This window comes from Leisingera daeponensis, from assembly GCF_019801465.1.
In the GTDB taxonomy this organism is placed as follows: Bacteria; Pseudomonadota; Alphaproteobacteria; order Rhodobacterales; family Rhodobacteraceae; genus Leisingera; species Leisingera daeponensis_A.
In genome coordinates this window covers 616,765-673,760 of sequence record NZ_JAHVJA010000001.1, presented here as the reverse complement: position 1 = coordinate 673,760, position 56,996 = coordinate 616,765, and the positions used below count along the sequence as shown (strand labels likewise).

The 56,996-nt window shown below is 64.0% G+C and carries 48 protein-coding genes and 2 pseudogenes (1 of these 50 running past the window's edge); 25 read left to right on the top strand and 25 right to left on the bottom strand.

All coding sequences use genetic code 11. The annotated features are described in order from the left end of the window. The first annotated feature begins 26 nt into the window (after window positions 1-26). Complete coding sequence (locus KUV26_RS03235) at window positions 27-482, top strand: GFA family protein (protein WP_222507282.1); 456 nt, start codon at window positions 27-29, stop codon at window positions 480-482. A 7-nt stretch (window positions 483-489) separates the two neighbouring features. Here KUV26_RS03235 and KUV26_RS03230 read toward each other — a convergent pair whose 3' ends face one another. Further along, window positions 490-909 (bottom strand): hypothetical protein, encoded by a 420-nt coding sequence (locus KUV26_RS03230; protein WP_222507281.1) that lies wholly within the window; start codon window positions 907-909, stop codon window positions 490-492. Between the two features lie 194 nt (window positions 910-1,103). Between KUV26_RS03230 and lpdA the strand changes: the two genes are divergently transcribed. From lpdA to KUV26_RS03210, 4 genes are all read left to right on the top strand, one after another. Further along, a complete protein-coding gene (gene lpdA / locus KUV26_RS03225) occupies window positions 1,104-2,498 on the top strand; it encodes a dihydrolipoyl dehydrogenase (RefSeq protein WP_222503135.1) in 1,395 nt (464 codons plus the stop codon). Between the two features lie 172 nt (window positions 2,499-2,670). Beyond that, complete coding sequence (locus KUV26_RS03220) at window positions 2,671-3,843, top strand: MFS transporter (protein WP_222503136.1); 1,173 nt, start codon at window positions 2,671-2,673, stop codon at window positions 3,841-3,843. Window positions 3,844-4,060: 217 nt separating this feature from the next. Then, window positions 4,061-6,919, top strand: coding sequence for an excinuclease ABC subunit UvrA (uvrA, locus tag KUV26_RS03215; protein ID WP_222503137.1), 2,859 nt, complete (start codon window positions 4,061-4,063; stop codon window positions 6,917-6,919). Between the two features lie 236 nt (window positions 6,920-7,155). Continuing rightward, complete coding sequence (locus KUV26_RS03210; protein WP_222507280.1) at window positions 7,156-8,058, top strand: GGDEF domain-containing protein; 903 nt, start codon at window positions 7,156-7,158, stop codon at window positions 8,056-8,058. 34 nt (window positions 8,059-8,092) lie between these two features. Here KUV26_RS03210 and KUV26_RS03205 read toward each other — a convergent pair whose 3' ends face one another. The 5 genes from KUV26_RS03205 to KUV26_RS03185 all read right to left on the bottom strand — a co-directional run bounded on the left by KUV26_RS03205 (window position 8,093) and on the right by KUV26_RS03185 (window position 13,428). Then, a complete protein-coding gene (locus tag KUV26_RS03205; RefSeq protein ID WP_261399712.1) occupies window positions 8,093-8,434 on the bottom strand; it encodes a hypothetical protein in 342 nt (113 codons plus the stop codon). A 97-nt stretch (window positions 8,435-8,531) separates the two neighbouring features. After that, on the bottom strand, window positions 8,532-10,103 hold the full coding sequence (locus KUV26_RS03200; RefSeq protein WP_222507279.1) for a Hint domain-containing protein: 1,572 nt from the start codon (window positions 10,101-10,103) through the stop codon (window positions 8,532-8,534). A 216-nt stretch (window positions 10,104-10,319) separates the two neighbouring features. Next, window positions 10,320-11,195, bottom strand: coding sequence for a 3-hydroxyisobutyrate dehydrogenase (mmsB, locus tag KUV26_RS03195; protein WP_222507278.1), 876 nt, complete (start codon window positions 11,193-11,195; stop codon window positions 10,320-10,322). After that, complete coding sequence (locus KUV26_RS03190) at window positions 11,192-12,238, bottom strand: enoyl-CoA hydratase/isomerase family protein (protein ID WP_222507277.1); 1,047 nt, start codon at window positions 12,236-12,238, stop codon at window positions 11,192-11,194. Before KUV26_RS03190 ends, mmsB begins: the two co-directional genes overlap by 4 nt. 50 nt (window positions 12,239-12,288) lie before the next feature. Continuing rightward, the gene (locus KUV26_RS03185; protein WP_222503142.1) at window positions 12,289-13,428 is read right to left on the bottom strand and encodes an acyl-CoA dehydrogenase family protein; all 1,140 of its coding nucleotides are present in this window, start codon (window positions 13,426-13,428) and stop codon (window positions 12,289-12,291) included. Window positions 13,429-13,650: 222 nt separating this feature from the next. Here KUV26_RS03185 and KUV26_RS03180 point away from each other — a divergent pair, with 222 nt between their 5' ends. Continuing rightward, a complete protein-coding gene (locus tag KUV26_RS03180; protein ID WP_222507276.1) occupies window positions 13,651-15,489 on the top strand; it encodes a hypothetical protein in 1,839 nt (612 codons plus the stop codon). A gap of 79 nt (window positions 15,490-15,568) precedes the next feature. On the opposite strand, the gene KUV26_RS03175 is transcribed toward KUV26_RS03180, so the two are convergent. The 3 genes from KUV26_RS03175 to KUV26_RS03165 form a co-directional block, all read right to left on the bottom strand. Beyond that, complete coding sequence (locus tag KUV26_RS03175) at window positions 15,569-16,171, bottom strand: L,D-transpeptidase (protein ID WP_222507275.1); 603 nt, start codon at window positions 16,169-16,171, stop codon at window positions 15,569-15,571. 147 nt (window positions 16,172-16,318) lie between these two features. Further along, window positions 16,319-17,353 (bottom strand): fatty acid desaturase, encoded by a 1,035-nt coding sequence (locus tag KUV26_RS03170; RefSeq protein WP_222507274.1) that lies wholly within the window; start codon window positions 17,351-17,353, stop codon window positions 16,319-16,321. 205 nt (window positions 17,354-17,558) lie between these two features. Then, complete coding sequence (locus KUV26_RS03165) at window positions 17,559-19,058, bottom strand: CoA-acylating methylmalonate-semialdehyde dehydrogenase (protein WP_039146091.1); 1,500 nt, start codon at window positions 19,056-19,058, stop codon at window positions 17,559-17,561. Between the two features lie 137 nt (window positions 19,059-19,195). Between KUV26_RS03165 and KUV26_RS03160 the strand changes: the two genes are divergently transcribed. The 3 genes from KUV26_RS03160 (at window position 19,196) to coaD (ending at window position 21,179) form a co-directional block, all read left to right on the top strand. After that, complete coding sequence (locus tag KUV26_RS03160; protein WP_222507273.1) at window positions 19,196-20,092, top strand: LysR family transcriptional regulator; 897 nt, start codon at window positions 19,196-19,198, stop codon at window positions 20,090-20,092. A gap of 56 nt (window positions 20,093-20,148) precedes the next feature. Further along, the gene (locus KUV26_RS03155; RefSeq protein ID WP_222507272.1) at window positions 20,149-20,583 is read left to right on the top strand and encodes a CBS domain-containing protein; all 435 of its coding nucleotides are present in this window, start codon (window positions 20,149-20,151) and stop codon (window positions 20,581-20,583) included. A gap of 95 nt (window positions 20,584-20,678) precedes the next feature. Next, window positions 20,679-21,179, top strand: a complete 501-nt coding sequence (gene coaD, locus KUV26_RS03150; protein ID WP_222503148.1) for a pantetheine-phosphate adenylyltransferase — start codon at window positions 20,679-20,681, stop codon at window positions 21,177-21,179. 71 nt (window positions 21,180-21,250) lie between these two features. Here the strand turns inward: coaD and KUV26_RS03145 are convergent, their stop codons facing one another. Next, window positions 21,251-21,394 carry a hypothetical protein gene (locus tag KUV26_RS03145; protein ID WP_222503149.1) on the bottom strand — a complete coding sequence of 48 codons (144 nt, stop codon included), beginning with the start codon at window positions 21,392-21,394 and terminating at the stop codon, window positions 21,251-21,253. A gap of 77 nt (window positions 21,395-21,471) precedes the next feature. Continuing rightward, window positions 21,472-22,473 (bottom strand): type I glyceraldehyde-3-phosphate dehydrogenase, encoded by a 1,002-nt coding sequence (gene gap / locus KUV26_RS03140; RefSeq protein WP_222503150.1) that lies wholly within the window; start codon window positions 22,471-22,473, stop codon window positions 21,472-21,474. A gap of 245 nt (window positions 22,474-22,718) precedes the next feature. Between gap and KUV26_RS03135 the strand changes: the two genes are divergently transcribed. Beyond that, window positions 22,719-23,690: a DUF808 domain-containing protein gene (locus KUV26_RS03135; RefSeq protein ID WP_222507271.1), complete on the top strand. Its 972-nt coding sequence runs from the start codon at window positions 22,719-22,721 to the stop codon at window positions 23,688-23,690. A 147-nt stretch (window positions 23,691-23,837) separates the two neighbouring features. On the opposite strand, the gene tkt is transcribed toward KUV26_RS03135, so the two are convergent. Continuing rightward, window positions 23,838-25,859, bottom strand: a complete 2,022-nt coding sequence (gene tkt / locus KUV26_RS03130) for a transketolase (protein WP_222507270.1) — start codon at window positions 25,857-25,859, stop codon at window positions 23,838-23,840. 243 nt (window positions 25,860-26,102) lie between these two features. Here tkt and KUV26_RS03125 point away from each other — a divergent pair, with 243 nt between their 5' ends. Then, the gene (locus KUV26_RS03125) at window positions 26,103-26,948 is read left to right on the top strand and encodes a colicin transporter (RefSeq protein ID WP_222507269.1); all 846 of its coding nucleotides are present in this window, start codon (window positions 26,103-26,105) and stop codon (window positions 26,946-26,948) included. Continuing rightward, window positions 26,948-27,343, top strand: a complete 396-nt coding sequence (locus KUV26_RS03120) for a cell division protein ZapA (RefSeq protein WP_222503154.1) — start codon at window positions 26,948-26,950, stop codon at window positions 27,341-27,343. The genes KUV26_RS03125 and KUV26_RS03120 overlap by 1 nt, the downstream gene beginning before the upstream one ends. An 82-nt stretch (window positions 27,344-27,425) precedes the next feature. Here the strand turns inward: KUV26_RS03120 and grxD are convergent, their stop codons facing one another. The 6 genes from grxD to KUV26_RS03090 all read right to left on the bottom strand — a co-directional run bounded on the left by grxD (window position 27,426) and on the right by KUV26_RS03090 (window position 34,724). Then, entirely contained in the window at window positions 27,426-27,788 is a 363-nt protein-coding gene (grxD, locus tag KUV26_RS03115; RefSeq protein WP_222503155.1) for a Grx4 family monothiol glutaredoxin, read from the bottom strand. A gap of 101 nt (window positions 27,789-27,889) precedes the next feature. Next, window positions 27,890-28,126: a BolA/IbaG family iron-sulfur metabolism protein gene (locus KUV26_RS03110; protein WP_222503156.1), complete on the bottom strand. Its 237-nt coding sequence runs from the start codon at window positions 28,124-28,126 to the stop codon at window positions 27,890-27,892. A gap of 66 nt (window positions 28,127-28,192) precedes the next feature. Beyond that, the gene (locus KUV26_RS03105) at window positions 28,193-28,711 is read right to left on the bottom strand and encodes a hypothetical protein (protein ID WP_222503157.1); all 519 of its coding nucleotides are present in this window, start codon (window positions 28,709-28,711) and stop codon (window positions 28,193-28,195) included. A 99-nt stretch (window positions 28,712-28,810) separates the two neighbouring features. Further along, the gene (purL, locus tag KUV26_RS03100) at window positions 28,811-30,976 is read right to left on the bottom strand and encodes a phosphoribosylformylglycinamidine synthase subunit PurL (RefSeq protein ID WP_222507268.1); all 2,166 of its coding nucleotides are present in this window, start codon (window positions 30,974-30,976) and stop codon (window positions 28,811-28,813) included. A gap of 169 nt (window positions 30,977-31,145) precedes the next feature. Next, window positions 31,146-33,272 (bottom strand): mechanosensitive ion channel family protein, encoded by a 2,127-nt coding sequence (locus tag KUV26_RS03095; protein ID WP_261399711.1) that lies wholly within the window; start codon window positions 33,270-33,272, stop codon window positions 31,146-31,148. Between the two features lie 546 nt (window positions 33,273-33,818). Then, a complete protein-coding gene (locus KUV26_RS03090) occupies window positions 33,819-34,724 on the bottom strand; it encodes a LysR family transcriptional regulator (RefSeq protein WP_222503160.1) in 906 nt (301 codons plus the stop codon). A 169-nt stretch (window positions 34,725-34,893) separates the two neighbouring features. Between KUV26_RS03090 and KUV26_RS03085 the strand changes: the two genes are divergently transcribed. From KUV26_RS03085 to KUV26_RS03035, 11 genes are all read left to right on the top strand, one after another. Further along, a complete protein-coding gene (locus KUV26_RS03085; protein ID WP_222507266.1) occupies window positions 34,894-38,313 on the top strand; it encodes an indolepyruvate ferredoxin oxidoreductase family protein in 3,420 nt (1,139 codons plus the stop codon). Window positions 38,314-38,635: 322 nt separating this feature from the next. After that, on the top strand, window positions 38,636-39,175 hold the full coding sequence (locus KUV26_RS03080) for a PRC-barrel domain-containing protein (protein ID WP_222507265.1): 540 nt from the start codon (window positions 38,636-38,638) through the stop codon (window positions 39,173-39,175). Between the two features lie 213 nt (window positions 39,176-39,388). Continuing rightward, on the top strand, window positions 39,389-40,267 hold the full coding sequence (locus tag KUV26_RS03075) for a lysophospholipid acyltransferase family protein (RefSeq protein ID WP_222507264.1): 879 nt from the start codon (window positions 39,389-39,391) through the stop codon (window positions 40,265-40,267). Window positions 40,268-40,276: 9 nt separating this feature from the next. Then, window positions 40,277-41,086 (top strand): glutamate racemase, encoded by an 810-nt coding sequence (gene murI, locus KUV26_RS03070; protein WP_222507263.1) that lies wholly within the window; start codon window positions 40,277-40,279, stop codon window positions 41,084-41,086. 114 nt (window positions 41,087-41,200) lie between these two features. Further along, complete coding sequence (gene argC / locus KUV26_RS03065; RefSeq protein ID WP_222507262.1) at window positions 41,201-42,229, top strand: N-acetyl-gamma-glutamyl-phosphate reductase; 1,029 nt, start codon at window positions 41,201-41,203, stop codon at window positions 42,227-42,229. 38 nt (window positions 42,230-42,267) lie between these two features. Next, on the top strand, window positions 42,268-42,711 hold the full coding sequence (gene ccmE, locus KUV26_RS03060) for a cytochrome c maturation protein CcmE (protein WP_222503166.1): 444 nt from the start codon (window positions 42,268-42,270) through the stop codon (window positions 42,709-42,711). A gap of 197 nt (window positions 42,712-42,908) precedes the next feature. Further along, entirely contained in the window at window positions 42,909-43,520 is a 612-nt protein-coding gene (locus KUV26_RS03055; protein ID WP_222507261.1) for a holin-associated N-acetylmuramidase, read from the top strand. Further along, window positions 43,511-44,086, top strand: a complete 576-nt coding sequence (locus KUV26_RS03050) for a holin family protein (protein WP_222507260.1) — start codon at window positions 43,511-43,513, stop codon at window positions 44,084-44,086. Before KUV26_RS03055 ends, KUV26_RS03050 begins: the two co-directional genes overlap by 10 nt. A 107-nt stretch (window positions 44,087-44,193) precedes the next feature. Continuing rightward, window positions 44,194-46,158 carry a heme lyase CcmF/NrfE family subunit gene (locus tag KUV26_RS03045; protein ID WP_222507259.1) on the top strand — a complete coding sequence of 655 codons (1,965 nt, stop codon included), beginning with the start codon at window positions 44,194-44,196 and terminating at the stop codon, window positions 46,156-46,158. Window positions 46,159-46,163: 5 nt separating this feature from the next. After that, window positions 46,164-46,637 carry a cytochrome c-type biogenesis protein CcmH gene (locus tag KUV26_RS03040; protein WP_222507515.1) on the top strand — a complete coding sequence of 158 codons (474 nt, stop codon included), beginning with the start codon at window positions 46,164-46,166 and terminating at the stop codon, window positions 46,635-46,637. A 111-nt stretch (window positions 46,638-46,748) separates the two neighbouring features. Continuing rightward, window positions 46,749-47,528, top strand: a complete 780-nt coding sequence (locus KUV26_RS03035) for an enoyl-CoA hydratase-related protein (protein WP_222507258.1) — start codon at window positions 46,749-46,751, stop codon at window positions 47,526-47,528. 50 nt (window positions 47,529-47,578) lie between these two features. On the opposite strand, the gene KUV26_RS03030 is transcribed toward KUV26_RS03035, so the two are convergent. Together KUV26_RS03030 and KUV26_RS03025 are read right to left on the bottom strand one after the other, a co-directional pair. Continuing rightward, window positions 47,579-48,559 (bottom strand): calcium-binding protein, encoded by a 981-nt coding sequence (locus KUV26_RS03030; RefSeq protein WP_222503171.1) that lies wholly within the window; start codon window positions 48,557-48,559, stop codon window positions 47,579-47,581. Between the two features lie 175 nt (window positions 48,560-48,734). After that, a pseudogene (locus tag KUV26_RS03025) lies at window positions 48,735-49,079 on the bottom strand (citrate/2-methylcitrate synthase); the annotation flags it as partial. Between the two features lie 36 nt (window positions 49,080-49,115). Between KUV26_RS03025 and KUV26_RS23535 the strand changes: the two are divergent. Then, window positions 49,116-49,223: pseudogene (locus tag KUV26_RS23535) on the top strand (2-(1,2-epoxy-1,2-dihydrophenyl)acetyl-CoA isomerase); the annotation flags it as partial. 57 nt (window positions 49,224-49,280) lie between these two features. On the opposite strand, the gene KUV26_RS03020 reads toward KUV26_RS23535, so the two are convergent. The 3 genes from KUV26_RS03020 to gltX form a co-directional block, all read right to left on the bottom strand. Next, complete coding sequence (locus tag KUV26_RS03020) at window positions 49,281-50,183, bottom strand: calcium-binding protein (protein ID WP_315900064.1); 903 nt, start codon at window positions 50,181-50,183, stop codon at window positions 49,281-49,283. A gap of 311 nt (window positions 50,184-50,494) precedes the next feature. Next, a complete protein-coding gene (locus KUV26_RS03015) occupies window positions 50,495-51,790 on the bottom strand; it encodes a citrate synthase (RefSeq protein ID WP_222503173.1) in 1,296 nt (431 codons plus the stop codon). A 127-nt stretch (window positions 51,791-51,917) separates the two neighbouring features. Beyond that, window positions 51,918-53,318, bottom strand: a complete 1,401-nt coding sequence (gene gltX, locus KUV26_RS03010; protein ID WP_222507256.1) for a glutamate--tRNA ligase — start codon at window positions 53,316-53,318, stop codon at window positions 51,918-51,920. A 79-nt stretch (window positions 53,319-53,397) separates the two neighbouring features. Between gltX and KUV26_RS03005 the strand changes: the two genes are divergently transcribed. After that, window positions 53,398-55,461 (top strand): ComEC/Rec2 family competence protein, encoded by a 2,064-nt coding sequence (locus tag KUV26_RS03005; RefSeq protein ID WP_222507255.1) that lies wholly within the window; start codon window positions 53,398-53,400, stop codon window positions 55,459-55,461. Here the strand turns inward: KUV26_RS03005 and lexA are convergent. Both lexA and glp read right to left on the bottom strand, forming a co-directional pair. Then, the gene (gene lexA / locus KUV26_RS03000; RefSeq protein WP_222507254.1) at window positions 55,455-56,162 is read right to left on the bottom strand and encodes a transcriptional repressor LexA; all 708 of its coding nucleotides are present in this window, start codon (window positions 56,160-56,162) and stop codon (window positions 55,455-55,457) included. The genes KUV26_RS03005 and lexA overlap by 7 nt on opposite strands. A gap of 144 nt (window positions 56,163-56,306) precedes the next feature. Beyond that, on the bottom strand, window positions 56,307-56,996 hold the 3' portion of the coding sequence (glp, locus tag KUV26_RS02995; protein ID WP_222507253.1) for a gephyrin-like molybdotransferase Glp. The gene runs 483 nt beyond the window's last position; only the last 690 of its 1,173 coding nucleotides appear in the window; the start codon falls outside the window, past its right edge; the stop codon is at window positions 56,307-56,309.

Genomic DNA, 56,996 nt, shown 5'->3' with positions numbered 1-56,996 from the left:
ATCCAGATACGCATTTGAGGCCCCCAATGACTGTTTCAGCTTTTCCGTTAACCGGCAGCTGCCGCTGCGGCGCAACCCGGATCGAGGCTGCCCGGCCACCGGTGCTGACCGCCGCATGCCACTGCCGCGGCTGCCAGAAAATGAGCGCCAGCGCCTTCTCGCTGACCGCGATGTTCCCCGCCGAGGCGTTCCGCGTCACCGAGGGCAGCCCGGTGCCGGGCGGCGCCAAAGGGGAGGAGCTGACCCATTATTTCTGTCCCGGATGCCTGACCTGGATGTTCACCCGGATCACCGGAGTGGAGGCATTTGTGAACGTGCGGCCGACGATGTTTGCGGACACCGGCTGGTTCAGCCCGTTCATCGAGACGTGGACCGAGGCCAGGCACCCTTATGCCGCGGTGGCTGCCGAGCACAGCTTTGAGCAGTTTCCGGCAATGGAGGAATTCGGCGCCCTGCTGGAGGCCTATGCCGCAAAGGGCTGAGACCTGATCAGCCGCCGGTCGGGGCGCAGCTGCCGTCCGGCTTCACCCCGGGCGTCGCGCTGATCAGCCGGGCCGCCAGTTCGGCGGCCCCCGCGCGGGCGGCTTCAGCCGCGGCCTGCTGCGGCAGGCGGCGTATTTCCGAAAGACCGGTTTGCAGCCGGGCCAGGCGGTCCTCCAGCGCTGCCAGGCGGGCAGGGGGCGCAGTTTCTGCGCCGTCCTCTATCGTCCGGCGCAAGCTGGCAACCTCCTCCTGCAGCGAAGCGACGGCGCTGTGCAGCGGCGTCACACGGTCCGCGATGGCCGCGGCATTGGCAGTGACGCCCTCTGTTGCGGCCATCAGCTTCCATCCCAGGAACAGGCAGAGCGCCAGCAGGATCAGGGTTGCGTTCAGGAGTGCCTTGGCGAGATCAATCAGGGGGCGTGTCATGCGCGGTCCGTCCGGGGCTGTGGATTGCGGCTGGCTTCCGGCCTATGCTGGCCCGGAACCCGTTGCGCTGCCAAGCGGAAACCTGCCGGATTGCGCATGGCCGCTATGCCGCAGCAGAGGGTGATTGCAGCGCGGGGATATTTAGTTTAACGGTAAACTAGTTTTTGAAACCTGTTCGAGGGCGAGGGAGCACCATGGCCGCACAATCTTATGACGTGATCGTAATCGGCGCAGGGCCGGGGGGCTATGTTGCCGCCATCCGTGCCGCGCAGCTGGGCCTGAAGACCTGCGTGGTCGAGCGCGAGCATCTGGGCGGCATCTGCCTGAACTGGGGCTGCATCCCGACCAAGGCGCTGCTGCGCTCCTCGGAGGTGTTCCACCTGATGGAACGGGCCAAGGATTTCGGCCTGAAGGCTGAGAATGTCGGCTATGACCTGAATGCGGTGGTCAAACGCTCGCGCGGGGTGGCGAAACAGCTGTCCTCCGGCATCGGCCACCTGATGAAGAAGAACAAGATCGACGTCGTCATGGGCGAGGCCGCGATCCCCGCCAAGGGCAAGGTCAGCGTCAAGACCGACAAGGGCAGCCAGGAGCTGACCGCCAAGAACATCGTGCTGGCCACCGGCGCGCGGGCGCGGGAACTGCCGGGGCTGGAGGCTGACGGCGATCTGGTCTGGACCTACAAGCACGCGCTGGACCCGGTACGGATGCCGAAGAAGCTGCTGGTCATCGGCTCCGGCGCCATCGGCATCGAATTTGCCAGCTTCTACAACACCCTGGGCGCCGACACCACGGTGGTCGAGGTGATGGACCGGGTGCTGCCGGTGGAAGACGCGGAAATTTCCGCCTTTGCCAAGAAGGCTTTTGTCAAACAGGGCATGAAGATCATGGAGAAAGCCATGGTCAAGCAGCTGGACCGCGGCAAGGGCAAGGTGACCGCCCATATCGAGACCGGCGGCAAGGTGGAAAAGCAGGAATTCGACACCGTGATCTCCGCCGTGGGCATCGTCGGCAATGTCGAGGGGCTGGGGCTGGAAGAACTGGGCGTCAAGATCGACCGCACCCATGTGGTGACCGATGCATACTGCCGCACCGGTGTGGATGGCCTTTATGCCATCGGCGACATCGCCGGCGCGCCATGGCTGGCCCATAAGGCAAGCCACGAGGGCGTGATGGTGGCTGAGCTGATCGCGGGCAAGCATGCGCATCCGGTGAAGCCCGAAAGCATCGCAGGCTGCACCTACTGCCAGCCGCAGGTGGCCTCCGTCGGCTATACCGAGGCGAAGGCGAAAGAGCTGGGCTATGACATCAAGGTCGGCCGCTTCCCCTTCATCGGCAACGGCAAGGCGATCGCGCTGGGAGAGGCCGAGGGCATGGTGAAAACAATCTTTGACGCCAAGACCGGCGAACTGCTGGGCGCGCATATGGTCGGCGCGGAGGTGACCGAGATGATCCAGGGCTATGTGGTGGGCCGCCAGCTGGAGACCACCGAGGAAGACCTGATGAACACCGTCTTCCCGCATCCGACCCTGTCCGAGATGATGCATGAAAGCGTGCTGGACGCGTACGGGCGTGTGATCCACATGTAAGCTGCCCGCGGCAGAGAAAATCCGAAAGGCGGCCTGAGAGGGCCGCCTTTTTTGCGCAACAGCGCCGGGGATTGCCAGCGGCCCGATGGCTTGCCGCCTTCCGCACCGCTCTGGCCTCCGGACCCGGTCCGGGGTAACCAGTGGCGGAGCAAGAGCAAAAAGGGCAGCGGCCATGACGGCATCCGGAAAATCCCGCTGGGGCGTGATCCTGGCTGTCTGGGCCGCCGGGCTGGGGGCTGCGGCGCAATACGGCAAGGTTTCGGTTGTGTTCGGCCAGCTTGGCGGGCTGTATCCGGATGCGGGCGGGGCCTTGAGCCTGAGCGTCTCCATGACCGGCGTGATGGGAATCCTGCTGGGGGTGGCGGCCGGGCTGTTCGTGGCTGCCTTCGGATACCGCCGCACGCTGGTCTGGGCCTTGTGGAGCGGGGCGGCAATGTCTGCGGTGCAGGCGCTGCATCTGCCCTACGGCTTGTTTCTGGCTTCCCGCGTGGTCGAGGGGCTGTCGCACCTGGGCATCGTTGTGGCGGGTCCGACGCTGATGGCCTTGCTGGCCAGCAGCCGGCAGCGGGGCACGGCGCTGACGCTGTGGAGCACGTTCTTCGGTGTTGCTTTTGCGCTGCTGAACTGGCTGGGGCTGCCGCTGGTGGCGGCGCACGGGCTGCTGGCGCTGTTTGCCGCCCATGCGCTACTGATGGCGGCGCTGGCGCTGCTGCTGCAGCGGGCGATGCAGGGCCTGCCGGTGCCGCCGCGCCAGCCGCTGCCTAGGCTGTCCATGCTGCCGGCGCTGCACCGGACCATCTACCGCTCGCCCTTCAAGCTGGCGCCGGCCGCCGGCTGGCTGTTTTACACCACATGCTTCGTGGCGCTGCTGACGGTGCTGCCGCCGCATCTGCCCGAGGGGCAGCGGGCCTTTGTGATGGGGGCGTTCCCGCTGATTTCCATCGCGTCCTCCATGATCCTCGGGGTGGCGCTGCTGCGGCTCCTGCCCGCGGTGCAGCTGACCCAGCTGGGTTATGCCCTTTGTGCCGCGGCGGGCCTGTGGCTGTGGGCCGTGCCGGGGGACTGGCTGGCCTGTTTTGCGCTGGCCGCATCTTTTGGGCTGGTACAGAGCGGCAGCTTCGCCTCGGTTCCGCAGCTCAACAGCACCGCAGCGGATCAGGCCGAGGCCAACGGCGCCATGTCGCAGGCCGGCAACGCCGGCAATGTGATCGGCACGCCGCTGCTGCTGGCGGTGCTGGGGCTTGGCGGCTACGGCGGCATGCTGCTGCTGGTCTGCGCGCTGTTTCTGGCGGGCATCCTGGTGCATCAGCTGCTGGCGGCGCGGCGCCGGCTGGCCCTGGGGTAGGCCGGGGTCGGACGGCGCAATCAGTGCGGCTGGCGGGCCGGAGGCCCGGGGGGTACCGCCCGCGCTTGCCGGATCTCCCGCCTGCTGCCAGCTGCTTTCAGCAAGTTTCTTCCCGTTCGCGCAATGTTCTTTTTTGGGGCTTGGCGTTTTCCACAGCATTCCCTATCTGTAGGGCGGGCGTCCGCCAAGGGTTCGGCGGCGCGGGTACGGGGGCGTTATGGCTGAGCTGAAATCCATCGAAGTGCGCGGCGCGCGCGAGCACAATCTGAAGAGCATCGACGTGGATATTCCGCGCGATGAGCTGGTGGTGATCACCGGCCTCTCGGGCTCGGGCAAATCCTCCCTGGCGTTCGACACCATCTACGCCGAGGGCCAGCGCCGCTATGTGGAATCACTCAGCGCCTATGCCCGCCAGTTCCTCGACATGATGGAAAAGCCGGATGTGGACCACATCAGCGGCCTTAGCCCGGCGATTTCGATCGAGCAGAAGACCACGTCGAAGAACCCGCGCTCGACCGTGGGCACGGTGACAGAAATCTATGATTATCTGCGCCTTCTGTTTGCCCGCGCGGGCACGCCCTACAGCCCTGCCACCGGGCTGCCGATCGAGGCGCAGCAGGTGCAGGACATGGTCGACCGGATCATGGAGATGGAGGAAGGCACCCGCGGCTATCTGCTGGCGCCGATCGTCCGCGACCGCAAGGGCGAGTACAAGAAGGAATTCCTGGAGCTGCGCAAGCAGGGCTTTCAGCGGGTGAAGGTGGACGGGGAGTTCTATGAACTGGATGAACCTCCAGTGCTGGACAAGAAGTTCCGCCATGACATCGACGTGGTGGTCGACCGTCTGGTGGTGCGCGAAGGCATGGAGACGCGGCTGGCGGACTCGCTTCGCACCGCGCTGGACCTGGCCGACGGCATCGCAATTCTGGAGACCGCCCCGCGCGAGGGCGATCCGGAACGGATTACCTTCAGCGAAAATTTTGCCTGCCCGGTCAGCGGCTTCACCATCCCGGAGATCGAGCCGCGGCTGTTTTCCTTCAACGCGCCATTCGGGGCGTGCCCGGAATGCGACGGGCTGGGCGTCGAGCTGTTCTTTGACGAACGCCTGGTGGTGCCGGACCAGAGCCTGAAGGTCTATGACGGGGCGCTGGCGCCCTGGCGCAAGGGCAAGTCGCCCTATTTCCTGCAGACGATCGAGGCCATCGCGCGGCACTACGAGTTCGACAAGAACACAGTCTGGAAAGACCTGCCCGCGCATGTGCAGCAGGTGTTCCTCTATGGCTCCGGCGAGGAGGAGATACTGTTCCGCTATGACGAGGGCGGGCGGGTCTATCAGGTGGAACGCACATTCGAGGGCGTCATTCCGAACATGGAGCGGCGCTACCGCGAGACCGATTCCAACTGGATCCGCGAGGAGTTCGAGCGCTACCAGAACAACCGCCCGTGCCACCATTGCGAGGGCTACCGGCTGCGCGATGAGGCGCTGGCGGTGAAGATCGCCGGCGTGCATGTCGGCCAGGTGGTGCAGTTGTCGATCCGCGAGGCGCTGGCCTGGATCGAGGATGTGCCGAACCACTTGAGCCAGCAGAAGCAGGAGATTGCCCGCGCCATCGTGAAGGAGATCCGCGAGCGGCTGGGTTTCCTGAATAATGTGGGTCTCGAGTACCTTACGCTGTCCCGTTCAAGCGGCACCCTGTCCGGCGGCGAAAGCCAGCGGATCCGTCTGGCGAGCCAGATCGGCTCCGGCCTGACGGGCGTTCTGTATGTGCTGGACGAACCCTCCATCGGGTTGCACCAGCGCGACAATGACCGGCTGATCGGAACGCTGAAGAACCTGCGCGACCAGGGCAACACGGTGATCGTGGTGGAGCATGACGAGGACATGATCCGCCAGGCGGATTATGTCTTCGACATCGGTCCCGGTGCCGGTGTGCATGGCGGTGAAGTGGTGAGTCACGGCACGCCGCAGGCTATTGCCTCCGACACCAACTCGATCACCGGCCAGTATCTGGCGGGCACGCGCGAGATCGCGGTGCCGGGCAAGCGGCGCAAGGGCAACAAGAAGAAGATCAAGGTGGTGAAGGCCACCGGCAACAACCTGAAAGAGGTGACGGCGGAATTCCCGCTGGGCAAGTTCGTCTGCGTCACCGGCGTATCGGGGGGCGGCAAGTCGACGCTGACCATCGAGACGCTGTTCAAGACCGCCTCGATGCGGCTCAATGGCGCGCGCCAGACGCCGGCGCCCTGCGAGAGCATCAAGGGGCTGGAGCATCTGGACAAGGTGATCGACATCGACCAGCGCCCGATCGGCCGCACGCCGCGGTCGAACCCGGCCACCTATACCGGCGCCTTCACCCCGATCCGTGACTGGTTCGCCGGCCTGCCGGAGGCCAAGGCGCGCGGCTACAAGCCGGGGCGGTTTTCCTTCAACGTCAAGGGCGGCCGCTGCGAGGCCTGCCAGGGCGACGGCGTCATCAAGATCGAGATGCACTTTTTGCCCGACGTCTATGTGACCTGCGAGACCTGCAAGGGCGCGCGCTATAACCGCGAGACGCTGGAGATCAAGTTCAAGGGCAAGAGCATTGCCGATGTGCTGGATATGACGGTAGAGGACGCGCAGGAGTTTTTCCAGGCGGTGCCCGCGATCCGCGACAAGATGGATGCTCTGATGCGGGTCGGCCTGGGCTACATCAAGGTCGGCCAGCAGGCGACGACACTGTCGGGCGGCGAAGCGCAGCGGGTGAAGCTGTCGAAGGAGCTGTCGAAACGCTCGACCGGCCGGACGCTGTATATTCTGGACGAGCCGACCACCGGCCTGCATTTCGAAGATGTGAAGAAGCTTCTGGAAGTGCTGCACGAACTGGTGGAGCAGGGCAATTCGGTGGTGGTGATCGAGCACAACCTCGATGTGATCAAGACCGCCGACTGGATTATCGATATCGGCCCCGAGGGCGGCGACGGCGGCGGCGAGATTGTCGCCGCGGGAACGCCCGAAGCGGTGGCGGATGAGCCGCGCAGCCATACCGGGCGCTATCTGAAGGATATCCTGGCAGCCCGGAAGGTGGCAGCGGAATAGGGCCGCTGCAGCCGGCTGCATGTTGCCTGCCGCGGCACTGCGATCGTTCGGGTTTTCGAATTGACGCTGGTTTTGCAGTTCTGCCTTCCTGCCAATAAAGGCTGGAAGTTGTATTCATTTTCTTGGAGAAGCGGACTTGCGAAAAGCAATCACTGGTTGTGATTATTGATTTTCCTGAAGTTGCAGGTAGTCTTTGCAATCATGTTATAGAGTAAGCCGCTTAAGGTCTGGCATCCGTGGACAGTGTTCTTGATCATGCACCGGTTGGTGTCGGTATAGTTGGCCTCGACGGGCGGTTTCTGAAGGTGAACAACCAGCTTGCAGCGGAACTTCGGCGCAGCGCCGGCGCGCTGGAGCGGCTTAGGTTTCAGGATATTACCGATCTGCGCGATCTGGATCCCGATATGGAGAATGTCGAGCGTCTGCTGCGCGGCGATGCGGACAGCTACAGCATGGAAAAGCGCTTCTTTGACGGAGCGGATGAGCCGTTCTGGACCCAGCTGAGGGTGTCGCTGGTGCGCGGCAGCAGCGGCGCGCCGCTGCACTTCCTGTCGGTGGTGGAAGACATCTCCCTGCGCAAGGCGCAGGAGCAGGACATGCTGAACCTCGCCCTGCGCGATCCGCTGACGGGGCTGCCCAACCGGCACTGGTTTGACCGCGAGGCGGAAGCGCTGTTCAGACGCTGGCGGCGGGAGGGCTGCAGCGGCGCATTGACGGTGGTGGATGTCAACGGTCTGAAGGAGGTCAACGACCGCTGGGGCCATGCGGCCGGCGACACGGTGATCGCGCAGGCCGGGCAGCGGCTGGCGGCGGCGGTGCGCAAACACGGCATCGCGGCACGGCTGGGCGGCGATGAGTTCGTGCTGCTGCTGAAGACGCATTTGCAGCAGTTCGGGGCGGTGCTGCGGTGGCTGCTGGGCCGGCCGGTGCCGTGGCAGGGCGTCCAGCTGCCGTGCAGCATCAGCGCGGGTTCGGCGGTGCCGGGCGCGGATGGCGGCACGCTGGCGCAGCTGATGGCCGCCGCCGATGCCCGGATGTATGAAGACAAGCGGCAGTTCTATGCCCGGTTCCCGGAAGGGGTCCGCCTGCCGCGCTGCGGCGCCCCGCAAGCGGCTGCGCAGCCGGTGCACGGGCGCTAGCAAATCTGCCCTGGGCCTTCCGCCGCAAGCGCAATTACTGGTTCAGGTTCGCCTTGGCGCCGATCAGGCGCAGCACTTTCTGGGTTTCCCGGTTGACCTGGTAGATATAGCCGCCGGCCTGGACGTAGGTGCCATAAGGATCGGGGGCCCATGTGCCCGGATCACTGATCCAGATGTAATCGTCCAGAATATGATCGCCGCGGCGGTAGAATTTCTTGGTCACGCTGGCCGGCGTGCAATGCGACGCCTTCATCGCCAGGCCCTGCGGGCATTCCAGCGCAGCTTCATCTTCGCCGCCATTGCCTGCCGCCAGCGGAATCGCCAGCGCGCAGGCCGCGGCAAGAACGGTGATCGGAACAAGATGACGGGGTACCATTTACAGCGGATCCTTTCTTCGCTGCCCTTCACATAAACGGCTCTGCGGCAAAGCCAAGAGTGTCCGGAAAGGGCGGCGGCGCGCCGCCATTTGCCGGTCAGGCGGCGGCAAGAACCCGCGCTTCGAAGCCGCGCAGGGACAGCCGGGCGGAATTTCCGTAGCCGCGGCCGGTTTCAGCGCACAGCTCAGGAAACAATTCGCGGATTTCCGCCTGTGTGCCGGCGTCGAAACCGGCGGCGGTTTCCGGGCCGGGCTGGTAGCTTTCGCTGAGGGCGCCGTTGGCCCAGAGAATCTGGTGGCTGCCGAACAGCAGGTGAAAATACTCGGCTTCCTGCATGTCCTGAGCCGGGCGGATGGTCCGGTCGTTGACCAGATCCTTGGCCTTGACCAGAACTTCCTCCTCGCCGAACAGCAGCGCGGCCAGCGGGCCGGACACCACCATCCTGTGCTGCGGCGAGACATAGAGATCGCGCGAATTGCCGCAGCTGCCGGCGGCAAAGCGGATCGGAGCGGTTGCGTCCGTGCAGGCGGTGCGGCGGCTGCCGGTCCATTGCAGCGCCTGCGGGCCGTTATCGTAGGTCAGAACCTCCATGCCCGGGCGCAGGTCTTCGACCGGGATCTCGCCCTCAGGGGTGCGGATCAAGGTGCCGCGCAGGAAACAGGGCACGGTCTGATTGATCTCCACCAGACCGGTGTCGGAGTTCCCCTGGCCGTTGTCCGCAGTGTAGTTGAAATAGACGGTTTCGAGGTCGCCGTCGGTGACCACGGTCAGGGTGCCGTCGGCGTTCAGGGTGATCTGCTGGCCCGTGGCCAGGGTCACGGTATCGCCGGCAGAGACCGCCTGTTCGTTGATATGCGTGATGGTCAGCGTGCCGGCCGTGGTGGTGTCGTTTTCCAGGACATCGATCACCCGGGTCTTGTTGATGGCGATATCTTCCTGGTCGTCCTGTGCGACCACGGCGGTCTGGACCGAGCCGCCGGCAATCAGAAGGTTGGTGTCATAGCTGCTGTCGGCGGTGTCGGCGACGCCGATCTTCAGCGTGTTGATCTCGCCCGCGTTCACCGGCGCGACAAATGTCAGGGTAATGGTGAACCCGTCCATCTCGGTGTTGTACTGGTCGCCGGTGTTGTCGACATAGACGTTTTCGGTGCCGTCGTTGATGTTGCCGATCGAGGCGGTGCCGTCACCGATGGAGACCTGCGCCTCGACCCCGTTCACCCAGACGCCGACGACGTCGTTGTACTGGGAGTTGGCGAACTCGGGGTATTCCTCGGAGGAAAGCACAAAGTCGATGGTCAGGACATCGCCGTCGGGAACGAATTCCACCTCCAGGAAGGAGGCGTCATAGGTAGCGGCCCCGGCCAGGGCATTGAAATCGGAATCTCCGTTTGTGCCGCTGGTGTTGGTGCTGGTGTTGGTGCGGACGTTGGTATTGCTGCTGCCGTCGCTGTTGGTGAAGTCGCGGGCATAGCCGGTCGACAGGATCACCCCCGAGTCCGCAGGCGCCACGCCCGGGGTGGTGGTGTCGGCGCCGGTGTAAATCCCGGAGGAGAGGGTGTCGCCGCTGTAGCTGGCGCTTCTGACGTCCACGCCGTCGCCGAAGATTTCCTCCGCCATCTGTGTGGCGGTGGCGCTGGTGTTGATGTTCAGCTCGGTCGCGGTGGCCATCTCGGCAGTCCCATCCGGTTGCAAAGTTTAAAAATTGCTTACCGGAATGCTTCTGAACTTGGACCGAACTGTGGCGGGCGGGGGTCGAAATCCGGGAGTTTAGTCGAATTTTACGGGTATTCTTTACGGGGCAGTAACGGACAGGGCCGGCCCTTTGCGGGACCGGCCCTGTGCGATAGGGAGCCGGGGCGCGCTGCGCGGCTGCAACCCGGCCGGTCAGCCGCCGCGGGCGCGCTTTTCGAACCGCGGCAGCATGGCGGAGAAATCCATCCCCTTTCCGTCTTCGTCTTCGACGAATTTCTTGTAGAGCGCCATCGCCAGTTCACCCATCGGGGTATCGGCATCGGCGCTCTCCGCAGCCTGCTGGCTGAGACCCAGATCCTTGAGCATCAGCTCTGCCGCGAAGCCGGGCTGGTAGTTGTTGTCGGCGGGCGACTGCGGGCCGACGCCGGGGGCCGGGCAATAGGCGTTCATGGTCCAGCTGTAGCCGGAGGAGGTGGAGACCACGTCGAACATCTTCTGCCGGTCGAGGCCCAGTTTGTCGGCCAGCGCAAAGGCCTCGCAAGTGGCGATCATGGTGACGCCGAGGATCATGTTGTTGCAGATCTTGGCGGCCTGGCCGGCGCCGGCCTCACCGCAATGCACGGCTTTCTGGCCCATGATGCCGAACAGCGGCTCGGCGGCCGCGAACGCCTCTGCCGAGCCGCCGGCCATGAAGGTTAGCGTGCCGCCGGCGGCGCCGCCGATGCCGCCCGAGACCGGCGCATCGACGGAAAGCAGCCCCGCGGCTTCGGCCTGTTCGGCCACTGCGCGGGCAGAGTCGACGTCGACGGTGGAGCAATCGATGAAGGCGGCGCCCTTGGTCATGGCCGGGATCACTTCTGCCGCGACAAGGCGCAGGATGGCGCCGTTAGGCAGCATGGTGATGACGGCATCGGCTCCTGCCGCGGCCTCCGGGCCGGAAGCGGCCATTTTCACGCCTTCGATGCTGACATCGGCCATGTCGAAGCCGGTGACCTCATGGCCGGCCTTGGCCAGGTTGGCGGCCATCGGCCCGCCCATGTTGCCGAGCCCGATAAATCCGATCTTCATTGCACTTCCTCCTCAAATGTCAGCGCATCAGCGCCCAAAGGCGCCAGCATGTCGTCAACCGCCTGCGCAGGCACCGGCTGGCCCGCATATTGCCATTGCGGATTGCGGTCCTTGTCAATGATCTGGGCGCGGATGCCCTCCAGGAAATCGCTCTTTTCCATGGCGCGGAAGGTGTAGCGGTATTCCAGGTCCAGCGCCCGGCGGATGGCAGGGCCGTCGGCGCGCAAGCGGCGCAGCATCTCCAGCGTGCAGGCCATAGACAGCGGCGAGTTGCGCTTCAGCGACTTCAACGCGGCAGCAGTGAATTCGCTGACCTCTGCCTCGAGGCCCGCGAGGATGTTCTCGAGGCTGCCCTTGCCGAAATGTGCAGCGGTGTCCTTGCGGACCGCGCGCAGCTGGCCCTCCGGCGCGGGCCGTGCGGCGTCCTCCACCAGTTTGGCGGAGCCGGTTTCCTCCAGCGCCGCAATCAGCGCGGGCCATTGGTCCTGCGGGATGAAGTAATCGGCAAAGCCTGCAAGGATCGCATCATCGGCCCCCATCCGCGCGGCGGTCATGCCGAGGTATTCGCCCAGATGATCCGGCGCCAGCGCCAGCATCAGCGAACCGCCGACATCCGGCACCAGCCCGATGCCGACTTCGGGCATGGCAATCTGGCTGCTTTCGCCGACCACCCGGTGGGTGCCGTGGCAGCCGATGCCGACGCCGCCGCCCATGGTGAAGCCCTGCATGAAGCTGATCACCGGCTTCCTGTATTCGAAGATGCGGGCGTTCAGCCGGTATTCATCGCGCCAGAAGGTGCGGCCATAGGAATAGTCGCCCTTGGTGCCGGTGTCATACAGCTCGGCAATGTCGCCGCCGGCGCAGAACGCCTTGTCGCCCTCGGCGTCGATCACCACCAGCCTGACGCTGTCATCAGCGGCCCAGTCGCGCATGGCGGCGTCGATCGCCATGCACATGTCATAGCTCATCGCATTCAGCGCCTTGGGGCGGGTGAAGGTGATGCGGCCGGCCTGGCCGGATTTGCGGATATGGATATCACTCATCGGGCGGGCTCCATCAGTTTTTGCGCCGCGGACAGTCTGCTGATTGCAGATTACTCCGCAATCAGCTGGCGCGCGACAATCAGGCGCATGATCTCGTTGGTGCCTTCCAGGATCTGGTGCACCCGCAGATCGCGGACGATCTTCTCGACGCCGTAGTCTGCCAGATAGCCGTAGCCGCCGTGCAGCTGAAGGCAGCCGTTGGCGACGTCAAAGGCGGTGTCGGTGACCATCAGCTTGGCCATGGCGCAGAACTTTGTGGCGTCATGGGCGCCGGTGTCCAGCTTCCACGCCGCCTGGCGCAGGAAGGTGCGGGCGGCCTGCAGGCGTGTTTCGTATTCCGCCAGCCGGAACTGCAGCGCCTGGAACTGGTTGATGGACTTGCCGAAGGCCTTGCGCTCCGACATGTACTGCACGGTCTGATCCAGCGCCGCCTGGGCACCGCCAAGCGCGCCGGCAGAGATGTTCAGGCGGCCGCCGTCAAGGCCCGCCATCGCATAGGAGAAGCCCTTGCCTTCCTCGCCGATCAGGTTGTCGGCGGGGATCGCGCAATCGTCGAACTGCACCTGCGAGGTCGGCTGCGCCTTCCAGCCCATCTTGTCCTCCAGCGCACCGAAGGAGAGGCCCGGGTTGCCGTCCTCGACCACCACTGTGGAAATCCCCTTGGGGCCGTCTTCGCCGGTGCGGCACATCACGACATAGGCGTCAGAGTAGGAGCCGCCGGAGATGAACGCCTTGGTGCCGTTCAGCACATAGCCCTCATTGCTGCGCTCGGCGCGGGTTTTCAGCGCCGCCGCATCGGAGCCGGAGCCCGGTTCGGTCAGGCAGTAGGAGAAAATCTTCTCCATCGTGCAGAGGCTCGGCAGCCACTTCTGCTTGGTCTCTTCCGAACCGAACTTGTCGATCATGCCGCCGCACATGTTGTGGATCGACAGGAAGGAACCAACCGCGGGGTCGGCCATTGCCAGCGCTTCGAACACCAGGGTGGCGTCGAGCCGGGACAGGCCGGAGCCGCCGTATTCCTCGGAGACGTAAAGCCCGCCAAACCCCAGCTCTGCCAGTTGCGGCCAGAGCGATTTGGGGATGGTGCCGTCCTTTTCCCACTGGCGGGAATGCGGCGCGATGTTTTCCTGGCCGAATGCATGGGCCATGTCGAAGATGGCCTGCTGTTCCTCTGTCAGTGCGAAATCCATATGCCGCTCCTCCCGTCGATCAGATGAATTGAACAGTTGTTAATTTAATAGCGGCCGGGACGCGTTGAGGCAAGCTGCGCAAATGCAAAGCCGCCGTGCAGCAATGCCGCGCCATACCGTCACGGGATCAGGAGAAAATTAAGAAACTTGCGCGAAACTCTGTCTCAAACCGGTCAAGCGCAGGTGAATCCTGCCAAACGCATTCCAAAAGGAGCAGGCGCAGTGTCGAATTCTGGGGCTCAGCATTTTCTGGCATCCAACCTCAGCGGGGCCGCCAAGGGGGCGGCAAAAACACCCGGCTTCCCTGGTGCCGTCGTCAGCAACCAGCGGGCTAACTTTGCCATGGCCTTGAAGCACGGGATGATGAAATCCAACGATGTTCCGGTCCGGGAACAGGTCGTGCGCCTGATGAAAATGTCGCGCAAGAAAGCCGTTGAACGCAGCTTCGACGATGCTCTCTACCTGATGGAGCAGGCGCTGGAGTTGGACCCCAAGAACCGGTCGATCCATACCGCGCTTGGCGAAATCTACGAGCTGATGGAAAAGCGCGACAAGGCGCTCCTGTGCCATATCGAGGCGCTGCGGCTGGAACCTCAGAACCCGGAGTGCCTGGCCTATATCGGCAGCTACCTGATGCGGATCGGCCAGGATGAGGAGGCGATCAACTATTTCCAGGACACGCTGAAGTTCGCCCCGTCGAATGAAGTTGTCTTTGCCCGCATGATGCACCTCAAGCGGCGCAAATGCGACTGGTCCGAATTCGGCAAGTCGCGCAAGAAGATCAAGAACTTCACCAAGGTCATGAAGGCGATCGACCCTTTCTCCTTCCTCAGCATCGCGGACGATCCGGATCTGCAAATGCAGTATTCGGTTCTTGCCGCCAACGCCAACAAGGTCAGCAAGAAGGAAACCGCGGCGTTCACGGCCCCTCTGCCGAAGAAGGACAAGATCCGGATCGGCTATTTCTCCTGCGACTTCCTGGATCACGCGACGATGTACCTGATCGGCCGGATGTTCGAACTGCACGACCGGGAGAAGTTCGAGATTTACATTTATGACTACGGCGCGATGACCAACCAGGAGGGCCGCTTGCGGGCGGAGAAATCCGCGGATGTCTACCGCCAGGTCGGCGGGGTGGACAGCGAAACGATTGTTGAACAGGCGCGTCAGGACGGCCTCGACATCGCGGTCGACCTGAAAGGGCACACCAAGGGCAACCGGATCAACCTGTTCGACTACCGCATGGCGCCCGTGCAGATCTCCTATCTCGGCTATCCCGGAACCACCGGCGTGGAGTCCATCGACTACATGGTCGCGGACCCGGTTGTGGTGCCGCCGAAATACCGCAAGTATTACACCGAGAAAGTGCTGTACATGCCGGACTGCTACCAGTCGAACGATGACAGCCGCAAGGCCGCCTGCCACGTGCCCGCGCGCGCGGACATGGGCCTGCCGGAGGACGCGCTGGTGTTCTGCTCGTTCAACAGCCCCTACAAGGTGTCGCCGGATGAGTTCGACATCTGGATGAAGCTTCTGAAGCTGGTGCCGGACAGCGTGCTGTGGTTCTACGCCGCCAAGGACGATATCCGCGAGAACGTTCTGGCCGAGGCAAAGCGGCGCGGCATCGGCCGGGAGCGCATCATCTTCGCCGGGTTCGCCAAACAGGAGGAACACCTTGCCCGGCTGCCGCTGGCGGACATCTTTCTGGATACCTTCTTCGTCAACGCCCATACCACGGCCAGTGACGCGCTGTGGGCGGGCGTGCCGGTTGTCACCAAAGTCGGCAAGCAGTTCGCGGCACGGGTGGCTGCCAGCCTGCTGCACGCCGTCGGCACCGATGAGCTGGTTACCAGCACGCCGCAGCAGTACCAGGCGCTGGCGCTGAAACTGGCGCGTGACAGGGAATATCTGGCTGAAATGAAGGCGAGGGTGAAAGCGGGGATCGAAACCGGCCCGCTTTATGACACCGAAAGGTTCACCCGCAATTTCGAGGCGCTGCTGGAGAAGACGCTGGAGCGTTTCAACGCAGGCCTGAAACCGGACCACATCAGCCTGCAATAACGCGGACTGGCGAAAAAAGAAGGGCGCGGGAAAATCCCGCGCCCGTTTCCGTTACAGGCTGCCGGAAGTTGCCGCCTGGTCAGAGCAGCCGCACCTGGGTGCCGACCTGCACCAGCTCGTACAGTTCCTCGACATGCTGGTTGTAAAGGCCGATGCAGCCGGAGGAGCTTTGCCGCCCGATCTTGCGGGTGTCATGGGTTCCGTGGACCAGGTAGGCGGGCCAGTCCAGATACATCGCGCGGGTGCCCAGCGGGTTGCCCTTGACGCCGCCTTCAATGCGCTGCGGCAGGCTCGGATCGCGTTCCCGCATGGACGCGGTCGGGGTCCAGCTGGGATTCTCGCGCTTGCGCACGATCTCGCTGTAGCCGCGCCGGGTCAGGTCCTCGCTCATCGGCACCGACGAGGGGAACAGCCGGTAGGTCTCGCCGTCCGGGCCCCAGTAGTGCAGCGCGCGGGAGTTGATGTCGGCCAGCAGGCAGCCGACGCCCAGGGATTCGAAATGGTCCTGCCAGTTCTGCTGGGTGAAGGCGGAGGTGTTGCGCTGAACCGCAACCTCATCGCGGATGGCGGGTTCGTCCTGCGGGAAAGCGTCGGTGGACTGGGCGCTCAGAAGGGCCGGGGTGGCAAGGGTCGCGCCAAGGCCCATCAGGGTTGCGCGGCGGGTGATGCGGAGTTTGGTCATGTTGCCTCTACCGTGCTACTCGAAATCTCCGCTGCAAGATACGCATGGCTGCGGATTTTCCTAGGCCCGGAATAGCGGAAAACCCGCGCCTCACAAGCTTGTGTAGTGCGGGGCGGCGGAAGATTGCCGCTGCCTGGCACGCATAGGTCAGGCCGCCAGGCTGCGGGCCTGGGCAAAAGACAGGAGCCGCTTGCTGTCTTCATCCCAAAGGTGCAGCCGCGCGTTGGCCAGGCTTTCGCGGATGGTCATCCGGTTGCCCTCGGCCAATTCGGCGTGGTCGCGCAGCACTTCGGGCAGGCGGTAGAACGGGATGCGGCTGTAGAGGTGATGCACATGGTGGATGCCGATGTTGGCGCTGAGCCATTGCAGCACCGGCGGCAGCACGTAGTGAGAGCTGCCGTGCAGGGCGGCGTCATGCAGTTGCCAGTCCTGGTCCTGTTCCCACTGGGTGGTTTCGAACTGGTGCTGCACATAAAACAGCCACAGGCCGGCGGTGGCGGCGATCAGCGTCGCAGGCAGGAAGATCAGCAGAACCGGCATCAGCCCGCCGAAGAACCAGATCAGGCCAAGCGCAGCGAGGATGGCGGCGTTGGTGCCCATCGCGCTGATCCAGTAGCGGGCCTGGCCCGTCAGGCCGTAAGGAATGCGGTTCTGCAGGAAGAACAGGTAACCGGGGCCGAAGCCGAACAGCGTCACCGGGTGGCGGTACAGCCGGTACATCAGACGGCCCCAGCGGCTTTCGGCGCGGTATTCGGCAACGGTCATCGTGTGGATGTCGCCCATGCCGCGTTTTCCGAGGTTGCCGTGGGTGCTGTGGTGGATCGAATGGGTTCGGCGCCAGACGTCATAAGGCGTCAGGGTCAGCACGCCGATGATCCGGCCGGTCCAGTCGCTGAGGTGGCGGTTGGAAAAGAACGACCCGTGGCCGCAGTCGTGCTGGATGGTGAACAGGCGCAACAGGAAGGCGGCAATGCAGACGGAGAGCGCCAAGGTCAGCCAGTAGCTGACGGACAGGGACCACCAGGCCAGCGCCCAGAGCAGTACAAACGGCACCACCGTGACCCCCAGTTCGAAGGCGCTCCGCTTGAAGTCCGGTTCCCGGTACTGGGCCAGGATCTTGACCCAATCGCGCGCGGATTTTGCCGCCGCCTGCGGCTGGTTCGGTTCGGTCGTCTTGCTCATGCGCCTGCCGTTTATAAATCTGTTGCAAACCCGATAGACGACCTGCCGCAGGGAGCAAGCGGTTTTTGCCTGCAAAGGCTATTTTAACCGGCCGTGTGCTGGCAGGAGAGCAGGGGGCCTGGCCGGGCCGGCTGCTGCCGGATGACAGCGCAAAAGAAAAAGGCCCCGGTAGCTCCGGGGCCTTTCTGTTTGTCAGACCAGTTGGTTAGTCCATGGCCTTGAAGTTGAACTCGCCGCCTTCCTTGATGCCGGAGGGCCAGCGGGAGGTCACGGTCTTGGTGCGGGTGTAGAATTTGAAGCTGTCCGGGCCGTGCTGGTTCAGGTCGCCGAACATCGACTTCTTCCAGCCGCCGAAGGTGTGGTAGGCCAGCGGCACCGGGATCGGCACGTTGATGCCCACCATGCCGATATTCACGCGGGAGGCGAAGTCACGCGCGGTGTCGCCGTCACGGGTGAAGATCGCGGTGCCGTTGCCGTACTCGTGATCCATCGCCAGCTTCAACGCTTCCTCGTAAGTACCAGCACGGACAGTGGAAAGTACAGGGCCGAAGATCTCCTGCTTGTAGATGTCCATGTCGGGGGTGACATGGTCGAACAGGTGGGCGCCGACAAAGAAGCCGTCCTCGTAGCCCTGCAGTTTGAAGTCGCGGTTGTCGACCACCAGCTTGGCGCCCTGGTCGACGCCGGACTGGATCAGGCCCAGGATGCGCTCCTTGGCGGCCGCGGTCACAACCGGGCCCAGGTCCACGTCGTCGCCGGCAGTGTAGGGGCCGACCTTCAGGGTTTCGATGCGCGGAATCAGCTTTTCGATCAGCTTGTCGGCGGTCTCCTCGCCGACCGGCACCGCAACCGAGATCGCCATGCAGCGTTCGCCGGCCGCGCCGAAACCTGCGCCGACCAGCGCGTCAGCGGCCTGGTCCAGATCGGCATCGGGCATGATGATCATGTGGTTCTTGGCGCCGCCGAAGCACTGGGCGCGCTTGCCGTTGGCGGTGGCGCGGGAATAGATGTACTGGGCGATCGGGGTGGAGCCCACGAAAGACACGCCCTGGATGATCTCGCTGTCCAGAATGGTATCAACCGCTTCGCGGTCGCCGTTCACCACCTGGAACACACCTTCGGGCAGGCCGGCCTCAACGAACAGTTCCGCCAGCATCAGCGGCACGGAGGGATCGCGCTCGGAGGGTTTCAGCACCACGGCGTTGCCGCAGGCCAGCGCCGGGCCGACGTGCCACAGCGGCATCATGGCCGGGAAGTTGAACGGCATGATCGAGCCGACAACACCCAGCGGCTGGCGCATGGAGTACATGTCGATGCCGGGGCCTGCGCTGTCGGTGAATTCACCCTTCAGCATCTGGGGCGCGCCGACGCAGTATTCGATCACTTCCAGGCCGCGCTGCAGGTCGCCCTTGGCGTCCGGGATGGTCTTGCCGTGCTCGCGGCTCAGCGCCTCTGCCAGCTTGTCCATGTCGCGGTTCATCAGGCCGACCATCGCCATCATCACGCGGGCGCGCTTCTGCGGGTTGGTGGCGCCCCAAGCGGGCTGCGCCGCAGCGGCCTTTTCGATCGCGTCTGTGGTCTCGGCAGCGCTGGCCATCGGGCACTGGTACTGCACTTCGCCGGTTGCGGGGTTGAAAACATCGTCAAAGCGGCCCGAGGTGCCGGAGACCAGTTTGCCGTTGATAAAGTGGCCGAGTTCTTTCATCGGATCCTCCTCTGTTCATCTTGCCTCCATCGTAGGCTTGCAAAAAACATCGGAAAAGAGGAAACATTTCAAAGAGGCTTTGCAAGAACGCAAAAGGTTAACGCCGCGTTGACAGAAGAACGGAGGACCCGGAGCCAATGGATCCGCAGTGGGATGATATGAAAGTGTTTTTGGCGGTGGCGCGGGAGGCGAGCCTGTCGGGCGCCGGGCGCATCCTGAAAATGGACCCCGCCACCGTCGGCCGCCGCATCGCCCGGTTCGAGGCGGTGCTGGAAACGCCTTTGTTCGTGAAATCGCCGCAGGGATACGCGCTGAGCGCTGCCGGCGACCGGCTGCTGGTTCATGCCGAGGCGGCGGAGCAGGCGATGCGGGCAGGCACCGAAGCGCTGAGCGGGCCGAGCGACACCATGTCCGGCCAGATCCGCATCGGTGCGCCGGACGGAAGCGCCAATTACATCCTGCCGCAGGTCTGCGCCCAGATTGCCGAGGACAACCCGGATCTGGACATCCAGATCGTGGCTTTGCCGCGGGTCATCAACCTGAGCCGCCGCGAGGCCGACATGGCCGTCACGGTCAGCGCGCCGACAGCGGGCAAGCTGCTGGTGCAGAAAATCTGCGACTATAGGCTGCACCTCGTCGCCTCGCGCCACTACCTGAAGCAGTATCCGCCGATCCAGAAGCTTGAGGACCTGCAGGGCCACAAGATGATCGGCTATATCCCCGACATGATTTTCGACAAGGAGCTGGATTACCTCAATGACATCGGCGTCGAACGGGTGGCGCTGGCGTCCAACTCGGTTTCGGTGCAGATCAAGATGGCGGCGCAGGGCACCGCGATCTGCGTGGCGCATGATTTCTCGCTTCCGGCGCACCGGATGCTGCGCAAGATTCTGACCGACAAGGTGAGCCTGACACGGAGCTTCCACCTGGTGCGGCATCAGGGCGACCAGCGCAGCGAGCGGCTGAACCGTTTTGCCCAGGCGTTGTCAAAAGGCATCCGCGACGAGGTGGCCCGGCTGGAAGCCTTGACTTAAAGCTGCGTTGCGGCACACTTAATTTGTAACGCATTAATTTTCCGGAGGTGCCCAGCGTGCTTGTTCAAGTGATTTTGAAGTCGAAGGCCAGCACCGGCGTCGTGACAGTCAAGCCTGATGCAAGCGTTTCCGAGGCCGCAAAAGTGATGTCGGACAACCGGTTCGGCACCGTGATGGTCTCTGCCGACGGCGAGACGCCGGCGGGCATCCTGTCGGAACGCGATATCGTCCGGGAACTGGCCAGGTCCGGATCCGGCTGCCTGAGCGAGCCGGTCAGCAAATACATGACCAAGGAACTGGTCACCTGCACCAGCCAGTCGAATGTCGGCGAGGTTCTGCAGCAGATGACCGACGGCCGTTTCCGCCACATGCCGGTGCTGGAGGATGGCAAGCTGGTCGGCATCATCACCCTCGGCGATGCGGTCAAGGCGCAGCTGTCGCAGGTGGCGATGGAAAAGGACGCGCTGCAAGACATGATCATGGGGCACTGAGACGCAGGCAGGCACTCCGTATTTCTGCCCTCTTGCAATGGCGGCAGCAAATATGTTTGCGTGTGCAGAAACTCTGACAAGGCAGGAGGCCGCCCATGCGCGTTGGTCTGTATCCCGGTACCTTTGATCCGATCACTATCGGGCATATCGACATCATCCGGCGCGCCAGTGCCCTGGTGGACAAGCTGGTGATCGGCGTGGCCATCAACCGCGACAAGGGTCCGCTGTTCGATCTGGAAGAGCGGGTCGGGATGATCGAGGCGGAATGCGCCAAGCTGAGCGAAGAGACCGGCACCGAGATCGTGGCGCATCCGTTCGAGAACCTGCTGATCGACTGCGCCCGCGACGTCGGCGCTCAGATCATCGTCCGCGGGCTGCGCGCGGTGGCCGATTTCGAGTATGAGTTCCAGATGGTCGGTATGAACCGGGCGCTGGACAGCTCGATCGAAACCGTGTTCCTGATGGCCGAAGCGCGGCACCAGGCGATCGCCTCCAAACTGGTCAAGGAAATCGCCCGGCTGGATGGCGACGTATCGAAATTCGTCACCCCGCTGGTCAAGCACAAGCTGCTGGCGCGCCTGGGCAAGACCGGCTGAAGGCCGCCGCGGCGGCAGCGGGGCAGAGCCGGGCCGGGTGCCCGGCTTTTTTACGTCTTGCCGGGGGCGTGTCAGCGCCAGAAGGCGGCCCAATCGATCAGCGCAAACAGCTTCTTGCCGAGAAAGATCATGTGCTCGTCGCCGAACAGGGCAATGTCGATGGCCGCGGCGGCTATCAGGAACAGGCCCAGGAAAATGGCTATCCGGTTGGTCATGAAAGCTCCGCCGCAAAGGAAAACGCCCGCCCAGATAACCTGAGCGGGCGTGAATTCTCAAGGGGTTAGGCTGAATCTCAGCCCAGTTTGCCCATTGCCACGGCGACGTCCGCCATGCGCACCGAGAAGCCCCACTCGTTGTCGTACCAGGCCAGCACGCGCACCATGCGGTCCTCGACCACCCGGGTCTGGTCCGGTGCGAAGATCGAGCTTTCCGGCGAGTGGTTGAAGTCGACGGAGACCAGCGGCGCCGGCTCGAAGCCCAGCACGCCCTTCATCGGGCCTTCGGCTGCTTCTTTGACGGCAGCGTTCACTTGCTCGGCGGTCACGTCGCGGCCGGCGCGGAAGGTCAGGTCCACGGCGGAGACGTTCGGGGTCGGCACGCGGATGGCGGAACCGTCCAGGCGGCCTTTCAGGTTCGGCAGCACTTCGCCCAGGGCCTTGGCGGCGCCGGTCGAGGTCGGGATCATCGACATGGCGGCAGCGCGGGCCCTGTACAGGTCCTTGTGGCGGCGGTCCAGGGTCGGCTGGTCGCCGGTGTAGGCGTGGATGGTGGTCATGATGCCGTGCTCAATGCCGAACGCCTCGTCCAGAACCTTGGCCAGCGGCGCCAGGCAGTTGGTGGTGCAGGAGCCGTTAGAGATCATGGTGTCGCCGGCTTCCAGCTGGTCGTCGTTGACGCCATAGACGATGGTCTTGTCGACGTTCTTGCCGGGGGCGGAGAGCAGCACTTTTTTGGCGCCGCGTTCCAGGTGCGCCTTGGCCTTTTCACCGTCGTTGAACTTGCCGGTGCACTCCAGAACCACGTCGCAGCCCGACCAGTCCAGCTCGTTCATGTCGTAGGTCGAGAACATCTGCATGTCGCCGCGGCCCAGGTTCATGGTGCCGTCGCCGATGGTCACTTCACCCGGGAAACGGCCATGCACGGAGTCGTATTTGATCAGATGCGCCGCGGTCTCCAGCGGGCCGGTGGCGTTCACCTTGATCACTTCGATGTCGTCGCGGCCCGAGGCGGCGATGTGCGACAGGGTGCAGCGGCCGATGCGGCCAAAACCGTTGATCCCGACTTTGATGGTCATGAGTTACGTCTCCAAGCGAGCAAAAACCTTTGGCCGCCATATAGACCGGCGCGGATGTGGTCTAAAGGGGTAAAAGCGTCATTAAATGAAACTGTTAGCGCAAAAAGCGCACGGTTGCGCTAACGGTATGCGGCGGTGGCGGTAACAGAAAACCGGCCCCGGGCGCGGTGGCGCTAACGCTTGTGCTGCGGCGCGGAAGCGGGCAGATTGCCCCGCAAAGGCTGACAGAGATTGAGGGATTTGGCATGAGCGGTTTGCTGGCGCTTCTGGACGACGTGGCGGGGATTGCCAAGGTTGCGGCGGCCTCGGTCGACGATGTGGCAGCGGCGGCGGGCAAGGCCGGTGCCAAGACCGCTGGCGTGATCATCGACGATGCCGCGGTGACGCCGAAATATCTGCAGGGCTTCGCGCCCGCGCGCGAGCTGCCGATCATCTGGCGCATCACCCGCGGGTCGCTGTTCAACAAGCTGATCCTGCTGCTGCCGGTCGCCATGCTGCTGGCCAACTTCGCGCCCTGGGCGATCACGCCGCTGCTGATGCTGGGCGGTGCCTACCTGTGTTTTGAAGGCGCTGAGAAGATTTTCCATGTGCTGTTCCCCCATGCCAGTCACGCGATTGACGAGGATATGAGCGTCAAGGACCCCGGCCACCTGGAGGAGGAAAAGATCAAGGGGGCGATCAAGACCGATTTCATCCTGTCCGCCGAGATCATGACCATTTCGCTGGCCGCGATCGAGGCGCCGAATGTCTGGATGCAGGCGGCGACCCTGGCGGTGGTGGCGATCGGAGTGACCCTGGCGGTCTACGGCTCTGTCGCGCTGATCGTGAAGATGGATGACGTCGGCCTGTATCTGGCCGAGAACGCCCGCACCGGGCTGGGGCGCGGGCTTGGGCGCGGGCTGGTGAAGTTCATGCCGGTTCTGATGAAGATCCTGTCGGTGGTCGGCACCGCGGCGATGCTGTGGGTCGGCGGCTCCATCATCATCCACGGGCTGGAAGTGCTGGGTTTTGGCTGGCTGGGCCATCACATCCACGACTGGGCCTATGCCGCGGGCCATGCGGTTCCCGAAGGCTGGATGGGCTTTGCCGAATGGAGCGCCAAGGCGGCGATGGATGGGGTGTTCGGCGTGGTGATGGGGCTTCTGCTGATCCCGCTGGCCACGAAGGTGATCATGCCGGCGTTTGCGGCTGTTTCCGGGAAAAAGGCAAGCCATTGAACGCATTGTCCGTGCAAAGCACGGGCAGCGCCCGGACCGACCCAACGGGGAGGGCGCGGACAACTTAGGTCGCGGCGTTTCAGCACATCCAAAAGAAAAAGGGGCAACCGCTTGGCTGCCCCTTTCAAATCGCAGATTACTGTTCAATCAGCCCAGCAGCTCTTTCACCTTCGCCACGGTGCCCTCTGCGTTGATGCCGAAGCGCTCGAACAGCTCGCCTGCCGGGGCGGAGGCGCCGAAGCGGTCCATGCCGACGAAACCGGCTTTCTTCTCCTGGCCGCGCTCGCCCAGAAGCCAGCGGTCCCAGCCGCCGTCGCGCACGGCTGCTTCGATACCCACACGCACCGGGCCTGCGGGCAGGACCTTGCGGCGGTAGGCTTCGTCCTGCTGTGCAAACAGCTCCATGCAGGGCATGGAGACGACGCGGGTGCCGATGCCCTCGGCTTCCAGCTTGGCCTTAGCTTCCATGGCGACGGAGACCTCGGAGCCGGTGGCGATCAGGATCACCTGACGCTTGTTCTCGGCCTCGGCCAGCACATAGGCGCCCTTTTCGACCATGTTGGTCAGCTTGTGCTCGGTGCGCACGGTGGGCAGGTTCTGACGGGTCAGGGCCAGCACCGAGGGGGTTTCCTTGGAAGTAATGGCGATTTCCCAGGCTTCGGCGGTTTCCACGGTATCGGCCGGGCGGAACACATAGGTGTTCGGGGTCGCGCGGCAGATCGCCAGGTGTTCGACCGGCTGGTGGGTCGGGCCGTCTTCGCCGACGCCGATCGAGTCGTGGGTCATCACGAACACGGTCGGGATCTTCGACAGCGCGGCCAGGCGCATCGCCGGGCGGGCGTAGTCGGTGAAGCAGAAGAAGGTGCCGCCGTAGGGGCGCATGCCGCCGTGCAGTGCCATGCCGTTCATAGCTGCGGCCATGCCGTGCTCGCGGATGCCCCAGTAGATGTAGCGGCCCTTGCGGTTGTCGGTGTCAAAGACGCCCAGGTCGCCGGTCTTGGTGTTGTTGGAGCCGGTGAGGTCGGCGGAGCCGCCCACGGTTTCCGGCATCAGCGGGTTTATGACGGCCAGCGCCATCTCGGACGACTTGCGGGTGGCAACCTTGGGCTGCTCCTCGCTCACCTGCTTTTTCAGCGCCTTGATGGCAGCCGACAGCTTCTTGGGCGCGTCCAGGTTGTAGGCGCGGTTGAAGCGGTCCTGCTTCTGCTGCGACAGCTCGGCAAAGCGGGCTTCCCAGGCTTCGCGCTCGGATTTTCCGCGGGCGCCGATCTCTTCCCACTGGGACTTGATCTCGGCCGGAACCTCAAAGGCGCCGCCGGTCCAGCCATAGGCGTCCTTGGCGGCCTTCAGCTGGTCGGGGTCGGTCAGCGCGCCGTGGCCCTTGGAGGTGTCTTGCGCGGCGTGGCCCAGGGCGATGTGGGTCTTGCAGGCGATCATCGACGGCTTCTTGGACTTCTTCGCGGCGGTGATCGCCTCGTCGATGGCCTTGGGATCGTGGCCGTCGATTTCCAGCACCTGCCAGCCCGACGCCTTGAATCGCTGCACCTGGTTGGTGCGGTCGCTGAGGTCAACGGTGCCGTCGATGGTGATGTTGTTGTTGTCCCAGAACACGATCAGCTTGCCCAGTTGGTGGCGGCCGGCCAGGCCGATGGCCTCCTGGCTGATGCCTTCCATCAGGCAGCCGTCGCCGGCGATTACATAGGTGTGGTGATCGACAACTTTCTTGCCGTAATGCGCGCGTTGCATTTCCTCTGCCATGGCAAAGCCGACGGCGTTGGAGATGCCCTGGCCCAGCGGGCCGGTGGTGACTTCGACGGCGTCGATCAGGAAGTTCTCCGGGTGGCCCGCGGTGATGGCGCCGGTCTGGCGGAAGTTCTTGATCTGGTCCAGCGTGACCTGCTTGTCGCCGGTGAGATACAGCAGCGCGTAGATCAGCATCGAGCCGTGGCCCGCCGACAGGATGAACCGGTCGCGGTCCGGCCAGGCCGGGTTGGATGCGTCGAATTTGAGGTGTTTTTCGAACAGCACGGTGGCCACATCGGCCATGCCGATGGGCATGCCGGTATGCCCGGAGTTGGCGGCGGCAACGGCGTCGAGGGCGAGCGCGCGGATGGCGGCGGCCTTGTTCCAATGCTCAGGGTTGGCGGTGCGCAGGGCTGTCAGGTCCACTGGGATTGTTCCTTTGGCGTTACAGGCAATTGCTGCGCTCAATAACAGCGATGAGCCAAAGATCAAGCGTGGTTGCGCCGATCGCGGGCATTCTGCGCGAAGATGGCACGGCAAGTGGTTGAAACGCAAAGGGGGGTGATTTATCCCTGAAAGGGAAGAACTGGCCCATGCCGGCCGCGCCTGCTCGATTCGGGCAGGCAGCGGGGAAATAATGGAACGGCGGGGTGCGGGTGAGGGACAGGCATGAACCAGATTGAAGAATTGCAGGGCCGCATCCAGGCCGCGCTGGAGCGCATCAGCGCAGGCTCTGCCGCGCTGCAGGAGGCGCGCGCGGCGGACAGGGCCAAGGCGGAGGAAGCAACTGCCGAAGCCGTCAAGGCCGCTGAAGCCGCCGCTGCCGGGGCTGCCAATGCAGAACTGGAGCAGGCGCTCGACGAGGAGCGGACTGTCAACGCGCAGCTCGAGGAGCGGGTGAAGGTGCTGCATGCCCGTCTCAAGGAGGCCGAAAGCAGCGCGCCTGCCGGTTCCGCCAGCAGCGCAGATGTCGCCGCGATGGAAGCCGAATTGCAGCTGTTGCGCAACGAGGCCGGCGATCCGGCGGAGAAGCAGGCGCTGCGGGCTGAGGTCGCGCGTTTGAAAGGCGAGCTGGAAACCGCCGCGAACACTGCCGCCAGCGCCAGGGAAGCGCTGGAGGATCAGCTCACTGAAGCGCAGGCCGCCATCGAAGACCTGAAAGCTCAGCTGGATGCGGCGCAGGCCGCCGGCAGCGTGGCACCGGCCGAACAGTCCGGGGCCTTCGACATGGACGCGGAACTGGAACGCCAGAACCAGGCCCTGGTGCGGCTGGACAGCGAATTACAGCAACTGCGCCTGGCCAATGAGGAACTGCGCGCGTCCAATGCCTCCCTGCGCGAGGCGAACGCGCAAGGCCTGGGGGACGCCGGGCTGATCAATTCCGCCATGGAAGCAGAAATCGAAGGGCTGCGCGCAGCCCAGGCCAGCGATCAGGCGCAGGTCAATGCAGTGCTGGCCAAGCTGGAGCCGCTGCTGGTCACGGCCCGCAACCTGCCTGAAGGAGAGGAAGTCTGATGCCCGAAGTGACCATTCATATCGGCGGCCGCGGCTTTGAGGTCTCCTGCCAGGAGGGCGAGGAAAGCTACCTGCATTCCGCCGCCAAGATGCTGGACGATGAGGCGCAGGTGCTGTCGGACCAGATCGGCCGCATGCCCGAGGCGCGGATGCTCTTGATGGCCGGACTGATGCTGGCGGACAAGACCGCCGCCGTCGAGGACCGCATCAAAGAAGTCGAGGCGGTGCTGGCCGAGCGCGAGCAGGAGCTGGAAGCGCTGAAGAACGCCCCGCCGCCGGAGCCAGAGCGCATTGAGATCCCCGTGGTTCCGCCGCAGGTGGCGGAGAGCCTGGCCGAGCTTGCCGCCCGCACCGAGGCGCTGGCCCAGGAAATCGAGGAGCAGGCGGCGGGCTGAGCGCCTGCCCGCCAAACCTTTGCGGATAAAGGAAAAGGCGCCGCAGGGGCGCCTTTTTTGTTGCCGCGGATGGCGCCCGGGATCAGGCGTTGGCTTCGCGGATCTTATCGGCCGCTTCCTTGTTGAAGGCAATGCCGTTGGTCTCGAACAGGGCGTCCAGTTCCGACGACAGGGCCATCTCGGTGATGATGTCGCAGCCGCCCACGAATTCACCCTTCACATAGAGCTGCGGGATGGTCGGCCAGTCGGAGTATTCCTTGATGCCGGAACGGATTTCCTCATCCGCCAGCACGTTCACGTCGGTGTAATCCACACCGATGTAGTTCAGCACCGCTGCCACGCGCGAGGAGAAGCCGCACTGCGGCATTTCCTTGGTGCCTTTCATGTAGAGCACCACGTCGTTGGCTTTTACGGTTTCGTCGATGCGGGTCTTTGCGTCGGTCATTACCGAGTCCTTTTGCTTCGAAGGGCCGTCATGCAGAGACGACACAAAATCAGTTGCCACTTCCGCAGCCTTGGCGACTGCGCCAGAGCATAGCTCTTCTATCATTCAGGAGCTTTAGTCGTTAATGCCAGCGCGTGCAACTCGCCGTCGGGGCCGTCCATCTTGCCTTTCAGCGCGGCGTAGACGGCTCGCTGCTGCTGGACGCGGTTCTTCCCGCGGAAGCTTTCGTCGATGACCATGGCGGACATGTGCACGCCATCGGTGCCGCCGACCTGAATTTCCGCGTCGGGAAAGCTCTGGCGCAGCAGTTCTTCAATTTCATGGGCTTGCATAGGCATCTGGGGGGAGTCCTTTGTCTTGTTTGACAAAAATGTAAGTGCCCGCTCGGGGCTGTGCAAGCGGGATTAACCGGGGATGCGCGCGTATGGCGCAAGCGTCTCAACGAATTCCGGAAGCCCGGCCAGGGCCTCCTGCAGGCTGTCGTCCTCAAAATCCCAGATGGATGAGGGGTTGGCGGGGCAGAGCGCAGCAGTCAGGGCAGCGCAGCGGTCCTGCAGGTGGTGCGGCAGCGGCAGCGCGGCGGCCTCCTGCAGCACCAGCAGCGCCTCGTGGATCGGCCGCAGCACTCGCAGGGCATGGGTCATATGGGTGAGGAGATCGGGGTCGTCGCGCCAGGTGTCGCCGTCGAACAGCTCCTGCGTCACCCGCTGGCCGGCGCCGGCGCAGGAATAGGCGACGCAGCCGCCGAAGCCGCAGGCGGCCAAATCGCCGTGGATACTGCAGCGGAAATCCGGGGCGAGGTTGGGGCAGGGCGTGTCCGCCTCTTTGAGCAGACCGAAATCCTCATGCGCTTCAAACGGATAGGCGACGCAGCACAGGCCCGCGCAGCGGCTGCAATCCTCTGTCAGCTCTGGAAGGGTCATCGGCCGGCTCCCGGATCAAAGGAAAAGGCGGGACGGCTGTGCCATCCCGCCCTTGGTGGATTGCCTGAGGTGCCGCCCGTGAAGGGCAGCGCCCGGGCGTCAGGCCACGGCAGCGGCGAAGCTGGAGCGGAAGATCTCCTTCAGCTCGGCCAGCGGCGCTTCGGAGCCGCCGATTTTCACTGTGTCGCCGCCGAACTTGCCCACGGAGGTGATGGTCACGCCCGCCTGGCCAGCCGCCAGCATCAGCGCTTCGGCCTGGTCGAAGTTGCAGGCGATCAGGTACCGCGCCTGGTCTTCGCCGAACAGCGTCTGGGTGTCGCCTGCGTCGATCTGCACGCCGACGCCGGCCTCTTCGGCCATCTCGAACGCCGCCAGCGCCAGCCCGCCGTCGCCGAGGTCGGTGCAGGCCTTGATCAGCTCGCGGTTGGCGCGGATGAACTCGCCGTTGCGCTTCTCGGCTTCCAGGTCCACCGCCGGGGCGTCGCCGTCCTCGCGGTTGAAAACTTCGGCCAGCAGCGCCGACTGGCCGAGGTGGCCGGTGGTTTCCCCAACCAGCAGAGCGACATGGCCGTCACGGGCCTCACCGATGATCGGCTCTTCGCCCGCGGCGATCAGGCCCACGGCACCGATGGTCGGGGTCGGCAGGATACCCTTGCCGTCGGTCTCATTGTACAGCGACACGTTGCCGGAAACGATCGGCATGTCGAGCGCCGCAACCGCCTCGCCGATGCCTTTGATGGCGCCGACGAACTGGCCCATGATCTCGGGCTTTTCGGGGTTGCCGAAGTTCAGGTTGTCGGTGGTCGCCAACGGCTTGGCACCAACGGCGGTCAGGTTGCGGTAAGCCTCGGCCACGGCCTGCTTGCCGCCCTCGAACGGGTTTGCCTTGACGTAGCGCGGGGTCACGTCGGAGGTGAAGGCCAGCTTCTTGTCGGTTCCGTGCACCCGCACGATGCCGGAGCCGGCACCCGGCCGGCGCTGGGTGTCGCCCATCACCGTGGTGTCGTACTGCTCGTAAACCCACTGCTTGCCGGCATAGTTCGGCGAGGAGATCAGCGCCTTCAGGCCGTCGATCGGGTCGATGGTCGGCACGTCCGCGTCGGTCAGCGGCTCGGCGGCCGGGGTCGGCACCCAGGGGCGGTCGTATTCCGGCGCGGTCGAGGACAGCTTGGACAGGACCAGATCGGCTTTCACTTCGCCGTTGTGCATGATCAGGAAGCGGTCCTCGGCAATGGTTTCGCCGACAATGGCGAAGTCGAGGTCCCACTTTTCGAACACCGCGCGCGCCTCGGCTTCCAGCTCCGGCTTCAGCACCATCAGCATCCGCTCCTGGGACTCAGACAGCATCATCTCGTAGGCGGTCATGTTCTCTTCGCGCTGCGGCACCTTTTCCAGGTCCAGGCGCACGCCCAGCTTGCCCTTGTCGCCCATTTCCACGGCCGAGCAGGTGAGGCCCGCTGCGCCCATGTCCTGGATCGAGATCACCGCGCCGGTCTGCATCAGCTCCAGCGTGGCTTCCATCAGGCGCTTTTCGGTGAAGGGGTCGCCGACCTGAACGGTGGGGCGTTTTTCCTCGATGGTGTCGTCGAATTCTGCAGACGCCATGGTGGCACCGCCAACGCCGTCACGCCCCGTTTTGGCGCCAAGGTACACAACCGGCATCCCGACGCCCGATGCGGCGGAGTAGAAGATCGAGTCGGTGCGCGCGAGGCCGGCCGCAAAGGCATTCACCAGGCAGTTGCCGTTATAGGCGGGGTGGAAGCGGACTTCGCCGCCCGCGCAAGGCACGCCAAAGCAGTTGCCGTAGCCGCCGATGCCCTCAACCACGCCGTTGACCAGCTGGCGGGTCTTGGGGTGGGACGGTTCGCCGAAGGACAGCGAGTTCATCGAGGCGATGGGCCGCGCGCCCATTGTGAAGACGTCGCGCAGAATGCCGCCGACCCCGGTTGCCGCGCCCTGGTAGGGTTCGATGTAGGAGGGGTGGTTGTGGCTTTCCATTTTGAAAACAACGGCATCGCCGTCGCCGATGTCCACGATGCCCGCGTTTTCACCGGGGCCGCAGATCACCTGCGGGCCGTCGGTCGGAAGGGTGCGCAGCCATTTCTTGGAGGACTTGTAGGAGCAGTGCTCGTTCCACATGGCCGAGAAGATCCCCAGCTCAGTGAACGTCGGCTCCCGCCCGATGATTTCGAGGATCAGATCGTATTCCTCGGGCTTCAGCCCGTGGTTTGCAATCAGTTCAGGCGTGATGGCGGGTTCCTGCATCCGTAAACGTCCCCAATGGCTGCGATTGCGCGCCTTTTAGAGCAAGCTTTGCCATTGGGAAAGAGGGGTTGCGCAATCGGGCGAAGGCAACTTGGCCGCAGGGCCGCAAACACCGGTTATGCCCGGTCCCCTGCGCCGGAGCCGCTGTCCGGCGGATGGCATCGAACTGTCATCGTCTGCCCTTGCTTTCGGTGGCGGCGGCCTGATCCTCGGCCGCCTGCTGCTGCACGGCGCTGCCGGCGGCGGCGGCGACCGCAGCCCTTTCGGTGTCGTTCAGCTGGTCGGCGTCCTCCAGCCCCGGAATCGCCACCCGCACTTCACGGCGGGCAAAGTCGATGCCGTTCTCGGCGAAGGCGGCCTTGACGCGGTTGTAGATCTCCTTGCGGATGGTGAATTGGGTGCCCGGCTTGGCCATGAACTTGCCGCGGATGATCATGCCGACATCGTCAAAGTCAAAGACGCCCTGGCTTTTGAACGGCTGCAGGAAATCGTCCTTATAAAGCTCATCCTCCATCATCGAGGCGCCGATCTTCTTGAAGATCTTCTTCACCTTGTTGGGATCGGTATCGAACGGCACCGTGAAGCGCAGTTTCATGATGACCCAGTCGCGGCTGTAGTTGGTCAGCTTGGGGATCTCGCCGTAGGGGATGGTGTTGACCGGCCCGCGGTGGTGGCGCAGCTGCATCGAGCGGATGGAGATCTTCTCGACCGTGCCGCGGGTGCCCTCGACCTCGACATACTCGCCGACCCGAAAGGCATCGTCGACCAGGAAGAAGATGCCGGACACCACGTCCGATACCAGCTTCTGCGCGCCAAAGCCGATGGCAAGGCCCAGGATCCCGGCACCGGCCAGCAGCGGCGTGATGTCGATGCCCAGCGCCCCCACCGCCAGCAGGCCGAAAATGACGGCAATGGCGACCTGCGCGGTGACCAGCAGCAGCGGCAGCACCGTGGCCAGCCGCGAACCGCCCGCGCCGCCGCCTTCTCCGCCGGCCTCTGCCCCGCCGCCGGCTGTCTGCTCCTTGGCGAGCCTGCGGTTGATCCACAGCGACACGCCTTCATAGACGACGTAACCGACAGCGAGGGTCATCAGGAAACCGATAATATTGTCCGCCACGCCTTCCGCGCCCGAGGCAATGGCCATCAGGTCGACATCCCAGGCATTGGAAATGATCAACAGCACGACACCCGCCACCAGCACCCGGCCGATCCTGATGTAGCTGCGCTTGGTCGATCTGTAGGCTTGCGCCGCCAGTCTGCCCCCGCCGGACATCGGCGGGACCAGATGCTTGACCAGCCCGCGGATGGCGGTGTCCAGCGCCGGTGCCGCCAGCAGCCAGAACATGGTGATGTAATGGGCGCCGTGGACCAGCTGCGCCGTCTTGCCCAGGCCGGCCAGCGTTCCGACCACCACCCAGGTCAGGGCAGCAACCGCCATCGCGAAGTAAGGGTAATACTGCGCCGCCGCCTCATCATAGCGGGTCCGGTCCGGATCGGTGCCGCGCATCATGTCGGTCAGGCCTTCGCGCGCGGTCCAGGCGATCCAGATGATGTAGACGTAGACCAGGCTGTCGAGCCAGTAAGCCAGGCGGATGGTTTCCGGCGCGACGCCGTTGGCGGCGTTGAACCGGACCGAGAAGATGGTCAGCCCGGCAAGAAAGATAAGGCCGATGGTGTGAATGTGCAGAAAATCGGCCCAGCGGTCGCTGGCATTGACCAGCCTGCGGTCCGGCCTTTCCGGTGCCATGATGAAGCGGGAAACCGCCGCACCGACGCGCGGAAGCCAGATCAGGTAGGTGACAAACGGCGCCGCGAAAAGCAGCATCTGGCTGTCCAGCACGGCACGGCCCACCGCGCGGATCACGATGTAAAAGACCACCAGGCCGAAGATCTCGCGCAGGAAACGCCGGCCGAGAAAGCTCAGCGCGCCGGCCAGCGTGTCGGCCTGGCCGCTGACGGCCTCCAGGTTGCGCCAGCGGGCAATCAGCTTGCGCACGGCAAATTCCGCGGCCAGGCCGGCGGCAAGCGTCAGGGCGATCAGCCCGAACATTGCCAGCACTCCGCCGATGCCGCCGTGTTTCCGGACGAAATTTGAAATGGCGCGAGCCTGCCCGGCGGGGAGCGCGGGCAGCTTGCGCACCGCATCGGTGACCGGCAGCGTGAAGGCCGTCCACAGTTGTACGGCCCGGCCTGTCAGAGTGGCAGGCGGAGCGGCTGCCTCCTGACCGGCTGCCACGGCATCCAGCCGCTCCAGCAGCAAGGCCCGGACCTGGTCGTCGGACATACGTGCAACCATCTCATGTATGGCGTCTGCCGTCAGAGGGTCCGGCAGGGCAGGCGCCGCGCCGGTTTGCGCGGCTGCCGGCGTTTGCCAGGCGGTTCCCAGAACAAGAACCGTCAAGAAAACGCTGAAAATCCGGGCGAAGTGCTGAAATAAGGACGTCATCGGAACCTCCTGCGCCAAAAATCAAGGCCGGGTACGGGTGAACACTGGCCCAGTTGACCCGATGAGTTGTATTCAGGTCAAAGAAAAACAGGACTGCTCCGCAGGGCGCAGATCCGCGCCGCACTTGAACAGGCAGGCGTTCGGCCAAAAAAAAGGCCGAGCACTAAGCTCGGCCGAAGTCCAACAGGGAGGTATGAAGGAGGGGCTGTGCCGCCGCCTTCATGAGGTTCATTTAGGGCGCGTGCCCCGGCCCTTCAAGAGGATTAACGCTAAATGACCGTCAATGCTGCTATGCGGTTTTTGCATGGCTCTGGAAGCGTGCGGCGGCCATGGGAAATCCGTGACGGTGCAACCGACCCGGACGGGGAAACAGGACCTCTTGCACCCGGCGGGCGCTCAGAGCTTGCCAAGCTCCTTCATGTGCTTGCGGTGAGCCATGATCTCCGACTGCACAAAGTCGCGGAAGGCGCCGACTCTTTGGGAATGGCGCAGCTCCTCCGGGTAGGCGAGGTAGACGGGAACCTCGTTCAGTACCTCTTCCGGCAGCAGTTCGACCAGCTGCGGGAATTCCTCTGTCACATAGTCCGGCAGAATGCCGATGCCGAGGTTATGAATGACCCCTTGCAGCACCCCGAAGTAATTGTTGACGGTCAGCAGCGATCCCGGATCCTGCGCCATCAGCTTCTTGCCCAGCACAGCCGCGGAGCCGACCTGGGCCGACCTCTGGTTCTGACAGATCAGCCGGTGCTGGGAAATGTCCGCGGCGGTTTCCAGCGTTCCGTGCTTCTCCAGATACGCCGGCGTTGCATAAAGCCCCATCCGCACCGTCATCAGGCGCTTGCGCACCAGATCAGCCTGGCTCGGCTCCTTCATGCGGATCGCCACGTCGGCTTCCCGCATCGGCAGGTCGAGCACCCGTTCCTCCAGCATCAGGTCGATCTTGAGGTTGGGATACTGTTCATAGAGTTTCGTCAGCCGCGGTGCCAGCCACAGGGTGCCGAAGCCGACTGTCGTCGTGACGCGCAGCTCCCCGAATACTTCTTCCTCGCTGTCGCGGATGCGCGCAGAGGCCGCCTCCAGCCGTGCTGACATCGATTGCGTGGCGTCAAACAGCAGTTCGCCCTGCTCGGTCAGAATCAGTCCGCGGGCATGCCGGTGGAAAAGCGTCGCATTCAAACTCTCCTCGAGGGCGCGAATCTGCCGGCTGACCGCGGACTGGGACAAATTCAGCTTGTCACCCGCATGGGTCAGGCTGCCCGCATCGGCCACCGCGTGAAATATTCTGAGCTTATCCCAATCCATACACGTTACTTTCTGTCCGTTCGGGGCCGACTATATGAAATCTTAGTTATGTATCAGTTTTCACGGCGCAAGCGAGGAAAAAACAAAAAAATACGGCTATTCAGGTCAGCAATTATGACCTATTCTTGAGAGCAGAAAGTGCAAGCTAATCCCGGTTGAGGAGGCCAAGATGAGCACGCCGAAAATCTCACTCAATGACAAGTATGACCTCACCAAATCGCCGGTGCTGCTGAATGGCACCCAGGCGCTGGTGCGGCTGATGCTGATGCAGAAGCACCGCGACATGGCGGCGGGCCTAAATACCGCGGGGCTTGTCACCGGCTACCGCGGTTCGCCCCTGGGGGCAGTGGACCTGCAGATGTCCCGCGCAGAAAAGCAGCTAAAGGCGGCGGATGTCACCTTCCAGTACGGCCTGAACGAGGACCTTGCCGTCACCGCCCTCTGGGGCGCGCAGCAGGCCGAAGTGCGCGGCGAAGGCAAATACGACGGCGTCTTCGGCCTGTGGTACGGCAAGGGGCCGGGCGTGGACCGCTCCGGCGACGCGATCCGCCACGCCAATATGGCGGGCTCCTCCAAATACGGCGGCGTGCTGCTGGCAATGGGCGACGACCACACCGGCGAAAGCTCCACCGTGCTGCACCAGTCGGAATGGTCGCTGCTGGACTGCTACCTGCCGATCGTCAGCCCCGCTGGGGTGCAGGAGATCCTGGACTACGGCATCTACGGCTACGCGCTCAGCCGCTTCTCGGGCCTTTGGGTGGGCCTCAAGACCATGAAGGACACCATCGAGGTGACGTCGGTCGTCGACGCCCGCCCGGAGCGGATCCAGCTGGTCGAGCCTGAGTTCGACATGCCGGCCGATGGCCTCAACATCCGCCTGGACGATGACCGGTTCCGTCAGGAAAACCGCATCATCGACTACAAGCGCTTTGCGGCGGAGGCCTTCAGCCACGCCAACAAGATGGACAAGCGCATGTGGGGCAAGCCCGGCGCCAGGATCGGCTTTGTCGCCGCGGGCAAGAACTGGCTCGACCTGGTGCACGCGCTGAAGCTTCTGAACATCGACGAGAACATGGCCGAACGTCTGGGCATCACCACCTACAAGGTGGGCCAGACCTGGCCGATGGACATGAAGGGCTTCCACGACTGGGCCGAAGAGCTGGACCTGATCGTCGTGGTCGAGGAAAAGCGCAAGCTGATCGAGATCCAGATCAAGGAGGCAATCTTCGACGACCGTCAGGGCCGCCGCGTCTACGGCTGGTACAAGGGCGGCGCCGGCGGCATGCACCGCGAGGAGCTGTTCCCGACCAAATATGCGCTCGACCCGATCATGATCGCCGAGAAGCTGGGCGGCATCCTGATCGAGGAGGGCCGCGAGACCGAAGCGATCCGGGCCGGGCTGGAAGCGCTGGCGGAGGCCCGGCGCGCCGACAATGCCGAGGAAATCGCAACCCGGCTGCCGTATTTCTGTTCCGGCTGCCCGCACAATACCTCCACCCGCCTGCCGGACGGCTCCCGCGCCTATGCCGGCATCGGCTGCCACTTCATGGTGCAGTGGATGGACCGCGAAACCACCGGCTTCACCCACATGGGCGGCGAGGGCGTCAACTGGGTCGGCGAGGCGCCGTTCTCCAAGCGCAAGCATGTGTTCCAGAACCTGGGCGACGGCACCTACAACCACTCCGGCGTTCAGGCGATCCGCGCGGCGCTCGCCGAAGGCACCAACATCACCTACAAGATCCTCTACAATGACGCGGTGGCGATGACCGGCGGCCAGCAGGCCGAGGGCGGGCTGACCGCGCAGCAGATCGCGCATGAGCTGAAGGCGATGGGCGTCAAGACCATGGCCGTGGTCTATGACGACAAGGAAGACGTGGACGCCTCCCTGTTCCCGTCCGGCATGCGCATGCACGAGCGCGCCGAGATGATGAAGATCCAGCGCGAATTCGAGCAGGTCGAAGGCGTCTCCGCCATCATCTACATCCAGACCTGCGCCGCCGAAAAGCGCCGCCGCCGCAAGAAGGGCCAGTTCCCGGACCCGGACCAGCGGGTTTTCATCAACACCGACGTCTGCGAAGGCTGCGGCGATTGCGGCGTGCAGTCCAACTGCGTCTCGATCGTGCCCAAGGACACCGAACTGGGCCGCAAGCGGGCCATCGACCAGTCCTCCTGTAACAAGGACTTCTCCTGCCTGAATGGCTTCTGCCCGTCCTTCGTGACCGTCGAAGGGGCCAAGATCCGCAAGGAGGCAACCGCGGACATCGACCTGCCGCAGCTTCCGATGCCGGAGCTGCCGGAAATCCGCGGCACCCATAACGTCGTGATCACCGGCGTCGGCGGCACCGGCGTGGTGACCATCGGCGCGGTGCTGGCACAGGCGGCGCAGATCGACGGCAAGGGCGCCGGGCTGATGGAAATGGCCGGCCTCGCCCAGAAGGGCGGCGCGGTGCACATCCACTGCCGGATCGCCGACAAGCCCGAGGACATCTCGGCGATCCGCGTCGCCACCGGCGAAGCGCATGCGCTGATCGGCGGCGACCTGGTGGTCAGCGCCGGATCCAAGACCCTGGGCCTGACCACCACCGGCCAGACCGGCGCGGTTGTGAACAGCCACGAGATCATCACCGGCGAATTCACCAAGAATACCGAGTTCAAGGTGCCGACGGACCGGCTGGAAGTGGCCCTGCAGGCGCGGCTGCGTGACCGGCTGGACCTGTTCGACGCCTCCGAACTGGCCCGCGCCACCATGGGTGACTCGATTTTCTCCAACATGATGGTGTTCGGCGGCGCCTGGCAGAAGGGCCTGGTGCCTGTCAGCCGTGAGGCCATCGAACAAGCGATCGAGATGAACGGCGCGGCAGTGGAGCGAAACAAGCGCGCCTTCGACATCGGCCGCTGGGCCGTGCTGCATCCGGAAGAAGCGGCCAAGCTGATCCAGCCCAATGTGGTTGAGAAGCCGAAGTCGCTGGACGAAAAAATCGCCTTCCGCGCCGATCATCTGGTGGCCTATCAGGGCAAAGGGCTGGCCAAGCGTTACACCAGAATGCTGGAAGGCATCAGCGACCCGGCCCTGAAAGAAGCGGTGGCCAAGGGCTATCACAAGCTTCTTGCCTACAAGGACGAGTACGAAGTCGCCCGGCTGCTGCTGGAAAGCCGCGCCAAGGCAGAGGCCGAGTTCGAGGGCGACCTCAAGCTGTCCTACCACCTGGCGCCGCCGATGCTGAGCGGCACCGATCCCGACGGCCGCCCGAAAAAGCGCAAGTTCGGGGCGGGCATCGAGCGCGGCTTCCGCCTGCTGGCCAGGCTGAAGTCCCTGCGCGGCACGCCGCTCGACGTCTTCGGCTACACAGAAGAGCGCAGGATGGAGCGCGCGCTGATCAAGCAGTACGAGGCGGACATGAAGGAATGGCTGCCGCAGGCCGCGCCGGAGAACATCGAGCCCCTGCTGGCGTTGGCCGAACTGCCGCTGCAGATCCGCGGATTCGGCCCGGTCAAACTGGCCAATGAGCGGAAAGCCGCCAAGCGCCGCGAGGAGCTGCTAGCAGCCCTCCGCCAAGGCGGAACGCCGCTTAAGCAGGCAGCCGAGTAAACAGGGCAGGGCGGAGCACTCCCGCCCGCCTTGCGCCTTTCACGGAAAGGCCCAATGCCGTTGGGCCGGGCGTCGCGCAACTGCGCGGCGCTTTCCGCTTCCCGGTTGCGGCCTGGCAGCGCGGACCCGGCCAGACGGATGCTTTCCTTCCGGGCATATTGAAATTTCCAATTATTTGCCAACGCGTTACTCTCGGGCGGAAAGCCGCCGGGGGACGCCTTTGCGCGCCCGGCAGAGGGAACCCCGTATATTGCTCCTGCGTTTATTCCTTGCCGGCTTAGTCACCCCCGTGCAAGGCGGCGAACTCAAAAGGAGACAACTTATGCGTACTCTCATCAAACAGATTGCGCTTGTGTCCGTCCTCACAAGCGCCCCTGCAATTGCATTGTCACAGACCGCAGAGCCGGCCGAAGAACCGGAGACTTCCGGTCAGGCCGGCCTGGAAACCGGTGCCGTGGAGCCGACAATTGCCCCCATCGAAGGGCAGATCATCCTGCAGAGCGAGAATACAATCCTCGCCAAGGATCTGATCGGGCGGACCGTGTTCTCCCACGAAGGCGAAGTGGCCGGCGACATCAATGATATGATCATCAACTTTGACGGCACGGTGGAAGGCGTGGTTGTCGGCGTTGGCGGCTTCCTGGGGATCGGCGAGAAAGAGGTCGCCATTGAACTGAAAAAGATCAAGCTCGGCAGCCGGGACGACGGCAGCATGCTTCTGATTCTGAACGCCACCCGCGAAGAGCTTGAGGCCTCGCCGGAATTCAAATCTGCGCGCGATCAGAAGATCGAGTTCCAAACCGAAACCTCCATGCAGAATCTGGAAGACGGACTGCCGCCGGCCACCGAGCCTGAGGAATAACGCGGCCCCTGCAACCGGCCCGCAGACCTGTTGCGGCAGCGCCCGGGTGGTCCGGGCGCTGCCTGCATCTTGCCGACCCGCAGCGCCGGCGGCGTCCTGCCCGGTCCGGTGAACGGCGCAGCCTGTTCCGTCATGCTGCTGTCACAGGCGTGTTGCACTATGCGCTTCCGGCCTGATACCGCCGGTGTGTATTTCAGACGGAGCCTCCCCCAGATGCACGCGCAGCGCCACATAGCCCGCGATATCTCCTATGCGCATTCAGCCTCCACCCGTTCCGGCCGGGCGGTGATCAGGCTGATGGAAAACACCACCGGACGGCTGAAACTGATCCGCCGCGCCGTCGGCTATGAGCAGGAGGTGGCCGCCGGCCGCAGCTTCTGGTCGGTGATGGCGGAGCGCTATGGCCTGACGCTTGACGTGATCGGCGGCGCGCTCAGCAACATTCCGCGGGACACGCCGGTGATCCTGATCGCCAACCACCCCTATGGCATCCTCGACGGGCTGATGATGGGGCATATCCTGTCCGAGGCGCGCGGCGATTTCCGCATCCTGGCGCATCAGGTGTTCCGCAAGGCTGAGGATCTGAACCAGGTTATCCTGCCGATCTCCTTTGACGGCACCAAGGAAGCCGTGCGCACCAATCTGAACACCCGCAAGGAGGCGCTCAGCTATCTGGGGCAGGGCGGGGCCATCGGCATCTTCCCCGGCGGCACCGTATCCACCGCCGCCAGCCCCTTTGCCCGCCCGATGGATCCGGGCTGGCGCGGCTTTACCGCGCGGATGATCGCCAAATCCGACGCCGTGGTGGTGCCGGTGTTCTTTGACGGCCACACCTCCCGCCTGTTCCAGATCGCCAGCCACCTGCACGTCACGCTGCGGATGGGGCTTCTGATCAAGGAATTTCGCAAACGGATCGACACGCCGGTAAAGGTGGTGATCGGCGAGCCAATCGGCCGCGGCGTTCTTGACCCGCTGGCGGGTGATACAAAAGCACTTATGGATTTCTTGCGCAAAGCGACGTATGAGCTTTCTCCAGTACCGCTCAAATCCTACGGTTACGGGTTTGAGTTCGAAGAGAAACACCGCGCGTGAGAGAGCTTAATGGCTGTTGGCATCTTTGATTCAGGCCTGGGCGGGCTGACCGTCCTGAACGCGGCGCAGCAGCGCCTGCCGGAAGTGGATTTCCTCTATTACGGCGACAACGCGCGCGCGCCCTACGGCGTGCGCGATGCCGAAGATGTCTATCAGCTGACCAAGGCGGCCGTCGCCGATATGTGGGACAAGGGCTGCGACCTGGTGATCCTTGCCTGCAACACCGCCTCGGCCGCCGCGCTGCGCCGGATGCAGGAGGGCGGATTGCCCCAGGGCAAGCGGGTGCTGGGCGTTTTCGTGCCGCTGATCGAAGCGCTGACCGAACGGCAGTGGGGCGACAATTCGCCGCCGCGGGAAGTCGCCGTGCAGCACGTCGCGCTTTTTGCCACCCCCGCCACGGTCGCCAGCCGTGCCTTCCAGCGGGAACTGGCCTTCCGCGCCATCGGCGTCGATGTCGAGGCGCAGGCCTGCGGCGGCGTCGTGGACGCGATCGAGGAGGGCGACATGATCCTGGCCGAGGCGCTGGTGCGCTCCCACGTCGACGCGCTGAAGCGCAAGATGCCGCACCCGGAGGCCGCGATCCTCGGCTGCACCCATTACCCGCTGATGGAGCAGACCTTCCAGGACGCCTTGGGCCCGGAGGTCAAGGTGTTCAGCCAGGGGCGGCTGGTGGCTGACAGTCTGGCGGACTACCTGCAGCGCCATCCCGGAATGTACGGAAACGGCGCCGGCGGGTTCTTTACCACCGGCAACCCGGGCCGCGTCAGCGACCGCGCGACCCAGTTTCTCCGACGGGAAATCACCTTTCAGGCGGCCTGAGCGCGATCGCCCCGGAACCTTGTTCTAGGTCAAAGTGCGCGGGCGCAGTTTTCCCTATTTCTCTCCGCAGATGGCTGCGGAACCGGCATATCACATCGAAAGACGAGGTCTCACATGACCCATAAAGTGGCTATCCTTGGAGCTTCCGGCTACACCGGCGCCGAACTGGTGCGGCTGATTGCCCAGCACCCGAACATCGACATCGCGGCCCTTTCCGCCGACCGCAAGGCAGGCATGACCATGGCCGAGGTGTTCCCGCACCTGCGCCACATGGAGCTGCCGGTGCTGTGCAAGATCGACGAGATCGACTTTGCGGGTATCGACCTCTGCTTCTGCGCACTGCCGCACAAGACAAGCCAGGAAGTGATCGCGGCGCTGCCCAAGGACCTGAAGATCGTCGATTTGTCGGCGGATTTCCGGCTGCGCGACCCTGCGGAATACAAGAAATGGTACGGCAACGCCCACGCCGCGCTGGAGCAGCAGGAAGAGGCGGTTTACGGCCTCACCGAGTTTTACCGGGAAGAGATCAAAACCGCCCGTCTGGTTGCTGGAACGGGGTGCAACGCGGCCACCGGCCAGTTCGCTCTGCGGCCGCTGATCGCGGCGGGCGTCATAGATCTGGATAACATCATCCTGGACCTGAAATGCGCCGTCTCCGGCGCCGGCCGGTCGCTCAAGGAAAACCTGCTGCATGCGGAACTGAGCGAAGGCTACAACGCCTATGCCATCGGCGGCACCCACCGGCACCTGGGCGAATTCGACCAGGAATTCAGCAGGATCGCTGGCCGGCCGGTGAAGGTGCAGTTCACCCCGCATCTGCTGCCCGTGAACCGGGGTATCCTGGCGACCGTTTATGTGAAGGGCGACGCAAAGGCGATTCATGACACATTTGGCAAGGCATATGCCGGTGAGCCCTTCATCGAGCTGCTGCCCTTTGGCGAGGCGCCCAGCACCCACCATGTGCGCGGCTCCAACTTCTGTCATATCGGTGTTGCGCAGGACCGGATCGAAGGCCGCGCGATTGTCTTTGCGGCACTGGATAACCTGACAAAAGGAAGCAGCGGCCAGGCCTTGCAGAACGCAAACCTGATGTTAGGTGAGAACGAGACCGAAGGGCTGATGATGGCGCCGCTGTTCCCCTGACCGGGGCGGCGCTGGCTTGGGCCTGAATTGAGGACCCCATGAAGAACCTGAAGAAACAGCGCCGTATACAGGTCATCGCGGTCGCCGCGGTGGCCCTGATCGTGGCAACCGTCCTGATCGGCTATGCCATGCGCGACGGTATCAACTATTTCCGCTCGCCCAGCCAGGTGATGGAAGAGCCGCCGAAGCCTTCGGAAGTTTTCCGGATCGGCGGGCTGGTGGCCGAGGGCTCGCTGCAGCGCGGCCAGGGCGAAACCGTGCGCTTTGCGGTGACGGACGGCGGCGCCACTGTGCAGGTCGCCTACACCGGCGTTCTGCCCGACCTGTTCGAGGAGAACCAGGGCATGGTTGGCACCGGGCGTTACGTGAACGGTGTCTTCGAAGCCACTGAAATCCTGGCCAAACATGATGAGACCTACATGCCCAAGGAAGTCATGGACGCGTTGAAGGAGCAGGGGGTCTATCAGGAGCCCGGCTCCTGAGCCCAGCACTTTGATTGGAGCCCTCCCGCCCCAAAAGACGCCTCCCCTCGGGGAGGCGTTTTGCGTTGGGCCGGGCGCCGCGCAGTGCGCGGCGCAGCGGCGTCTCCCAGGGGTGTTGCGCAAGCAGCGTACGGCGGTCTCAGCGGATGTTAGCACCTTTGCGGCAGCATGTTCCGAACCGGAAGTGGTGAGGTGACATGCAGATTGTAAACGAGATTGCAGAACAGATCGTGGCGCGCGAAGGCGGCTTTGTGAATGACCCGGATGACCCGGGGGGCGCCACCAAACACGGGGTGACCATTGGCACAATGCGAAGGCTGGGGCTTGATCTGACCGGCGACGGAAATGTGAACGCGCAAGACGTCAAGGCGCTGAGCCGGGCGCAGGCGGTGGAGATTTTCATCCGCCATTACTACGAAGCCCCCCGCATTGGCAGCCTGCCGTCCTGTCTGCAGCCATCGGTGTTCGACATGTATGTGAATGCTGGCAGCAATGCGGTGCGCATTCTGCAGCTGCTGCTGAACGAAATGGGGTTTGAAGTTTCCGTAGATGGCGCCATCGGCCCGCAGACCGCATCAGCGGCAGAACAGGCGGCATCGGTGGACGCGGACGCCCTGCGCGACGCCTATGGCATTGCCCGCCGGAACTATTACTTCCGCCTTGCCGACCGCCGCGCCGCCAGCCGCAAGTTCGCCCGCGCCCGCGACGGCACCAAGGGCGGCTGGATCAAACGGGCCGAGGAATTCATCTCTGCCCGCTACCATCTGAGCCGCCAGGCGTTTCAGAGGAGGACTGCGGCATGGGGCTGATTACTGAATTCCTTAGCCTCGTTTTTGGCGGGCAGCGCAATGCCTTGCGGGAAACCGTTGAGGTTTTCCGGGAAAACGCCGAAGCCGGCGCGCAGCGGGCGCATGACATGCAGGCCGAGGCGCTGCGCCAGATGGCGGCAGAATTCCGGCACGGCGGTAAGAGCCGGTTTGACCGGTTCATGGACGGGGTGAACCGGCTGCCGCGGCCCATGCTGGCGCTGGGAACCGTGGCGCTGCTGATCTCTGCGCTCAGCGATCCGGTCTGGTTCGCCGCCCGGATGCAGGGCCTCGCGCTGGTGCCGGAGCCGCTGTGGTGGCTTCTGGGCGTCATTGTCTCCTTCTATTTCGGAGCACGTCACCAGATGAAAAGCCAGGAGTTCCAGCAAGGGCTGGCCGCCAGCATGGCGCAGGTGCCGCACGTGGCACGGAACATCGCGGCGCTGGAACGCTTGCGGGCGGACACGCCTGCCGCTGCAGGCACAGGCACCTATGCAGCCGCCCGGCTGGATGCCACCGAAACCGAGGCCAATCCGGCGCTGGAGGCCTGGAAAACCCGCCGCGGCTGATCACAATTTGTCTTCTGCGGCGGCATGGCACGGCGTTTGCCATTGGCCCTCCCGGCAGACAGGCGTATAGGAAAACCCACCTCTACAGCGCATGGACATACCGGCACATGATCACAGAACTCGGACATTTCGCCCTAATTCTTGCCTTCATGATCGCCATTGTGCAGGCCGTAATTCCCCTGATCGGCGCCCAAAAGCGCTGGCCCGGCTGGATGGCCGTGGCGGAACCGGCGGCGCAGGCGCAGTTCCTGTTCACCGCCTTTGCCTTCGGCGCGCTGATGTGGGGCTTCATCACCTCCGATTTCTCGCTGAAGCTGGTGACGCTGAACAGCCACTCGGCCAAGCCGATGCTGTATAAAATCTCCGGCACCTGGGGCAACCATGAGGGCTCGATGCTGTTGTGGGTGCTGATCGTCAGCCTGTTCGGGGCCATGGCCTCGGTCTTTGGCGGCGGGCTGCCGCCGACTCTCAAGGCCCGCGTGCTGTCGGTGCAGGCGGCCATCGGCGTGGCCTTCTTTGCCTTCATCCTGTTCACCTCCAACCCCTTCCTGCGGCTGACGGTGCCGCCGTTTGACGGGCAGGACCTCAACCCGCTGCTGCAGGACCCGGGCCTCGCCTTCCACCCGCCGTTCCTCTACCTCGGCTATGTGGGGCTTTCGATGGCGTTCTCCTTTGCCGTTGCCGCCCTGATTGAAGGCCGCGTCGATGCCGCCTGGGGCCGCTGGGTGCGGCCCTGGACACTGGCGGCCTGGATCTTCCTGACCATCGGCATCGCACTGGGGTCCTGGTGGGCCTATTACGAGCTGGGCTGGGGCGGCTTCTGGTTCTGGGACCCGGTGGAAAACGCGTCCTTCATGCCTTGGCTGCTGGCCGCGGCGCTGCTGCATTCCGCCATCGTGGTGGAGAAGCGCGAAAGCTTAAAAAGCTGGACCATTCTGCTGGCGATCCTCGCCTTCGGCTTCTCGCTGATCGGCACCTTCATTGTGCGCTCCGGCATCATCACCAGCGTGCACGCCTTTGCCAACGACCCGGAACGCGGCGTCTTCATCCTGTTCATCCTGGCCTTCTTCACCGGCGGCGCGCTGACATTGTTTGCGGCCCGCGCTCAGGCGATGGAGGCCAAAGGGCTGTTCGGCATGGTCAGCCGCGAAACCGCGCTGGTGGCCAACAATATCTTGCTGGCCGTGAGCTGCTTTGTGGTGTTCTTCGGCACCGTCTGGCCGATCGTCGCGGAGATGGTCTTTGACCGCAAGCTGAGCGTCGGCCCGCCGTTCTTCAACTCCGCTTTCACGCCGTTCATGGTGGTGCTGGGGCTGATCATGCCGATCGGGGCGATCCTGCCCTGGAAGCGCGGACGCATCCGCCGGGTGGCCTGGCAGCTGCGCTATGTGTTCCTGCTGGCGGTATCGCTGGGCGTTCTGGCCTGGGCGATGCAGACCGGCAAGTCGGCGCTGGGGCCGGTGGGGCTGTTCCTCGGCTCCTGGATGGTGTTCGGCGCGCTGGCGGACCTGTGGCTGCGCAGCGGCAAATCGGACCGTTTGCAGCGGATGCTGCGGCTGCCGCGGGCGGACTGGGGCAAGGCCGTGGCCCATGGCGGGCTGGGCATCACCATCTTTGCCATCGCGGGGCTGACCGCCTGGGAGCAGGAGGACATCCGGGTTGCCCGCATCGGCAAGCCGTTTGAGGTGGGCGCCTTCACCCTGGTGCTGCAGGACGTCAGCCGCGAGCAGGGACCGAATTACTTCACCACAAAGGGCCGCGTCGAAGTTACCCGCAACGGCCGCCCCGAGGCGGTGTTGTTCCCGGAGAAACGCGACTATCCGGTGGCCAAGATGCCCACAACCGAGGCCGCGATCGACTACCGTGTGACACGCGATCTCTACGTGGTGCTGGGCGATCAGCAGGCGGACGGCAGCTGGACCATGCGGACCTATATCAAGCCCTTTGCCAACTGGATCTGGGCCGGCTGCATCCTGATGTCGATCGGCGGGCTCCTGAGCCTCAGCGACCGCCGGTTCCGGGTGGCGGCAGGGGCGCGCAAGACACCATCGGCGGGAGTGCCAGCGGAATGAAACAGATGCGTCTTCTGATCCTTGCCGTTGCGGCGCTGATGGCCGTTTCGGTGTTCGTCCCGGCGCCTGTGCTGGCGGTGGAGCCGGACGAGGTGCTTGAGGATCCGGCGCTGGAGGCACGCGCGCGCGAGCTGTCCAAGGACCTGCGCTGCCTGGTCTGCCGCAATGAGAGCATTGACGAATCCAACGCCGAACTGGCCCGCGACCTGCGGGTGCTGGTGCGCGAGCGGCTGGTGGCCGGCGACAGCGACCGCGAAGCGATGGATTTCATCGTCGACCGCTACGGCGAATATGTGCTGCTGCGCCCCACTGCCAGCGGCGCCAACTGGATGTTGTGGGCCGCCGGGCCGCTGATGCTGCTGGCGGCGCTGGGTGTCGGCGTCTTCTATGTCCGCGGAAGGGCCCGTGCGCCCAAGGCGGCGGAGCAGAGCCTGAGCCCAGAGGAGCAAGAACGGCTGCGGAAAATCCTGGAGGATTGACGCCGGGTCTGCCTTTCCGGCCCGCCCGCTTTGCGCCACCATTCCCGCCAACCGGCCGCGGCGGCAAAACCGTTCCCGCAGGCCTTGGCTTCAATTAGGTAGGGCACTCCGATGGAATACAAAGAAATCCTGTTTTCGCTGCAGGACGGGCTCGCGGTGATCACGCTGAACCGGGAGGCGCGCAAAAACGCGCTGACCAGCCGGATGCGGTCGGAGATCACCCATGCCATGCGGCTGGCCGCAGGCGAGGCACGCGCGGTAGTGCTGACGGGCGCTGGCGACGCCTTCTGCTCCGGCCAGGACCTGAGCGATGCGGGCAGCACCGGCGGCAAGCTGGACCTGGAGCGCACGCTGCGCGACGAATACCTGCCGATGCTGCAGGCGATCTATGACTGTCCGGTGCCGGTGGTGGCCGCGGTCAACGGCGCCGCGGCCGGGGCGGGCGCCAACCTGGCGCTGGCGGCGGATGTGGTGATTGCCTGCGACAGCGCATTCTTCATGCAAGCCTTCACCAGGATCGGCCTGATCCCCGATGCCGGCGGCACCTGGTTCCTGCCGCGTCAGATCGGACTGGCCAAGGCCATGGGCGCGGCGCTGTTTGCCGACCGCATCAGCGCGCAGCAGGCCAGCGACTGGGGGATGATCTGGGAAGCGGTGCCGGATGCCGGTTTCGAGGCCCACTGGCGCGATCGGGCAGCGTTTTTGGCCCAAGGCCCCAGCAAGGCCTTTGCCGCAACAAAATCGGCGCTGCGGGACAGCTTCGGCCGCAGCCTGGCAGAGCAGCTGTCCGAGGAAGCGCATCTGCAGGGGCAGTGCGGCAAGACCCGGGATTTCCTGGAAGGCGTGACGGCCTTCATGGAAAAGCGCCCCGCGAAGTTCGAGGGGCGCTGAGGCAGCTAAGCAGCTCACCCTGTTCGTCGGGCTGGGCTGCTTCACTAATTTTAACCTAAGTAAGATTCAACCATCGTGACATGAGTGGCCAGGGTTAGTTCGCCGCCGGCGTCTGCCACACGCATAACAGCAACGCCATCGGCATATAGAATGGCATCCTGCCCGCCTGTCTCGTTATCTTCGCTCTCAAGCGTCAATTCAGGAGCTGTCTCGCCGAAATCATAGTAATAGACTAGCTGGTCCTCGTCCAAATTGAAGTCGGTCACAGACGCAGGATTACCGGCCTCACTCCAGTATCCCGTTACAAAGTCGTTGCTCCCGCCGCCACCAGAGAGAACATCGCCTGCACCGGCAACGAGGGTGTCGTGGCCTGCACCGCCATAAAGCGTGTCGGCCGCATTATCGTCTTCGATTTCGTCAAACCTTAGGTTGAGTCGCGAATTCGATCGGAACAGATAATCGTCCAATGCATCTTCAAGCTCATCGTCATCTACTTCGGAACTCAATCCTCCCGACAACACATCACTGCCTTCGCCCCCCTCCATGAGGTCAGCGCCTTCACCGCCGTTCAGTGCATCGTTTCCGTAACCGCCAAGAAGGGTGTCTTGGCCTTCCCCGCCCTGGAGCCAATCGGAACCAAGGCTGCCAGCGAGGGAGTCATTTCCCGCACCGCCGGAAAGCAGGTCCTGATCGCCGCCACCGCGCAGCCAGTCGTCGCCTTCCGCACCTGCTATTGCGTCGTCGCCAGCCTCACCAGATATAGTATCGTCGAGCTCGGTTCCGGTCAGAACGTCCGGTTCTTCGGTTCCGGTGATTGTGTCGCCAGTGGTGTCGACAGCCTCATCATCGTCGTCATCCAGCGCAATCGCCACGCCGCCGATGGTGAGGCCGATGCCGAGCAAGATCAAAAATTCCATGTCATCAATCCCATAGCTGCCAGGCAGACGGCATTCTGCTAATACACGCGCGGTGCGGTCTGCCAAATCGAGTAAACTCTCCAGTTCAGTATGGGGTTGTGTGAGTTTAGTCAAATACTCCTAAATATTGAATTTTCTAAAGAAACAGTCCGGCTGGAATCTGGCTATTGTCCGGGAGTGCCACCATTTGCGCGGGTTACCCCGCAGAGTTCGGGATAGCCGCGTGCAGGGGGGCACAAACGAAAACACCCCGCAGAATGCGGGGCGTCTGGATGCTTTGAACCGGCGCTCAGCGCCGTTCGATGTCGACGTAGTCGCGCAGGGTCTCACCCAGGTACAGCTGGCGCGGGCGGCCGATCTTGTTCTGCGGATCGGCGATCATCTCTTTCCACTGCGAGATCCAGCCGACGGTGCGCGACAGCGCGAAGATCGGGGTGAACATCGAGGTCGGGAAGCCCATCGCCTCCAGGATGATTCTGGAGTAAAAGCCGGCGTTCGGGAACAGCTTCTTCCCGATGAAATAGGGATCGTTCAGCGCGGCCTGCTCCAGCTCCTTGGCGATCTGCAGCAGCGGGTTGTCTTCGACACCGAGCAGTTCCAGAGCCTCATCCGCGGACTGTTTCAGCACCTTGGCGCCTCTTTTAGACGCGGTGGATGAAGCCCGGCAGGGCAGCTGTCGGAGGAAGCGCATCTGCAGGGGGAATGCGGCAAGACCCGAGATTTCCTGAAAAGGGTGAAAGCCTTCATGGAAAAGCGCCCCGCGAATTTCGAGGGGCGCCTAGCAAGCCGGTTTGAAGTGGTTCCGCCGCTCTGGTCCCGGAGTGGCAGAAAACTTCTATTCGGGCAGTGCCGCCACAGGTGACGCCACTAGACTGACATGCGTTGCTAAATCGAAATCGGTGCCGACATCCTGGAGGTGCAGGACAGCAAGCCCGTCCGCCAGGATGCGCACATCGATGGTCCCATCGGCATTGCTTATGGTTTCTGAAGTCAACTCCGGATCCGCTCCCGCCTCGTCGTACCGGTAGACAATCATGTCTTCGCTGGTGTCAAAGTCAGTTACGACTGCGGCAAATCCACTGGTGGACCAGGCACCGGCTACAAACTCGTCAGCCCCTTCGCCTCCCGTGAGCGTGTCAAACGCGCTGCCGATCAGCGTATCGTTGCCGGCACCGCCATCCAAGTTGTCACCGATATAATCGTCTACAATTGCGTCGCTGTTACCGCCGATGCTGTTCGGCTCCTTGCTGCTCTCAAAGTCCGCCAGCCACTCTTCAAGCAACTGGTCCGGAATATCAACGGATGCTCCGTTTAGCAGGTCGTTACCACTGCCACCGTTCAGTGTGTCGGCTCCGTTGCCGCCGTGCAGCCCGTCGTCACCGCCGCCGCCGCTGAGGGTGTCGTCGTTGGATTCAGCCTGAAGGAAGTCATTTCCAATGCCGCCGCTGAGCAAGTCATTGCCGAAACCGCCCTGAAGGACGTCATTTCCTGCACCACCCGAGAGAGTATCGTCGCCATCCTCACCGTCAAGACCGTCAGCACCGGCCAAGCCGTTCAACAGATCGTTTCCGAACCCGCCATAGCTTGTGTCATTGCCTTCGTTACCGTTGACAATGTCATCCTCACCGTCCCCGTAGAAGATGCCGCCGACGCCGGTTCCTTCGCTTCCGCCGCCTTCGGTGTTTTCTGTGCTGTCCGTAGTGTCAGCCTCCAAGGCGTCGTCATCGTCGGAATCCACGATCAAAGCGCCAACAGCCAGAGCTGATCCCAATGCTATGAGCCAGAGCATAGCGTTACCCCATCATTACATACCTTTTAATAAAGTTGCTGAAAGCCGGGACCGGAACAACGGGTAAAACTGTATCTGAAACAGTTGAAAAAGGTGTGTTTCGCGACAGTCCGGTGAAACGCGCGCAGTTTGTTTCTGAAGCGGAAAAGGCAATGCCGAAAGGTCCTAATCAGTTCCCGCCGCAGACAGAGTTCTTCTGAATCAATCGAAAAAGAAAACGCCCCGCAGTTGCGAGGCGTTTCTATGGTCCTGATCAGGACTTAGCGCTGTTCGATGTCGACGTAGTCGCGCTTGGTCTCGCCCAGGTACAGCTGGCGCGGGCGGCCGATCTTGTTTTGCGGATCGGCAATCATCTCTTTCCACTGCGAGATCCAGCCGACGGTGCGCGATAGCGCGAAGATTGGGGTGAACATCGAGGTCGGGAAGCCCATCGCCTCCAGAATGATGCCAGAGTAGAAGTCGACGTTCGGGAACAGCTTCTTCTCGATAAAGTAGGGATCGTTCAGTGCGGTCTGTTCCAGCTCCTTGGCGACCTGCAGCAGCGGGTTGTCTTCGACGCCCAGCAGTTCCAGAACCTCATCCGCGGACTGTTTCAGCACCTTGGCGCGCGGGTCGGTGTTCTTGTAGACGCGGTGGCCGAAGCCCATCAGGCGGAACGGGTCGTTCTTGTCCTTGGCGCGGGCGATGTATTCCGGAATGCGGTCGACGGTGCCGATTTCCTTGAGCATTTCCAGGCAGGCCTGGTTGGCGCCGCCGTGGGCCGGACCCCAGAGGCACGCGATGCCGGCCGCGATGCAGGCAAAGGGGTTCGCCCCGGAGGAGGACGCCAGACGCACGGTGGAGGTTGAGGCGTTCTGCTCGTGATCCGCGTGCAGGGTCAGGATGCGGTCCATCGCCCGGCTGAGGATCGGGTTCACGTGGTATTCCTCGGCCGGAACCGAGAAGCACATGTGCAGGAAGTTCGCGGCGTAATCCAGATCGTTGCGCGGATACACGAACGGCTGGCCGACCGAGTACTTGTAGGCCATCGCGGCGATGGTCGGCAGTTTGGCGATCAGGCGCACGGCGGCCACCTCGCGCTGCCAGGGGTCGGAGACGTCCAGCGAGTCGTGATAGAAGGCGGACATCGCGCCAACAACACCCACCAGGGTTGCCATCGGGTGCGCGTCGCGGCGGAAGCCGCGGAAGAAGTTGTGCATCTGCTCATGCACCATGGTGTGACGGGTCACACGGGTCTCGAAATCCTCGAGCTGAGCAGCGGTCGGCAGCTCACCGTACAGGAGCAGGTAGCAGACCTCGAGGTAATGCGACTTGGAGGCCAGCTGGTCGATCGGGTAGCCGCGGTGCAGCAGCTCGCCCTTGTCGCCATCGATGTAGGTTATGGTGCTGTCGCAGCTGGCGGTGGAGGTGAAGCCCGGGTCGTACGTGAACACACCTGCCTGCGCATAGAGCTTGCGGATGTCGACAACATCGGGCCCGGCCGTTGGCGAGAAAATGGGCAGCTCGTAACTTTCGCCATTCAGCGTGAGCGTGGCAGATTTCTGTGTCTCGGTCATAGATGTCCCTTCCTGTTGCAGGCACGAAAGCGGCCCCGTCCGGGCGTCTTCATGCGGGGCAGCGCCTGCGCGTTTCCGCGCAGGTGTCGTCGTCTAAAAAACAGGCCTGCCCGGGTGAGGACCGAAGTCAGCCTGTTGCGTCCTTAAGCCGGGCGAGAGTTTCCTCGCGGCCCAGAATCAGCATCATGTCGAACACCGAAGGCGTTACCGCCCGGCCCGCCAGAACTGCCCGCAACGGGCCGGCCAGCTTGCCGAACTTGGTATCATGTGCTTCTGCAAATGCGTTCAGAAGCGCCTCCAGATCGTCACGGACCCAGCTAGCATTTTGCAGCTGCGGCGTCAATTCCTCCAGTATACCATCGGATACAGAAGACAGGGCTTTTTCCGCCTTCGCATCCCGCTCCAGGGGCCGCGAGGCAAGGATAAAATGCGCCTTTTCAAGCAGTTCAGGGAACGTGCGCGCCCGATCCTTGAGGCAATACATCGCACGCTCCAGCCCCTGTGACTGCGCGTCAGTCAGGGCCGGTTCCCCGGCGGCCGCCAGATAGGCGCAGATTTCCTGCCGCAGCGCGGCATCGTCGCTGACGGCAATGTGCTGGCCGCAGAGATTCTCCAGCTTCTTGGTGTCGAACCGCGCGGGGCTTTTGCCGATGCCTGCGAGATTAAACCACTCTTTGGCCTGGCTGTCCGTAAAAAACTCGTCATCGCCATGTGACCAGCCGAGGCGCGCCAGATAGTTTCGCATGCCCGCAGCCGGGTAGCCCATCGCCTGGTATTCCTGGGCGCCGAGGGCGCCGTGGCGCTTGCTGAGCTTCTTGCCGTCGGCGCCATGGATCAGCGGGATATGCGCCCAGACCGGAACCTCCCAGCCCATCGCCTGATAGATCATCATCTGACGGGCAGCGTTGTTCAGGTGGTCGTCGCCGCGGATCACATGGGTCACCCCCATGTCGTGGTCGTCGACCACCACCGCCAGCATGTAGACCGGGGTGCCGTCGGAGCGCAGCAGGATCATGTCATCCAGCTGATCGTTGCGGATGGTGACGTCGCCCTGCACCTCATCCTTGATCACGGTCGCTCCGTCCTGCGGCGCCTTGATGCGGATCACGTAAGGCGCGTCCGGATGACTGGCCTCTGCCGCGTCGCGCCAGGGGGATCGGTAAAGGGTGGATTTGCCCTCGGCCTTGGCCTGTTCGCGGAAGGCGGCGATTTCCTCCTGGGTGGCAAAGCACTTGTAGGCCTTGCCCTCGGCGAGCAACTGCCTTGCCACCTCGGCGTGGCGGTCCGCGCGCTCGAACTGGCTGATCACCTCGCCGTCATGATCCAGGCCTAGCCATTCCATGCCCTGCAGGATGGCGGCAGTGGCCTCCGGGGTCGAGCGTTCGCGGTCGGTATCCTCGATCCGCAGCAGGAATTTGCCGCCGCGGCCGCGGGCGTACAGCCAGTTGAACAGCGCGGTGCGGGCGCCGCCGATGTGCAGATAGCCGGTGGGAGAAGGCGCGAAACGGGTGACAACCGGTTGGGTCATGTGCAGGATTTACCTTTTGGAAACCATGTGAGGCGTAGTGTTTCCGCCTGTCTACCGGGCCAGAAGGCGGGGGGCAAGCATGCGCCTTGGGACTGCGATCAGCGATATTCTGCACGCACAGCGCGGCAGCCTGTTTCCCTGGGTGCCGGTGTTGCTGGGGGCCGGGATCGGCGGCTACTTCAGCCTCAAATCGGAACCGTCCGGCGCGGTGATTGCCGGACTGGCGGCCCTGTCGCTGCTGTCTGGCGCCTGCGCGGTGCTGCGGCGGCCGCTGGCGTTTTTGTGCTGGGCGCCGGCGCTGGTGGCTGCGGGCCTTTGCCTGTCCTATGCACGGACGCATTCGGTGTCTGCCCCGGTCCTGGACTTCCGCTTTTACGGTCCGGTCGAGGGCCGGGTGATTGCGCTGGACCGGTCACCTACCGATGCGCTGCGGCTGACCCTCGATCAAGTGCGGCTGGGCCGGGTGGCCCAGGAAGATACACCTGCGCGGGTGCGGATTTCATTGAAGGGGCAGGCGGTTATTCCGCCGCCCGGCGCGCGGGTGATGACCACCGCGCATCTGCTGCCGCCGCAGGGGCCCGCCGAACCCGGCGGCTTCGACTTCCGCCGCCACGCCTGGTTCAAGCAGCTGGGCGGGCTGGGGTACACCCGGGTTCCCGTTCTGCTTGCTGAGGCGCCCGGGGCTGCGGTTCCGGTCGAGCAGCTGCGCCGCGGGCTGGCCCGTTACCTGCAGCAGCGCCTTCCCGGAGAGACCGGCGGTTTTGCGGCTGCGGTCACTGCCGGCGACCGCAGCGGCGTTTCGCAGGAAACTTTGGAAGCGCTGCGGCAAAGCAACCTTGCGCATCTTCTGGCGATTTCCGGCCTGCACATGGGGTTGCTGACCGGATTCGTCTTTGCCGCGCTGCGCAGCCTGATGTGCCTGGTGCCCTGGATCGCGCTGCACTGGCCGGTCAAGAAGCTGGCCGCCGTCGCAGCACTGTCAGCCGGAGCCGGTTATCTGCTGCTGTCTGGCGGCAGCGTGGCGACGGAACGGGCATTTATCATGGTGGCAGTGATGTTCGGCGCGGTGCTTCTGGACCGGCGCGCAATCACTCTGCGCGCGGTTGCCGTTGCCGCGGTGATCGTGCTGCTGCGGCGGCCCGAAAGCCTGCTGAGCCCCGGTTTCCAGATGAGCTTTGCCGCCACCGCGGCGCTGGTGGCCGTTTTTGCCGCGCTCAGGGACCGAGAGGTGCCGCTGGGGCCGCGCTGGCTGCGGCCCGTTGCGGCACTGGTGGTATCCTCTGCCGTGGCCGGGGCCGCCACGGCCCCCTTTGCGGCGGCGCATTTCAACACCATTCCGCACTACGGGCTGCTTGCGAACCTGCTGTCGGTGCCGGTGATGGGATCGGTCGTGATCCCCGCCGCGGTGCTGGCGCTGTGCCTTGCGCCGTTCGGGCTGGAATGGATCGGGCTGTCGGTGATGAAATGGGGCATGGACTGGATCCTGTGGGTGGCGCGCGGTGTTTCCGGCTTTGACGGTGCGGTGTCGCATGTGGCGGCGCCGGGCCCGTGGGTGCTGCCGCTGCTTGCCGGCGGCATGATCTTTGCGGTGATCTGGCGCGGGCGGCTGCGGCTGGCGGGACTGCTGCCTGCCGCAGCGGCGCTGGGGATCTGGGCCGTGGCGGAGCGTCCGGGCATTCTGATCGCCGACTCCGGCGGGCTGGTCGGAGTGATGGAGGACAGGGGCCGCGCGCTGTCGCGCGCCAAGGGGCAGGCGTTCACCGCGGAGATCTGGCTGGAGAACGACGGCGACGCCGCGTCCCAGCCGGTTGCGGCCTCCCGCTGGACAGAAGTCCGGGGGGCCCTGCCGGTCTGGCATGGGGGGCACTTCCGCCTGATCCATGCGCCGGGAGCACGTAAGCTTTCGGCAGTAAACGGCTGCAGCGGCGGAGACATCGTCATTTCCACGGTGCCCGGCGGAGACGGCTGCCTGGTGCTGACGCCGGAGGTGATGCGGCAGACCGGAAGCCTCGCCCTGACCCGGGACGGCAAGCTGCTGACAGCGCGGCAGGCAGCCGGCGACCGCCCCTGGACGGGCTGGCAGCCCGAAGGGTCGGAAATCCGCCGCCTGCGGCTGCTGCTGAACGGCGGGAAGAGTCAGTAGGTGCGGATCAGACCGACCAGGCGGCCCTGAACCTGGACCTTGTCCTCAGGATACCGGCGGGTTTCATAGGCCGGGTTGGCAGCCTCCAGCGCGATCGTCGACCCCTCGCGGTAGTAGCGCTTCAGGGTGGCTTCCTGGCCTTCGACCAGCGCCACCACGATGTCGCCGTTGTCCGCCGCGGTGGTTTCCCGGATCACCACGATGTCGCCGTCGTTGATGCCCGCCTCGATCATCGAGTCGCCCTTGACCTCCAGCGCATAGTGCTGGCCGGTGGGTGCGATCATGCCGCCCGGAACCGCGACCTGGTGCGAGACCTGGCTGATCGCTTCGATCGGGACACCAGCGGCGATGCGGCCCATCACTGGCAGTTCGACAGCGGCCTGGCGCAGCGGGTCCGCGGCCGCTGGGGCAGGAGCCGTGGTTCTTGCCTGGCCGCCCTCGATCACCTTCGGTGCGAAGCCCTGCGGTTCGCCGGTGCCGCCAAGGCTTTCGGGCAGGCGGGTGATTTCAATGGCGCGGGCGCGGTGCGGCAGGCGGCGGATGAAGCCGCGTTCTTCCAGCGCCGTGATCAGCCGGTGGATGCCCGATTTCGACCTGAGGTCCAGATGAACCTTCATTTCATCGAAACTGGGGGGCACGCCGTCGCGCTGCAGGCGTTTGTGAATGAATTCCAGCAGTTGAAGTTGCTTCTTAGTGAGCATCGCCGCTCCCTCCGTGCCTCGTGTTTTCTTTTGTTCTACGCATGTTCACGTTTTGTGTCAACATGGCTGTATTTGAACGGAGGCAAGGAAGCTGCCATAGGCGCGCGCCGCGGCCTTGAGTGATTGTGCAAAAAGAGCGCAGTTTCAGATCGGCAGGTATTGCACGTTTTCGCCTGCGGCGCGGGCGCGGTCCCGGGGCGGGCGGACCAGCAGCGCGTTGGCCTCTGCCAGGACGGTGAGCAGCGAGCTGTCCTGATTGTCAAAGGCGGTCAGCCGGCCGCTTTCGGCCTGTGCACGCATGTAGTGCTCGCGCGGGCCGTTTTCCGGAAGGGCAGCCGCCAATTCGGCTGTCCGCAGTTGCGCTGTTTCCGCCGGAAGGCCCAGCATCGCGCGGATCATCGGCGCCAGAAAGACATGGCCGCACACCATTGCAGACACGGGGTTTCCAGGCAGGCCGACCATCGCGGCGGCGCCCATTCGGCCCGCCATCAGCGGCTTGCCGGGGCGCATGGCGACCTTGTAGAAGCTGCGCTCCAACCCGAGGTCCTGCGCCACCTTGCCGACCAGATCATGGTCGCCGACAGACGCGCCGCCGATGGTAACGACAAGATCGGCGCCCTCTGCCAGTTCGAACGCCGTGCGGAGCGAGCCCTCGGTATCGCGGGCAATGGGCAGGATACGGGCGCGGGCGCCGAACCCTTCGAGCATCGCCTTGAGGCCGAAGGTGTTGGAGGCGATGATCTGGTCCGGACCGGGCGTGCCGCCAGGCATCACCAGCTCGTCGCCGGTGGAGATCAATGCGACGTCCGGGCGGCGGATGACGGGGACGGTCGG

What these genes read in the sequence shown, in the direction of transcription:
- lexA (WP_222507254.1), bottom strand. Translation starts at nt 56,162, where the DNA reads ATGCTCACTAAGAAGCAACTTCAACTGCTGGAATTCATTCACAAACGC.
- KUV26_RS03015 (WP_222503173.1), bottom strand. Translation starts at nt 51,790, where the DNA reads ATGACCGAGACACAGAAATCTGCCACGCTCACGCTGAATGGCGAAAGT.
- purL (WP_222507268.1), bottom strand. Translation starts at nt 30,976, where the DNA reads ATGCAGGAACCCGCCATCACGCCTGAACTGATTGCAAACCACGGGCTG.
- KUV26_RS03220 (WP_222503136.1), top strand. Translation starts at nt 2,671, where the DNA reads ATGACGGCATCCGGAAAATCCCGCTGGGGCGTGATCCTGGCTGTCTGG.
- KUV26_RS03045 (WP_222507259.1), top strand. Translation starts at nt 44,194, where the DNA reads ATGATCACAGAACTCGGACATTTCGCCCTAATTCTTGCCTTCATGATC.
- KUV26_RS03160 (WP_222507273.1), top strand. Translation starts at nt 19,196, where the DNA reads ATGGATCCGCAGTGGGATGATATGAAAGTGTTTTTGGCGGTGGCGCGG.
- KUV26_RS03110 (WP_222503156.1), bottom strand. Translation starts at nt 28,126, where the DNA reads ATGCCTATGCAAGCCCATGAAATTGAAGAACTGCTGCGCCAGAGCTTT.
- KUV26_RS03120 (WP_222503154.1), top strand. Translation starts at nt 26,948, where the DNA reads ATGCCCGAAGTGACCATTCATATCGGCGGCCGCGGCTTTGAGGTCTCC.
- KUV26_RS03230 (WP_222507281.1), bottom strand. Translation starts at nt 909, where the DNA reads ATGACACGCCCCCTGATTGATCTCGCCAAGGCACTCCTGAACGCAACC.
- KUV26_RS03170 (WP_222507274.1), bottom strand. Translation starts at nt 17,353, where the DNA reads ATGAGCAAGACGACCGAACCGAACCAGCCGCAGGCGGCGGCAAAATCC.
- argC (WP_222507262.1), top strand. Translation starts at nt 41,201, where the DNA reads ATGACCCATAAAGTGGCTATCCTTGGAGCTTCCGGCTACACCGGCGCC.
- KUV26_RS03055 (WP_222507261.1), top strand. Translation starts at nt 42,909, where the DNA reads ATGCAGATTGTAAACGAGATTGCAGAACAGATCGTGGCGCGCGAAGGC.
- KUV26_RS03105 (WP_222503157.1), bottom strand. Translation starts at nt 28,711, where the DNA reads ATGACCCTTCCAGAGCTGACAGAGGATTGCAGCCGCTGCGCGGGCCTG.
- KUV26_RS03235 (WP_222507282.1), top strand. Translation starts at nt 27, where the DNA reads ATGACTGTTTCAGCTTTTCCGTTAACCGGCAGCTGCCGCTGCGGCGCA.
- lpdA (WP_222503135.1), top strand. Translation starts at nt 1,104, where the DNA reads ATGGCCGCACAATCTTATGACGTGATCGTAATCGGCGCAGGGCCGGGG.
- grxD (WP_222503155.1), bottom strand. Translation starts at nt 27,788, where the DNA reads ATGACCGACGCAAAGACCCGCATCGACGAAACCGTAAAAGCCAACGAC.
- KUV26_RS03205 (WP_261399712.1), bottom strand. Translation starts at nt 8,434, where the DNA reads ATGGTACCCCGTCATCTTGTTCCGATCACCGTTCTTGCCGCGGCCTGC.
- KUV26_RS03125 (WP_222507269.1), top strand. Translation starts at nt 26,103, where the DNA reads ATGAACCAGATTGAAGAATTGCAGGGCCGCATCCAGGCCGCGCTGGAG.
- KUV26_RS03200 (WP_222507279.1), bottom strand. Translation starts at nt 10,103, where the DNA reads ATGGCCACCGCGACCGAGCTGAACATCAACACCAGCGCCACCGCCACA.
- KUV26_RS03175 (WP_222507275.1), bottom strand. Translation starts at nt 16,171, where the DNA reads ATGACCAAACTCCGCATCACCCGCCGCGCAACCCTGATGGGCCTTGGC.
- KUV26_RS03135 (WP_222507271.1), top strand. Translation starts at nt 22,719, where the DNA reads ATGAGCGGTTTGCTGGCGCTTCTGGACGACGTGGCGGGGATTGCCAAG.
- KUV26_RS03190 (WP_222507277.1), bottom strand. Translation starts at nt 12,238, where the DNA reads ATGAGTGATATCCATATCCGCAAATCCGGCCAGGCCGGCCGCATCACC.
- KUV26_RS03005 (WP_222507255.1), top strand. Translation starts at nt 53,398, where the DNA reads ATGCGCCTTGGGACTGCGATCAGCGATATTCTGCACGCACAGCGCGGC.
- KUV26_RS03185 (WP_222503142.1), bottom strand. Translation starts at nt 13,428, where the DNA reads ATGGATTTCGCACTGACAGAGGAACAGCAGGCCATCTTCGACATGGCC.
- KUV26_RS03145 (WP_222503149.1), bottom strand. Translation starts at nt 21,394, where the DNA reads ATGACCAACCGGATAGCCATTTTCCTGGGCCTGTTCCTGATAGCCGCC.
- KUV26_RS03165 (WP_039146091.1), bottom strand. Translation starts at nt 19,058, where the DNA reads ATGAAAGAACTCGGCCACTTTATCAACGGCAAACTGGTCTCCGGCACC.
- murI (WP_222507263.1), top strand. Translation starts at nt 40,277, where the DNA reads ATGGCTGTTGGCATCTTTGATTCAGGCCTGGGCGGGCTGACCGTCCTG.
- ccmE (WP_222503166.1), top strand. Translation starts at nt 42,268, where the DNA reads ATGAAGAACCTGAAGAAACAGCGCCGTATACAGGTCATCGCGGTCGCC.
- KUV26_RS03035 (WP_222507258.1), top strand. Translation starts at nt 46,749, where the DNA reads ATGGAATACAAAGAAATCCTGTTTTCGCTGCAGGACGGGCTCGCGGTG.
- coaD (WP_222503148.1), top strand. Translation starts at nt 20,679, where the DNA reads ATGCGCGTTGGTCTGTATCCCGGTACCTTTGATCCGATCACTATCGGG.
- mmsB (WP_222507278.1), bottom strand. Translation starts at nt 11,195, where the DNA reads ATGAAGATCGGATTTATCGGGCTCGGCAACATGGGCGGGCCGATGGCC.
- KUV26_RS03085 (WP_222507266.1), top strand. Translation starts at nt 34,894, where the DNA reads ATGAGCACGCCGAAAATCTCACTCAATGACAAGTATGACCTCACCAAA.
- gltX (WP_222507256.1), bottom strand. Translation starts at nt 53,318, where the DNA reads ATGACCCAACCGGTTGTCACCCGTTTCGCGCCTTCTCCCACCGGCTAT.
- KUV26_RS03080 (WP_222507265.1), top strand. Translation starts at nt 38,636, where the DNA reads ATGCGTACTCTCATCAAACAGATTGCGCTTGTGTCCGTCCTCACAAGC.
- KUV26_RS03050 (WP_222507260.1), top strand. Translation starts at nt 43,511, where the DNA reads ATGGGGCTGATTACTGAATTCCTTAGCCTCGTTTTTGGCGGGCAGCGC.
- KUV26_RS03095 (WP_261399711.1), bottom strand. Translation starts at nt 33,272, where the DNA reads ATGGTTGCACGTATGTCCGACGACCAGGTCCGGGCCTTGCTGCTGGAG.
- KUV26_RS03040 (WP_222507515.1), top strand. Translation starts at nt 46,164, where the DNA reads ATGCGTCTTCTGATCCTTGCCGTTGCGGCGCTGATGGCCGTTTCGGTG.
- KUV26_RS03075 (WP_222507264.1), top strand. Translation starts at nt 39,389, where the DNA reads ATGCACGCGCAGCGCCACATAGCCCGCGATATCTCCTATGCGCATTCA.
- gap (WP_222503150.1), bottom strand. Translation starts at nt 22,473, where the DNA reads ATGACCATCAAAGTCGGGATCAACGGTTTTGGCCGCATCGGCCGCTGC.
- KUV26_RS03090 (WP_222503160.1), bottom strand. Translation starts at nt 34,724, where the DNA reads ATGGATTGGGATAAGCTCAGAATATTTCACGCGGTGGCCGATGCGGGC.
- uvrA (WP_222503137.1), top strand. Translation starts at nt 4,061, where the DNA reads ATGGCTGAGCTGAAATCCATCGAAGTGCGCGGCGCGCGCGAGCACAAT.